Origin of the sequence: Thiocystis minor (assembly GCF_016653465.1) — a bacterium.
Lineage (GTDB): Bacteria > Pseudomonadota > Gammaproteobacteria > Chromatiales > Chromatiaceae > Chromatium > Chromatium minus.
Window position 1 is genome coordinate 1 of sequence record NZ_NHSQ01000035.1, and the last position, 41597, is coordinate 41597.

35 protein-coding genes, 1 tRNA gene and 1 pseudogene are annotated in these 41597 nt (G+C 63.0%); 23 read left to right on the plus strand and 14 right to left on the minus strand.

Going from position 1 to position 41597, the window contains the following annotated elements; genetic code table 11:
• Window positions 1-200: 200 nt before the first annotated feature.
• From CCR95_RS02830 to greA, 4 genes and pseudogenes are all read left to right on the plus strand, one after another.
• Window positions 201-2238, plus strand: a pseudogene (locus tag CCR95_RS02830) (Tn3 family transposase); the annotation flags it as partial.
• Window positions 2239-2562: 324 nt separating this feature from the next.
• Window positions 2563-3708 carry a glutamine-hydrolyzing carbamoyl-phosphate synthase small subunit gene (gene carA / locus CCR95_RS02835; protein ID WP_201091660.1) on the plus strand — a complete coding sequence of 382 codons (1146 nt, stop codon included), beginning with the start codon at window positions 2563-2565 and terminating at the stop codon, window positions 3706-3708.
• The gene (gene carB, locus CCR95_RS02840; RefSeq protein WP_201091665.1) at window positions 3708-6917 is read left to right on the plus strand and encodes a carbamoyl-phosphate synthase large subunit; all 3210 of its coding nucleotides are present in this window, start codon (window positions 3708-3710) and stop codon (window positions 6915-6917) included. The genes carA and carB overlap by 1 nt, the downstream gene beginning before the upstream one ends.
• 116 nt (window positions 6918-7033) lie before the next feature.
• Window positions 7034-7510 carry a transcription elongation factor GreA gene (greA, locus tag CCR95_RS02845; RefSeq protein ID WP_201091667.1) on the plus strand — a complete coding sequence of 159 codons (477 nt, stop codon included), beginning with the start codon at window positions 7034-7036 and terminating at the stop codon, window positions 7508-7510.
• Window positions 7511-7582: 72 nt separating this feature from the next.
• Here the strand turns inward: greA and CCR95_RS02850 are convergent, their stop codons facing one another.
• The gene (locus tag CCR95_RS02850) at window positions 7583-8122 is read right to left on the minus strand and encodes a zinc ribbon-containing protein (protein ID WP_201091668.1); all 540 of its coding nucleotides are present in this window, start codon (window positions 8120-8122) and stop codon (window positions 7583-7585) included.
• Between the two features lie 119 nt (window positions 8123-8241).
• On the opposite strand from CCR95_RS02850, the gene leuS reads away from it, so the two are divergent.
• The 3 genes from leuS to holA all read left to right on the plus strand — a co-directional run bounded on the left by leuS (window position 8242) and on the right by holA (window position 12430).
• Complete coding sequence (gene leuS / locus CCR95_RS02855) at window positions 8242-10800, plus strand: leucine--tRNA ligase (protein WP_201091669.1); 2559 nt, start codon at window positions 8242-8244, stop codon at window positions 10798-10800.
• A gap of 127 nt (window positions 10801-10927) precedes the next feature.
• Window positions 10928-11389 carry an LPS-assembly lipoprotein LptE gene (locus tag CCR95_RS02860; protein WP_242523023.1) on the plus strand — a complete coding sequence of 154 codons (462 nt, stop codon included), beginning with the start codon at window positions 10928-10930 and terminating at the stop codon, window positions 11387-11389.
• A gap of 9 nt (window positions 11390-11398) precedes the next feature.
• Window positions 11399-12430, plus strand: a complete 1032-nt coding sequence (gene holA / locus CCR95_RS02865) for a DNA polymerase III subunit delta (protein ID WP_201091673.1) — start codon at window positions 11399-11401, stop codon at window positions 12428-12430.
• Window positions 12431-12650: 220 nt separating this feature from the next.
• On the opposite strand, the gene CCR95_RS02870 is transcribed toward holA, so the two are convergent.
• From CCR95_RS02870 to CCR95_RS02880, 3 genes are read right to left on the minus strand one after another with little or no spacing between them, the layout of a single operon-like run.
• Entirely contained in the window at window positions 12651-13550 is a 900-nt protein-coding gene (locus CCR95_RS02870) for a glycosyltransferase (protein WP_201091675.1), read from the minus strand.
• Between the two features lie 53 nt (window positions 13551-13603).
• A complete protein-coding gene (locus CCR95_RS02875; protein ID WP_201091677.1) occupies window positions 13604-15004 on the minus strand; it encodes a GH1 family beta-glucosidase in 1401 nt (466 codons plus the stop codon).
• 29 nt (window positions 15005-15033) lie between these two features.
• Window positions 15034-15354: a hypothetical protein gene (locus CCR95_RS02880; RefSeq protein WP_242523024.1), complete on the minus strand. Its 321-nt coding sequence runs from the start codon at window positions 15352-15354 to the stop codon at window positions 15034-15036.
• 23 nt (window positions 15355-15377) lie between these two features.
• Between CCR95_RS02880 and CCR95_RS02885 the strand changes: the two genes are divergently transcribed.
• Window positions 15378-15929, plus strand: a complete 552-nt coding sequence (locus tag CCR95_RS02885) for a YaeQ family protein (protein ID WP_201091679.1) — start codon at window positions 15378-15380, stop codon at window positions 15927-15929.
• 5 nt (window positions 15930-15934) lie between these two features.
• Here the strand turns inward: CCR95_RS02885 and CCR95_RS02890 are convergent, their stop codons facing one another.
• The 5 genes from CCR95_RS02890 to CCR95_RS02910 form a co-directional block, all read right to left on the minus strand.
• Window positions 15935-16528, minus strand: a complete 594-nt coding sequence (locus CCR95_RS02890) for a L,D-transpeptidase family protein (RefSeq protein WP_201091687.1) — start codon at window positions 16526-16528, stop codon at window positions 15935-15937.
• A 95-nt stretch (window positions 16529-16623) separates the two neighbouring features.
• A complete protein-coding gene (locus CCR95_RS02895; RefSeq protein WP_201091689.1) occupies window positions 16624-17820 on the minus strand; it encodes a class I SAM-dependent rRNA methyltransferase in 1197 nt (398 codons plus the stop codon).
• 127 nt (window positions 17821-17947) lie between these two features.
• A complete protein-coding gene (locus tag CCR95_RS02900; protein ID WP_201091691.1) occupies window positions 17948-18676 on the minus strand; it encodes a hypothetical protein in 729 nt (242 codons plus the stop codon).
• 599 nt (window positions 18677-19275) lie between these two features.
• Window positions 19276-20271, minus strand: coding sequence for a ribosome small subunit-dependent GTPase A (gene rsgA, locus CCR95_RS02905; protein ID WP_201091695.1), 996 nt, complete (start codon window positions 20269-20271; stop codon window positions 19276-19278).
• Between the two features lie 4 nt (window positions 20272-20275).
• Window positions 20276-20569 carry a cytochrome c gene (locus tag CCR95_RS02910; protein WP_201091696.1) on the minus strand — a complete coding sequence of 98 codons (294 nt, stop codon included), beginning with the start codon at window positions 20567-20569 and terminating at the stop codon, window positions 20276-20278.
• Between the two features lie 116 nt (window positions 20570-20685).
• Between CCR95_RS02910 and orn the strand changes: the two genes are divergently transcribed.
• Window positions 20686-21234, plus strand: coding sequence for an oligoribonuclease (orn, locus tag CCR95_RS02915; RefSeq protein WP_201091699.1), 549 nt, complete (start codon window positions 20686-20688; stop codon window positions 21232-21234).
• A gap of 7 nt (window positions 21235-21241) precedes the next feature.
• Here the strand turns inward: orn and CCR95_RS02920 are convergent, their stop codons facing one another.
• Both CCR95_RS02920 and CCR95_RS02925 read right to left on the minus strand, forming a co-directional pair.
• Window positions 21242-21655 carry an SseB family protein gene (locus CCR95_RS02920; RefSeq protein ID WP_201091701.1) on the minus strand — a complete coding sequence of 138 codons (414 nt, stop codon included), beginning with the start codon at window positions 21653-21655 and terminating at the stop codon, window positions 21242-21244.
• Window positions 21656-21744: 89 nt separating this feature from the next.
• Window positions 21745-22920 carry a class I SAM-dependent methyltransferase gene (locus tag CCR95_RS02925; protein WP_201091706.1) on the minus strand — a complete coding sequence of 392 codons (1176 nt, stop codon included), beginning with the start codon at window positions 22918-22920 and terminating at the stop codon, window positions 21745-21747.
• Between the two features lie 240 nt (window positions 22921-23160).
• Here CCR95_RS02925 and CCR95_RS02930 point away from each other — a divergent pair, with 240 nt between their 5' ends.
• Window positions 23161-23673 (plus strand): DUF2452 domain-containing protein, encoded by a 513-nt coding sequence (locus tag CCR95_RS02930; protein ID WP_201091707.1) that lies wholly within the window; start codon window positions 23161-23163, stop codon window positions 23671-23673.
• Between the two features lie 121 nt (window positions 23674-23794).
• On the opposite strand, the gene CCR95_RS02935 is transcribed toward CCR95_RS02930, so the two are convergent.
• The gene (locus CCR95_RS02935) at window positions 23795-24121 is read right to left on the minus strand and encodes a hypothetical protein (protein WP_201091708.1); all 327 of its coding nucleotides are present in this window, start codon (window positions 24119-24121) and stop codon (window positions 23795-23797) included.
• A 39-nt stretch (window positions 24122-24160) separates the two neighbouring features.
• Between CCR95_RS02935 and CCR95_RS02940 the strand changes: the two genes are divergently transcribed.
• Together CCR95_RS02940 and CCR95_RS02945 are read left to right on the plus strand one after the other, a co-directional pair.
• Complete coding sequence (locus CCR95_RS02940) at window positions 24161-24814, plus strand: SOUL family heme-binding protein (protein ID WP_201091710.1); 654 nt, start codon at window positions 24161-24163, stop codon at window positions 24812-24814.
• Complete coding sequence (locus CCR95_RS02945; protein WP_201091712.1) at window positions 24814-25440, plus strand: DUF938 domain-containing protein; 627 nt, start codon at window positions 24814-24816, stop codon at window positions 25438-25440. The genes CCR95_RS02940 and CCR95_RS02945 overlap by 1 nt, the downstream gene beginning before the upstream one ends.
• On the opposite strand, the gene CCR95_RS02950 is transcribed toward CCR95_RS02945, so the two are convergent.
• Window positions 25423-25821, minus strand: a complete 399-nt coding sequence (locus CCR95_RS02950; RefSeq protein WP_201091713.1) for a dihydroneopterin aldolase — start codon at window positions 25819-25821, stop codon at window positions 25423-25425. The two genes, CCR95_RS02945 and CCR95_RS02950, sit on opposite strands and share 18 nt — an antisense overlap.
• 85 nt (window positions 25822-25906) lie before the next feature.
• Here CCR95_RS02950 and plsY point away from each other — a divergent pair, with 85 nt between their 5' ends.
• Together plsY and CCR95_RS02960 are read left to right on the plus strand one after the other, a co-directional pair.
• Entirely contained in the window at window positions 25907-26503 is a 597-nt protein-coding gene (plsY, locus tag CCR95_RS02955) for a glycerol-3-phosphate 1-O-acyltransferase PlsY (RefSeq protein ID WP_201091717.1), read from the plus strand.
• A 220-nt stretch (window positions 26504-26723) separates the two neighbouring features.
• Window positions 26724-28511, plus strand: a complete 1788-nt coding sequence (locus tag CCR95_RS02960) for a PAS domain-containing sensor histidine kinase (protein WP_242523025.1) — start codon at window positions 26724-26726, stop codon at window positions 28509-28511.
• 64 nt (window positions 28512-28575) lie between these two features.
• Here the strand turns inward: CCR95_RS02960 and tsaD are convergent, their stop codons facing one another.
• Window positions 28576-29601, minus strand: coding sequence for a tRNA (adenosine(37)-N6)-threonylcarbamoyltransferase complex transferase subunit TsaD (gene tsaD / locus CCR95_RS02965; protein ID WP_201091719.1), 1026 nt, complete (start codon window positions 29599-29601; stop codon window positions 28576-28578).
• Window positions 29602-29806: 205 nt separating this feature from the next.
• Between tsaD and rpsU the strand changes: the two genes are divergently transcribed.
• The 9 genes from rpsU (at window position 29807) to CCR95_RS03010 (ending at window position 41486) form a co-directional block, all read left to right on the plus strand.
• A complete protein-coding gene (gene rpsU / locus CCR95_RS02970) occupies window positions 29807-30022 on the plus strand; it encodes a 30S ribosomal protein S21 (protein WP_007041206.1) in 216 nt (71 codons plus the stop codon).
• 151 nt (window positions 30023-30173) lie between these two features.
• The gene (locus CCR95_RS02975; RefSeq protein ID WP_201091721.1) at window positions 30174-30617 is read left to right on the plus strand and encodes a GatB/YqeY domain-containing protein; all 444 of its coding nucleotides are present in this window, start codon (window positions 30174-30176) and stop codon (window positions 30615-30617) included.
• Between the two features lie 36 nt (window positions 30618-30653).
• The gene (gene dnaG, locus CCR95_RS02980; RefSeq protein WP_201091723.1) at window positions 30654-32402 is read left to right on the plus strand and encodes a DNA primase; all 1749 of its coding nucleotides are present in this window, start codon (window positions 30654-30656) and stop codon (window positions 32400-32402) included.
• A 167-nt stretch (window positions 32403-32569) separates the two neighbouring features.
• A complete protein-coding gene (rpoD, locus tag CCR95_RS02985; protein WP_201091724.1) occupies window positions 32570-34420 on the plus strand; it encodes an RNA polymerase sigma factor RpoD in 1851 nt (616 codons plus the stop codon).
• A gap of 43 nt (window positions 34421-34463) precedes the next feature.
• A tRNA-Ile gene (locus CCR95_RS02990) sits at window positions 34464-34539 on the plus strand.
• Window positions 34540-34547: 8 nt separating this feature from the next.
• Window positions 34548-35336 carry an IS110 family RNA-guided transposase gene (locus CCR95_RS02995; RefSeq protein WP_201091725.1) on the plus strand — a complete coding sequence of 263 codons (789 nt, stop codon included), beginning with the start codon at window positions 34548-34550 and terminating at the stop codon, window positions 35334-35336.
• A gap of 122 nt (window positions 35337-35458) precedes the next feature.
• The gene (locus CCR95_RS03000; protein WP_201091726.1) at window positions 35459-36496 is read left to right on the plus strand and encodes a reverse transcriptase domain-containing protein; all 1038 of its coding nucleotides are present in this window, start codon (window positions 35459-35461) and stop codon (window positions 36494-36496) included.
• 389 nt (window positions 36497-36885) lie between these two features.
• The gene (locus CCR95_RS26050) at window positions 36886-40503 is read left to right on the plus strand and encodes an IPTL-CTERM sorting domain-containing protein (protein ID WP_201091727.1); all 3618 of its coding nucleotides are present in this window, start codon (window positions 36886-36888) and stop codon (window positions 40501-40503) included.
• Window positions 40504-40904: 401 nt separating this feature from the next.
• Window positions 40905-41486, plus strand: a complete 582-nt coding sequence (locus tag CCR95_RS03010) for a transposase (RefSeq protein WP_201091728.1) — start codon at window positions 40905-40907, stop codon at window positions 41484-41486.
• The last annotated feature ends 111 nt before the right edge of the window (window positions 41487-41597 follow it).

A 41597-nucleotide genomic window follows, 5' to 3' on the forward strand; every position in this document is an offset into this window, starting at 1 on the left:
AAGGCGACCCGCGCCGAGCCGGCGCAGCTGGCGATCATCCAGGCGCTGGGCAGCGATCCCAGCCCGGGAGGGATACAGAAAATGATTGTCTGAATCGTCCGGTTTCACAAAATTTCACGAATGTAGTGCCACTGAGCGATTTTTTCCGCTGTAAGCGGATGATCTTAAAAGAGAAATAATCTGAGGCGTTAAACTTGGGCTGGCTGGCCTGGCTGCGCCAGTCACCCGCCAAGCCGAACTCGCGGCACATGCTGGAACATATCGAACGCCTCAAGGCTTGGCAGGCACTTGATTTGCCCGTCGGCATCGAACGGCTGATTCACCAGAACCGCCTGCTCAAGATCGCCCGTGAGGGTGGCCAGATGACGCCTGCCGACTTGGCCAAGTTCGAGCCGCAACGCCGCAACGCGACCCTGGTCGCGCTCGCCATCGAGGGCATGGCCACCGTCACCGACGAAATCATCGATTTACATGACCGCATTCTGGGCAAGCTGTTCAACGTGGCCAAAAACAAACATCAGCAGCAATTCCAAGCATCCGGCAAGGCGATCAACGCAAAAGTGCGGCTGTTCAGCTGCATCGGCCAGGCGCTGATTGACGCCAAGGAAAACGGCAGCGACCCATTCGCCGCCATTGAGGCCGTCATGTCCTGGGACGCCTTCGCCGAGAGCGTCACCGAAGCGCAAAAGCTCGCGCAGCCCGAGGACTTCGATTTCCTGCACCGCATCGGCGAGCGCTACGCCACGCTGCGCCGCTACGCGCCGGAATTCCTCGACGTGCTCAAGCTGCGGGCCGCGCCCGCCGCCAAGGACGTGCTTGATGCCATCAATGTGCTGCGTGGCATGAACCGCGACCACGCCCGCAAGGTGCCCGCCGGTGCGCCGACCGCTTTCATTAAGCCGCGCTGGCAGAAGCTGGTGATGACCGACGCCGGCATCGACCGGCGCTACTACGAACTGTGCGCGCTGTCGGAGCTGAAGAACGCGCTGCGCTCCGGCGACATCTGGGTGCAGGGATCACGCTAGTTCAAGGATTTCGAGGACTACCTGGTGCCGACTGCGAAATTCGCCAGCCTCAAGCAGGCCAGCGAATTGCCGCTGGCCGTGGCCACCGACTGCGACCAGTACCTGCATGACCGGCTGACGCGACTGGAAACGCAGCTCGCCACCACCAACCGCCTGGCGCTGGCCAACGAGTTGCCGGACGCCATCATCACGGAGTCGGGCTTGAAGATCACGCCGCTCGATGCAGCGGTGCCCGATACCGCGCAGGCGTTGATCGACCAGACGGCGATGATCCTGCCGCACGTCAAGATCACCGAACTGCTGCTGGAGGTGGAGGAATGGACAGGTTTCACCCGGCATTTCACACACCTGAAATCGGGCGATTTAGCCAAAGACAAGAACCGGCTGCTGACCACGATCCTGGCCGACGCGATCAACCTGGGCCTGACCAAGATGGCAGAATCGTGCCCCGGCACCACCGACGCCAAGCTGTCCTGGCTGCAAGCCTGGCACATCCGCGACGAAACCTATTCGACGGCGCTAGCGGAGCTGGTCAATGCGCAGCTCCGGCATCCTTTCGCCGAGCATTGGGGCGACGGCACCACGTCATCCTCGGACGGCCAAAACTTCCGCACCGGCAGCAAAGCCGAGAGCACCGGGCACATCAACCCGAAATACGGCAGCAGTCCAGGACGGACGTTCTACACCCACATTTCCGACCAGTACGCGCCGTTTCACGCCAAGGTGGTCAATGTCGGTGTGCGCGACTCGACCTATGTGCTCGACGGCTTGCTGTACCACGAATCTGACCTGCGCATTGAGGAACACTACACCGACACGGCAGGCTTCACCGATCACGTCTTCGGCCTGATGCATCTGCTGGGCTTCCGTTTTGCGCCGCGCATCCGCGACCTGGGCGACACCAAATTGTTCATCCCCAAAGGTGAAGCCAGTTACGACGCACTCAAGCCGATGATGAGCAGCGACCGGTTGAACATCAAGGCCATCCGCGCTCACTGGGATGACATCCTGCGGCTGGCCACCTCGATCAAACAAGGCACGGTCACGGCCTCCCTGATGCTGAGAAAGCTCGGCAGTTACCCGCGCCAGAACGGTCTGGCTGTGGCACTGCGCGAGCTGGGTCGCATTGAGCGCACGCTGTTCATCCTGGACTGGCTGCAAAGCGTCGAGCTGCGCCGCCGCGTCCAGGCCGGGCTGAACAAGGGCGAGGCCCNGGTCGATGACACACTGTTGCAGTATCTGTCGCCGCTCGGCTGGGAGCACATCAACCTGACCGGCGATTATGTGTGGCGCAGCAGCGCCAAGATCGGTGCGGGCAAGTTCAGGCCGCTACGCCCGCTGTAACCAGCTTAGCGTGCTTTATTTTCCGTTTTCTGAGACGACCCCTACTGCGCGCGTGGACAGTTCGGCGGCGGTTCTTTAGAATCCTCCGGGATAAGCGCCCTGCCTGCGGCGCTAAATACGATACGTGCTGATGCCGTCCTCTACACTTCCCGTCGCGGTCGTCGCACGTCCTCGCCCGGATTCGGAGATACCCTTGAGAAAACCCGCGGTTCTGGTTCTGGAAGACGGCTCGGTCTTCCGCGGAACGTCAATTGGTGCCGATGGCACGAGCGTCGGCGAGGTGGTCTTCAATACCGCCATGTCCGGCTACCAGGAGATTCTGACCGATCCCTCGTATCTCCGGCAACTCGTCACCCTGACTTATCCGCATATCGGCAATGTCGGCGCCAACCCCGAGGATGAAGAGTCCGGCGCCATTCAGGCGGCGGGGCTCATCGTCCGCGATCTGCCGATGCTGCCGAGTAATTATCGGCTGCGCGAGCGGCTCGACGACTATCTGATCCGTCAGGGCGTCGTCGGGATTGCGGACATCGACACCCGACGCCTGACGCGCATTCTGCGCGAGAAGGGCGCCCAAAACGGCTGTCTTCAGGCCGGCGACGCGCTCGACGAAGCGGCGGCGCTGGCCGATGCGCGCGCCTTTCCGGGTCTCAAGGGCATGGATCTGGCCCAGCATGCATCGACCAAGGAAGCCTATCCCTGGGCGCAGGGCGTCTGGACGCTGGACGGCGGTTTGCCGGAACCCTTGATGCCGGTGGGCGAGCGCCTTCCCTATCATGTCGTCGCCTACGATTACGGCATCAAGCGCAACATTCTGCGGATGTTGGTCGCGCGCGGCTGCCATGTCACCGTGGTGCCGGCGCACATGCCGGCGGCGACCGTGCTGGCGCTGCAACCCGACGGCGTCTTTCTTTCCAATGGTCCGGGCGACCCCGAGCCCTGCGACTATGCGATCGCGGCGATTCGTGAGTTGCTGGAGACGGACATGCCGCTATTCGGGATCTGTCTCGGCCATCAACTGCTGGGTCTGGCGTGTGGAGCGCGCACGCTGAAGATGAAGTTTGGTCATCATGGCGCGAACCATCCGGTGCAGGATCTCAAGACTGGCGCAGTCATGATCAGCAGCCAGAATCATGGCTTCGCGGTGGACGAGGCCAGTCTGCCCGACACCCTGGAGGCCACTCATCGCTCGCTGTTCGACGGTTCGCTACAAGGCATTCATCACCGCCAGCGTCCCGCCTTCAGTTTTCAGGGGCATCCCGAGGCCAGTCCCGGACCCCATGATGTCGCGCCGGTGTTCGACCACTTTATCGATCTGATTCGCGAGCGGAAGAACTGATGCCCAAGCGTACCGACATCCACAGCATCCTGATTATCGGCTCCGGCCCTATCGTCATCGGTCAGGCGTGCGAGTTCGACTACTCCGGGGCACAGGCGTGCAAGGCGCTGCGCGAGGAGGGCTACCGGGTGGTGCTGGTGAACTCCAATCCGGCCACCATCATGACCGACCCGGAAATGGCGGACGCCACCTACATCGAGCCGGTCACCTGGCGCGCGGTCGCCGCCATTATCGAGAAGGAACGCCCGGAGGCGCTGCTGCCGACCATGGGCGGACAGACCGCGCTCAACTGCGCGCTCGATCTGGTGCGCGAGGGCGTGCTCGAACGCTTCGGCGTCGAGCTGATCGGCGCCTCGCGCGAAGCTATCGACAAGGCCGAGGACCGCGATCTCTTCCGTCAGGCCATGCGCCGCATCGGGCTCGACATGCCGCGTTCAGCGATCGCCCACAGCCTGGAGGAGGCGATCCAGGTTCAGGCATCGATCGGCTTTCCGACCATCATTCGGCCCTCTTTCACCATGGGCGGGAGCGGCGGCGGCATCGCCTACAATCAGGAAGAGTTCGAGGAAATCTGCCGGCGCGGACTCGATCTGTCGCCGACCCGCGAGCTGCTGATCGAGGAATCGGCGCTCGGCTGGAAAGAATACGAGATGGAAGTGGTCCGCGACCGCGCGGATAACTGCATCATCATCTGCTCGATCGAGAATTTCGATCCCATGGGCGTGCACACCGGCGACTCCATCACGGTCGCGCCGGCCCAGACCCTGACTGACCGCGAATATCAGATCATGCGCAACGCCGCCATCGCGGTGCTGCGCGAGATCGGCGTCGACACCGGCGGATCGAACGTTCAGTTCGCGATCAACCCGGCCGACGGGCGCATGATCATCATCGAGATGAACCCGCGGGTGTCGCGTTCCTCCGCGCTGGCCTCCAAAGCGACCGGTTTCCCGATCGCCAAGGTCGCCGCCAAGCTGGCCGTGGGCTACACGCTCGACGAGCTGCGCAACGAGATCACCGGTGGCGCCACTCCGGCCTCGTTCGAGCCGAGCATCGACTATGTCGTCACCAAGATCCCGCGTTTCGCCTTCGAGAAATTTCCCCTGGCCGATGCCCGTCTGACCACTCAGATGAAATCGGTCGGCGAGGTCATGGCCATCGGGCGGACCTTCCAGGAGTCCCTGCAGAAGGCGATCCGGGGCCTGGAAATCGATCGGTACGGACTCGATGAAATCGTCGATCTCGCCGACCCAGACGCCATTGACAAGATCCGGCTGGAGGTGCGCCAGACCGGCGCCGAGCGCATCTTCTATGTGGCCGATGCCTTCCGCGTGGGCATCAGCCTGGAGGAAATCCACGAGCTAAGCTGGATCGACCCCTGGTTTCTGGCCCAGATCGAGGATCTGGTCCGCGCCGAGGGCGAGCTGCGCATCGCGGGCCGCGCCGGTCTCACGCTGGAGCGTCTGCGCGCGCTCAAGCGGCAGGGCTTCTCGGACCGCCGCATCGCCCATCTGGTGGGCGGCAAGGAAGGCGAGATCCGTGCGCTCCGGCATGCACAGGGCCTGCGCCCGGTTTTCAAACGGGTCGACACCTGCGCCGCCGAATTCGCCTCCAGCACCGCCTATCTCTACTCCACCTACGAGGAAGAATGCGAGGCCGACCCGACCGATCGCAAGAAGATCATGGTGCTCGGCGGCGGGCCGAATCGCATCGGTCAGGGCATCGAGTTCGATTACTGCTGCGTTCATGCCGCCTTCGCCATGCGCGAGGACGGCTATGAAACCATTATGGTCAACTGCAACCCGGAGACCGTTTCCACCGATTACGACACCTCCGACCGGCTCTATTTCGAGCCGCTGACCCTGGAAGACGTGCTGGAGATCGTCGACAGGGAACGCCCACTCGGCGTCATCGTCCAGTACGGTGGTCAGACCCCGTTGAAACTCGCCCGTGACCTGGAAGCGGCCGGCGTTCCCATCATCGGCACCAGTCCGGACTGTATCGACCTGGCCGAGGATCGAGAGCGTTTCCAGCAATTGATCCAGCAACTGGGTCTGCGCCAGCCGCCGAATGCGACCGCCCGCAGCGAATCCGAGGCGGTCGCGAAGGCCGCCGACATTGGCTATCCACTGGTGGTACGTCCCTCCTATGTGCTGGGCGGGCGGGCGATGGAGATCGTCTTCGACGAGTCGGAACTCAACCGCTACATGCGCGAGGCGGTGCGGGTCTCCAACGAATCGCCCGTCCTGCTCGACCGCTTTCTCGACGACGCCATCGAGGTCGACGTGGACGCCATCTGCGACGGCACCGACGTGCTGATCGGCGGCATCATGGAACACATCGAACAGGCCGGCGTGCATTCGGGCGATTCGGCCTGTTCGCTGCCGCCCTATACCCTCTCGGCCTCGATCCAGGACCACATGCGCGAGCAGATGGCCCGCATGGCTCGGGCGCTGAACGTGGTCGGACTGATGAACGCGCAATTCGCCATCAAGGGCGATGACATCTACATTCTGGAGGTCAATCCCCGTGCCTCGCGCACGGTGCCCTTCGTCTCCAAGGCCATCGGCCTGGCGCTCGCCAAGGTCGCGGCCCGCTGCATGGTCGGCAAGACGCTGGCCGAACAGGGGCTGCGGCGCGAGCTGAAACCCAAGCATTATTTCGTCAAGGAAGCGGTGTTCCCCTTCGTGAAGTTCCCCGGTGTGGATACCCTGCTCGGACCCGAAATGAAGTCCACCGGCGAGGTCATGGGGGTTGGCGAATCCTTCGGCGAGGCCTATGCCAAGGCGCAGGAAGGGGCCGGAAGTCTCCTGCCGCGACGCGGCGGCAAGGCCCTGCTGAGCGTGCGCGAGGCGGACAAGACACGCCTGATCCGGGTTGCGCGCGATCTTCTGGACTTCGGATTCACGCTCTACGGCACCCATGGAACGGCCGCAGCGATCCGCGAGGCCGGTCTGGACTGTGTCGGCGTCAACAAGGTCGCCGAAGGGCGTCCGCACATCGTCGACATGATCAAGAACAACGAGATCGGCTTCATCGTCAACACGACCGAAGGGGCCAAGGCAATCGCCGATTCGGCCGCGATCCGGCGTGCCGCGCTTCAGCACAAGGTTGCCTATACCACGACCATCGCGGGCGCCGAGGCGACCTGTCTGGCGTTGAAACAACTGGACATCGTCAGCGTCAATCGGTTACAAGATCTTTATTGATTCGTGATTGGCGGGCGTTTTTTGGGCGCCCGCCATTTTTTATCGAGAGCCCGCAAGGGGTTCGAATCGCCGCCGATATGGCTTCGTTGCGGCGTCTCCAGACGAGGAAATCACCCATGAACAAGGTCCCTCTGACCGCCAGGGGCGCTGAAAAATTGCGCGAGGAACTGGATCGGCTCAAACGCATCGAGCGCCCACGCATCATCGAGGCGATCGCCGAGGCCCGCGCGCACGGCGATCTCAAGGAAAACGCCGAGTACCACGCGGCGCGCGAGCAACAGAGTTTCGTCGAGGGCCGCATCAAGGACATCGACGGCAAGCTCTCGAATGCGCAGATCATCGACGTCACCCAGCTTCCGGCCACTGGACGAGTGGTTTTTGGCGCGACGGTTCGCGTGCTTGAACTCGATAAGGAGGAAGAACTCAGCTATCAGATCGTCGGCGAGGACGAGGCCGATCTCAAGTTGGGCATGATCTCCATCGGCTCGCCCATCGCCCGTTGTCTGATCGGCAAGAGCGAGGGCGATGTGACGTCGCTTGCCGCGCCCGGCGGGATTCGGGAGTTCGAGATTCTGGAAGTTCGCTACATTTGAATCGATTCGGACGATGATTGCCCGCCACTGACACCCCGCAGTACACCCCGCAGGGCATCTTCGGCGGTGGGACTACGCCGTTTTATCCGTCTCCTCGCCGCGCCGACGGAAACTGGTTCCGCCGCATTCGGCGCAGATCGGAATCCGCCCGGCCTTGACGAAATGGGTCTCGGCACCGCAGCGGTCGCAGATGAGCGTCCCCGGTCCCGTGACCTCGCCGGCCTGATACAAACTCATCCGGCGCGCGTTCTCGGCCCATTGGGCAAGTTGCAGACTGGTCTGGTCGGCGACCTGGGTGAACATATCCATCATCCGCCGCTCGATCAGTTCCAGATCGAAGCGCCACCAGTCGCGCATTTCCTGGCCGGTCTCGGCGATGTAGTTGGCGGCGTCCTCGATATCGCGCTTGATGTAGTCGGAGACTTTTTCCGCCTCCTCGCGGGTCAACTCACCGAGTTCGACCATGTTGTCGCGCGCCTTGTCGAGGATCTCGCGGAATTTGGGCACGGACTCCTTCTGCGCCTTTTCGATCGTCTCGTGCGTTTGCTTGAGCATCTGCTCGTAGGCATGCACCAGTTTGTCGGTGGTGTCGTGTTTGTGTTCTTCGGTCATGGACGAATTCCCGCGTGAGTGGACGTTCACCGTTCAGGGATTAGGATAGCAAAAGCCTCTGCGGTATCCTTGCGAAAGATCGAATTCCCTTCCAACCGCCGATAGCAAGACACCATTCCATGCAGACCGACTACGATCCGCGCGCCGTCGAGACGGCAGCCCAGCACTATTGGGAAGAGCACCAGTCCTTCAAGGCCGTCGAGGATCCGTCCCGCGAGAAATTCTACTGCCTGTCCATGTTCCCCTACCCATCGGGGCGGCTGCACATGGGGCATGTGCGTAACTACACCATCGGCGACGTGATCGCGCGCTATCAGCGGATGCAGGGCAAGAACGTGCTGCAACCTATGGGCTGGGACGCCTTCGGTCTGCCGGCCGAAAACGCCGCCATCCAGCACGGCATTCCGCCGTCGCAATGGACCCGCGCGAACATCGCCTACATGAAGGACCAGCTCAAATCCCTGGGCTTCGGGTACGACTGGAAACGCGAGCTGGCGACCTGCGACCCGGACTATTATCGCTGGGAGCAGTGGCTTTTCACCCGGCTGATGGAGAAAGGACTGGCTTATCGCGCCAAGACCACGGTCAACTGGGATCCCATCGATCAGACCGTGCTGGCCAACGAGCAGGTGATCGACGGTCGCGGCTGGCGCTCGGGCGCGCCGGTCGAGAAGCGCGAAATCGAACAGTGGCTGGTGCGCATCACCGATTACGCGCAGGAGCTGCTGGACGCGCTCGACGGGCTGGACGGCTGGCCAGAGCGCGTGCGGATCATGCAGCGCAATTGGATCGGGCGCTCCGAGGGCGTCCACATGGATTTTGGCATCGCGGGCAGCGACGAGACGCTCGGGATCTACACCACCCGTCCCGATACGGTCATGGGCGTCACCTATGTCGCCGTCGCCGCCGAACACCCTCTGGCGCATCGCGCCGCCGTTGACAACCCCGAGATCGCCGCCTTCATCGAGGACTGCCGTCAGGGCGGCACCTCCGAGGCCGAGATTGAGACCATGGAGAAGAAGGGCCAGCGGCTGGGCATCGACGCCCTTCATCCGATCACCGGCGAGCCGGTGCCGATCTTCGCCGCCAACTTCGTGCTGATGGGCTATGGCACCGGCGCGGTGATGGCAGTGCCGGCGCACGATCAGCGCGATTGGGAGTTTGCCGATCGCTATGGTATCCCGAAAAAGGCGGTCATTCGTTCCGCTGACGACAGCCCGTGTAGCATCGAACAGGCCGCCTATACCGAAAAGGGCGTGCTCTTCGATTCCGGCCCCTTCGATGATCTGACCTCCGCGCAAGCCTTCGATGCCATCGCCGACTGGCTGGCGGAGCGGGGCAGAGGACAGAAAACGGTCAACTTCCGCCTGCGCGACTGGGGCGTCTCGCGCCAGCGGTACTGGGGCTGCCCGATTCCGGTGGTTCGGACCGCCGATGGCGGAACCCGTCCCGAAACTGATCTTCCGGTGCGTCTGCCCGAAGACGTGATCGTCGACGGCTCCGGCTCGCCCCTGAAAAAGATGCCGGCATTCTCCGATCTCCCGAGCGGGGAGACCAGGGAAACCGACACCTTCGATACCTTCTTCGAGTCGAGCTGGTACTACGCCCGCTACTGTTCGGCGGGTTGCGACACCGCCATGCTCGACGCGCGTGCCAACTACTGGCTGCCGGTCGATCAATATGTCGGCGGGATCGAGCATGCCGTGCTGCATCTGCTCTATGCGCGCTTCTTCCATAAACTGATGCGCGACGAGGGGCTGGTCGACTGCGACGAGCCATTCAAAAACCTGCTAACCCAGGGCATGGTGGTCGCCGAGACCTGGTTTCGCGAGGATGCAGACGGACGCAAGCAGTGGTTCAATCCGACAGACATCGTGATCGAGCGCGACGAGAAAGGCAAACTGGTGGGCGCCGTTCTCAAGTCCGATGGCCAGCCGGTGAGTTTCGGCGGCATCGAAAAGATGTCCAAGTCCAAGAACAATGGCGTCGATCCGCAATCGCTGACCGAACGCTATGGCGCCGACACGGTGCGGCTCTACACCATGTTCACCTCGCCGCCGGATCAGTCGCTGGAATGGAACGATGAGGGGGTCGAGGGCGCGTTCCGCTTCATCAAGCGGCTGTGGGCGCTGGCCGTGGGCGAGTCGGAGTCGATCCAGTCCGCCGCCGCGCTCGCGGGCGAGCTGGATGACGCCGACCGCGACGCGCGTCGCGAGCTTCACGCGACCCTGAACAAGGCGCTGTTCGACTATGAGCGACAGCAGTTCAACACCGTGGTCTCGGCCTGCATGACCATGGTCAATACGCTCTATCGACTGGAGCCTTCCGCCGCGCGCGCGGCCATCGTGCGCGAAGGCGTGGGCATCGTGCTGCGGTTGCTGGCGCCGATCTCACCGCATGTCACGCACCATCTGTGGCGCGAACTCGGCTTTGGCGAGGATATTCTTTCCGCCCCCTGGCCGACGGTGGATGACGATGCGCTCCGGCAGGACAGCATCGAGTATGTGGTGCAGGTCAACGGTAAGGTGCGCGCCAGCGTCAAGGTGCCCGCCGACGCGGACCGGGAGACGATCCAGGCGGCGGCCCTGACTAACGGGCAGGTGCTCAAATTTATTGGCGACAAGGCCGTGCGCAAGGTCATTCTGGTGCCGAACAAGCTCGTCAATATCGTGGCCTGATGTTTTTACTTCGTAAAAATAGGATGATTTTTGAAGAGGCGATTTGAAGATGCTTGAGCGTCCCGCGGGTGACTTTTGCGTTCGCGTTTTAGCGGAGTCACGGAACGTCGGGTTCCTGGTGCTGTTGATGACACTGTCAATCCTAACCGGTTGCGGTTTTCATCTGCGCGGCAGCATCGAGATTCCGCCGGCGCTGAATCCGCTCTATCTCCAGTCCGCGCCCGGCTCGCCGGTGCGCCGGGCGATCGAGGATTTGTTGTCGGGCAGCGACGTGCGCCTGACCGAGAATCCCGCCGAGGCCAAGCTGATTCTGCGCATCCTGTCCGAGAATCGTTCCTCGCGGGTCGCGGCGGTGGACGCGAACGGCAAGACGCTCGCCTTCGAGCTGCATTATTTGGTGCGCTTCGATGCGGTCGCGCCCGATGGTGCGCAAAAAGTCCCGCCCCAGACGCTGGATCTGGTCCGAAACTTCGATAATCCGGATGTCGAGGTGCTCGGGAAGCAACTCGAAGAAGAACTCATCTATCAGGATTTCGCCACCGACGCTGCGGACCGTATTCTGATGCGTCTGCGGGCCGTGTTGATTTAGCCGCCAGTTATGCAACTCCGTTTCAACCAACTACCGGGCCAACTCAAGCATGGACTGGCGCCCGTGTATCTACTCTGCGGCGACGAGCCGTATCAGCTCGGCGAGGCCGCGCGACTGATTCGCGAGCAGGCGCGGCGCAAGGGATTCGACGAGCGCGAAATCCTGGACGCGGACGCCAACTTCGACTGGAATCTCCTGGCGGCGTCGGCCGATGCCATGTCGCTGTTCTCGGCCCGCAAACTGATCGAACTGCGCGTCGGCAGCGGCAAGCTGGGCAAGGACGGCGGTGCGGCGGTTCGCGCCTATTGCGCGCGCCCCTGTCCCGATAACCTGCTACTGATCCTCGCGCCCGGCCTGGAGCGTAAGGATCTTCAGACCCAGTGGGCAAAAACGGTCGAGTCCATTGGCGTTCTGGTGCAGGTCTGGCCGATGAAGGAAAAGGAGTTGGAACCCTGGCTCGGGCAGCGCCTGCAGGCCGCGGGATTCCAGGCCGGACCGGGCGTCGCCGCGCTGCTGACCGAACGGGCCGAAGGCAATTTGCTGGCGGCGGTGCAGGAGATCGAAAAGCTGCGTCTGCTGCACGAGCCCGGCCCGCTCATCCTGGATGATCTGCTCGGCAATCTGGCCGACAGCGCCCGTTTCGATCTCTTTGCCCTGACCGACGCGGCGCTGGCCGGCGACCGGGCACGAGTGCAGCGCGTCCTGTCGGTGCTGCGCGGCGAGGGAACCGCCGACGCGCTGGTACTCTGGGTGCTCGCCCGCGAACTGCGGATGCTGGCGGAGATCGCCGGTGCCATCTCGCGGCGGACTTCGCCCGAACCTGTGTTGACCGCGCATCGCGTGCCCCGTCCGCGTCAGGAGGTCATCGCACGCGCGTTGCGACGGCTCTCGCCGGCGCTGCTGCGCCGGTTGCTGCGGGAATGTCTCAAGGCCGATCTGATCATCAAGGGTTTGGCGCCTGGCGATGCCTGGCAGCGTCTGGCCGTCATCGCGGATGCACTGAGCGCGGGAGGCGTTCAGGCGCCTGTCAGCATCGCATGACAGAATCCGCCGGATTCGCCGCGCTTGACGGATGGCAAGCTGGCAATCTCTGCCGTCAGGTGATCGGTATGGGAACTTCGCTCTGTGATGCAGGTCTCATTTGGTGAGCGAAACGGGGCTGTTCATCCCCCTGGCAGCCCCAAGTACCGGCACCCTGCCGGGAAAGCGTTCCCCCGAAGTCTTTACCCCAAGGCTTCGGGGGTTCTTTATGCGACTCGCGTCAGCGCGACAGATAAGCCCGCACGGCCTCCTTCAAGGTATCGAAACTGCGCCGGAGTTCGGTCATGGCGTCCTGAACTTCCGGTGCCTGCTTCACGTCCCGAGCGACCCGCTTGAGCGTTGCGGCATGCTCTCGTCTCCAGACCGCCATCCGCTCGATCAAACGTTTCAACCCCTCGTCCGCTCCGTTATTTTTGCCCGAGGGCGCGTAGCCAAATTGGTAGTCGACGATGTCTTCGGTCACCTCGCCCTTGAAAAGTCGGTGCAGTTCGACCTGGAGACACTTGGCGCTGTAGCTGAAGCGTCCGTCCTTTTCCAGACGCCGCACGCTCATGCGGATCTGGGTGGATTCGAGCAGGTGCAGCGGGGCATGGCGGGCGGTGCGCTTGACGAAATCATGATCCTCGGCCAGCCGGAGCGTTTCGTCGAAGCCGCCGACAAGGTCAAAGAGGTCGTGATCGACGAAAATGGCGAAACCGCCGGCATGTGGCGCGGTCTTGAGACTGAGCCTGACGAATTGGTTGGCGAGTTCGAAGAGGAGCGCATCGAGCGGATGGTCGGAATCCGGCTCAAACCCACAGGTCGCGAGTCGCATCCCCTCCGTCTCCATCTCTCCGAGCGCCTTTTCCAGAAAGTCCGCTGGCGGCAGGACATCGGCATCGAGGAAAAACAGCCACGCGCCGCGCGCCACCCCGGCGCCGCGGTTGCGGCCCACCGCCGGCATCCCGCCCTCGGTCAGGATCACGCCTCGCGCGCGGCAGATTGCGCGCGTCTCGTCGGTCGAGCCGGCATCGGCCACGATGGTCTCAAAGTCGCGAAAGGTCTGACGGTCGAGCCGATCCAGCAATCCGGGGAGGAGTTCGGATTCGTTCAGGGTTGGGATGATGACACTGACCTTCATGTTGTCCCCCGATAAAATGGAATCGCGTCCCGCATGACAGGGGTTGGCGCCGGTTAGACCAATTCCAGCGAATCATCGAGCGCCGTGGCAAGCAGCGACCGATACAGAGATTCGTCGAGATCGAAACCGCCAGTACGGCAAACCCCCGCATACCAGCGCGCACTGAGTTTGGGTGTCCGCCGTAGGTTTCGATAGTCGACATGGATCAATCCAAAGCGCTTCGACAGGCCCAGGGACCATTCGAAATTGTCCAGCAGGCTCCAGACGAAATACCCGCGTACATCGCTGCCCGCGTCCATGGCGCGGTGCAGCATGAACAGATAGCCCTCCAGATAGTCGCGCCGCTGCGGGTCGCGAACGCTTCCGTCCAACTCGATCCGATCGACGAAGGCCGCACCGTTCTCAGTAATAAAGACCGGCGGATTGCCGTAACGCGTGCGTAGCCAGGTCAGGGTATCGAGAAAGCTGCGCGGCTCGATCTGCCAGTCCATGTCGGTGTGCCGAGCGTCCGGATCAAGGCTGCGCGCCAGCCGAAAACCCAGCCAGGGTAGCCAGTTGCGTTCCACGATGAGGTGCGAATAGTGGTTGACGCCGACGAAATCGACCGGCTGACCGATGAGCGCCAGATCGCCCGGACGCAAGGTCCGTCGATAGACCGACAGCAGACGCCGGACCGGCGCCGGATAGCGTCCGGCCAGGATCGGATCGGCGAAGAGTCGATTCGCCAGGGCGTCGATTCGCTCAGCCAGGCGGACATCTGAGCGCCGACGCGGGAGCACCGGGAAGAGGTTGAGCGCGGGTCCGACACCGGCATCGGGGACGTGCGCGCGCAGGCGCTGAAGGCCGGCGCCATGGGCCAGCAAGAGATGGTGGGCGACGCGAAAGGCGCGCAGTGGATTGCGTCGACCAGGCGCATGGTCGCCGGAGACATAGCCCGCGGTAGCGATCGTGAGCGGCTCGTTGATGGTGACCCAGTGCTTGACCCGATCGCCCAGGGCGCGCGCGACTGCTTCGGCATAGTCGGCAAAGCGCCAGACCGTGTCGCGCGACTCCCAGCCGCCGCGCTGCTGCTCGAACCAGGGCAGATCCCAGTGGTAGAGGGTCGCGAACGGACGAATCCCGCGTGCGAGCAGTCCATCCGCCAGCCGTTCGTAGAAATCGAGACCCAACCGATTCACCCGCCGCGCGGGGCTGGAGATCACCCGAGGCCAGGAGATGGAGAAGCGATAGGCACCCAGTCCAAGCTCCGCCATGAGATCCAGATCCTCGCGATAGCGCTGATAATGATCGCAGGCAACGCTGGCGTTCGTGCCGTCCAGAATTCGACCACGCCGCGCTGTGAAGCGATCCCAGATCGACGGCGCCTTGCCATCCAGATTGGCGGCCCCCTCGATCTGAAAGGCCGCCGTCGCCGCGCCCCAGATCAGATGGTCGGGAAACTGAATGCGTTGCATGCGAGCGGCGGCCAGGACTGAATGCTGCGTCAGCCGACCGACGTTTCGCAATCCGCGATCAAGGCATCGAGCAACTGCACCGACGATGTCGCTTCCTTCTTGATTTCTCTTAGAAAATCCAGTTCGCTCTTGGAAATCCGGCCGTCCGCGAACAACGCCTTACGCAAGACGTCGACTTCTTTCTGACTGATATGGCCATCGGCAAGAGCAAACGCCTTCGCAACGTCACGCCATTGAGCCATGGAAACACCTCCTCTCCGTTGAATGAATGATCGGCATGACAAAGGATCATGCCGATCTTGCCGCGCTTTCGCGGTTACCATGAGCGTCTGCCCCGCTTGGGGCATCACTCACTCATTCCAGGATAGACCCCATGGCCCTTAAGGCAACTGTGTTCAAGGCGCAGGTTCAGATCAGCGACATGGACCGTCATTATTACGCCAGCCATGCGCTCACCCTGGCCCGTCATCCCTCCGAAACCGACACCCGGATGATGGTCCGGCTATTCGCTTTCTGTCTCTTCGCGGACCCGCTGTTGAGCTTCACCAAGGGACTGTCCACCGACGACGAGCCAGATCTCTGGCAGCGCAGTCTGAGCGGCGAAATCGAACGCTGGATCGAGCTGGGTCAACCGGACGAGCGGCGGCTCCGACAAGCCAGCGGACGCGCCCAGGAAGTGGTGACGATCAATTTCGCGGGCCGGGCGGGCGACCTCTGGTGGCAGCAGAACGGCGCGGGCCTACAACGCCTGCGCAATCTCCGGGTGCTCGACCTGAACAGCGCCGAGGTGCAGGCACTGACCGGACTGGTGGCGCGCTCCATGGATCTCCAGTGCACCATCGATGGCGGTCAGGTCTGGATCGGCAACGGCCAGACGACGGTGGAGTTGACGCCGACCGTGCGGCAGGACAGGGGCGACCGATGAACCGATCAGGGCAGAATCCGAATCGGCGTTCCGTCCGGAACCAGGTTCCAGATCTCGTCGATTTCATGATTCTGGACGGCAATGCAACCGTGGGTCCAATCGCGGTTAATGTACAGACGTCGCATGCTTTCCGACTGGATATAGTTGGGAAGCCCGTGGAGCATGATCATGCCGCCGGGGTTGAACCCAAGCTGGCGGCTGGCGAGTTTATCCTGCTCGTTGGGATAGGAAATATGGATGGCCTTGTAAAAATTGCTCCGGGGATTACGCCAGTTCAACACGTAATCGCCGACTGGCGTGCGCTGATCGCCCTCGCGGTATTTATGGCCGTTGGGCGAGCCGCCAAGGGCGACACGGTATTTCCGCACCACCTGACCTCGGCTGTGCAGTTCGATTTGCCGTTCGGATTTTTTGACCACGACCTGATCGACCGGGCCGTTAGCCTGTTGCGTGACTGGCGGCGTGCTGCCGCAGCCCGTCAGCCCGAGCAGTCCGGTGAGCGCGAGCGCGACGAGTGCGCGCATCCCGAGCGAGCGGGTTTGCCGGTGCCGTGGTTGGGCGCGGTCGACGACGTGGGAATAGTTGGCGTTGAAATGCATGGGGTGAGTCCTGAATCGACGGTGCCGGCTGACCGCCGGCAAAGTTCACAATCAACGCCAGAAAGTTTATGTAAGCCGATGACTAAAATCCAGCTTCAGAATTCCGGCAGCACGCGGAGGAAGCAGGTTTTCAGATAAGCGGTCTCGGAAATGGCCGGGTGCACCGGATGGTCCGGCCCCTGCTGGCCGACTTCCAGCAACTGAAGATTGCGTCCCGCCCGACGCGCCGCGAGTTGTACCGAGCGCAAAAAAGTGTCGCGGTCCATGTGAAAGGAGCAGGAAGACGTGACCAAGAGCCCGCCGGGTTCCAGAACCTCGATTCCGAGCCGGTTGAGCCGCTGATAGGCCTGGGTGCCTTCCTTCTCGTCCTTGCGGCGTTTGATGAAAGCGGGCGGATCGAGAATGACGGTATCGAATCGCTTCCCCTTGTCGCGCAGATCGCGCAAGACCTCGAAGGCGTCGCCATGCAGATGGTTGACGCGATTGTCGAGGTGGTTGCGGGCGGCGTTATCGGCGACCCGTTCCAGCGCGGTGTGCGAGCTGTCCACGCAGGTCACTTCCTCGGCGCCCAGTGCAGCGGCGCGCAGTCCCCAAGCGCCGATATAACTGCACACGTCCAGCACCCGCCTGCCAACCCCATAGCGAGCGAGCCGGGTACGGTTCTCGGCCTGATCGAAGAACCAGCCGGTCTTTTGTCCGCTCAGGGGCGAGACCTCGAACGCTAGTTCGTGCTCGATCAGCGTCAGACGGTCCTCGGGCGTTCCGAGCACCGTTTCCACGCCACGCGGCAGCCCCTCTAGTTCGCGCACGGCGGTGTCGTTGCGCAGCACGATCGCCCTGGGCCGCAGCACCTGTTCCAGCGCGGCCAGGATTTCCCCGCGCACCCGCTCCATCCCGGCGGTCGTGATCTGTACCGCGAGCAAGTCGTCGTAGCGATCCACAATCAGACCCGGCAGACCATCGCTCTCTCCGAACACCAGCCGATAGAAGGGGCGTTTGTAGAGCCGTTCGCGCAGCGCCAGCGCATCATGGATACGTTTGAGCCAGAGGGCCGGACTCAGCGGGTGATTGCGGTCGCGCGTCACGATCCGGGCGCAGATCAGCGAATGCGGATTGACATAGCCATGCCCGATCCAGCGCTCGTGGTCGCTCAGAATCTCGACCGGCTGGCCCGGCTCCAGGTTTTTCAAGGGCGTCGCCTGGGTGTCGACCTCGTTGCTGTAGATCCAGCAATGACCGGCGAGCAGGCGGCGTTCCTGATCTTTGCGCAGGAGGAGTGGCTGAGTCTTCATGATGGGTCTTCCGATCAGGATGAATACGGTTTTCGTTCGTCTGATGCGAAAGACTATCAGAAATTCAGGAAGGTGGACGTTTAGACGCTTACCCACAAAAGGGCTGCAAGATCATTTTGTTGCAAGGTCACTTCAAGCCTTGTGCTTTATCCGGATACCAAGAACCGTCCGAACCATTCCTCAGCTTCTGCGCGTCGATCCGTCGGATCCCTCTTCTTTTTAATTCCGCGCTGGCGAATATCCAATATTTGTTCTTGGCGCCCAAGAGCCATAGCGAGCCTATCCTCCGATAACCACTCTTATCCTGCCCACGCTGCGAGGAGAAATTGGTGGATCTCACAAAGGCGAGAAGACCCTGCTTGCCCCGCCATTGATCGTCCGCTATCAACACCCGATGGCGATAAGATTGTAATCCTTGCCCCCGAAACTTGGGTAGCGTGAACGCGGCAAAGTTATAAAGATATTGATCGGGCACGGAAATGACGAGCCCCGGCATGATTTCAGGATTCCCCAAGGAATGAATCCAGGTGTATCCGGCCAGTTGGCCGTCCACAAAACTCAGAAGACAGGCATCGCCCTGCTCGAAGTTGCCGAGAAGCGTCGCGTCGATCTGCCACGTACCAGCTTGCTGCATCCTTTCGAGATCCGAGCGGTCGGCCCACCGGGTCGACAGTACGGCCTTGGGCGCTCGTGAGAGAGGTTTGAGTTCATCGCGCGGCAACACAATGATGTCGAGCCGCTCGAAATAGAACAGCGTATTGAGTAACCGGTGCGACAGATGATAAAACCACTTGGCGAATCCGAACTGATTGAGAACACTGCGGCTGTGTCGCAGCCGATCAAATATTGGCTTCATGAGGCAACTCTGCCGGTTGGCATCGTCAAAAAATCAGAGCCGAGCTTCGCCGGAGGCAACGCTGGAGCCCTCGGAAGTGCGTATTTCAAGCCGTACAATGAACAAGGCGACGATCGCCGTCGGACGATTTCGTCATGACTTTGCCGTAATGGACGTGATGGCGATTCCACGTCATGGCGCTAAGGCTGCGTTTTGCCTGTTTACTGCTGAGATCTGAACTTCAAGGCGGAGTCCGTGCGGACCCGCGCCGGTATTCCTAATGCAGCTGCTCAGACCACGTTCGACATGAGGGGGTAAGCCCAAAACGTGGATTGGGATGGCTAACGTGTACCGCGTGTGAGCACATCGCTGCACATGGACTCAAGGACGTCGATGGCCGACAGGATGCGATCCGCTGTTGCCGCAACAGTTCGACCAGCGCTTCGGCCGGTACAGGCCCCGCTCGATTCGGGGGCCGACGATGCGTGGAACGGTTATGGTGTCAAGTTCTTGGAGAGTATAGACACGTTTTTTGAAAATTCTGGACGGTCGGATTCACCGAATCGGCATGGCCTTTGACCGGGTCTGCCTGCTCGCCTTCGAGACCGCCTGATCCGGTTTCAGGCCCCGAGCAGATGCTGAAAATTCGCCAGACGCTCGGGGGCGATCAGACCCTCGGCCACGGCTTGGCGGATGGCGCAGTCCGGCTCCTGATCGTGGTGACAGTCGGCGAAGCGGCATTGGTTCTGATAGGGCCTGAATTCGCGAAACCCTTGCTGGAGTCCCGCGCGATCGATGGCGCCGAGCCGGAAACTGCGCACGCCCGGCGAGTCGATCAGCAAACCCTCGCCGGGCAGCCGATAGCAGGTCGCCGCCGAGGTGGTGTGGCGTCCCAGCCCCGTGGCCTTGGACAGCAGCCCGATCTGGATGTCCCGATCGGGGAGCAGCGCCTTGACCAGCGAGGACTTGCCGACGCCCGACTGCCCGACCAGCACGCTGACCTCGCCGGCCAATCCCGCGATCAGGGTGGCAAGCGTGTCGGGTTCGCGCAGACTGATCCACAGGGTGCGGTAGCCGATGGTGTGGTAGTGCGCGAACCGGTTTTGGAAGGCAGTCCGCGCCTCGCCGTCGAGCAGATCCATCTTGTTGCCGACGAGCACGGCTTCGACCCCGATGGTCTCGGCGGCCACCAGATACTGATCGACCAGATAACCGCTGGGTTCGGGCTCGGGCGCGATGAGGACGACTAACCGGGTCAGATTGGCGGCGAGCGGTTTGGCGTACCCATTGAAATCGGGCCGGCTCAGGACGGTGGTGCGCGGCAGGATGGCCGTGACGACGCCCTGTTCGTCGGCGATCCGCTGCCACACCACCCGATCACCGCACACCGGATGGCCGATATTCTGGCGCGACAGACAGTGGAAGAGCTGCCCGCCGCTGTCCTCGACGGCCAGATTGGCCCCATGGCGGACCACCACGCGACCCTCTTCCGGTTCGGTCTCCGCGTCGAGTTCAGTTAGCACAATGTCCGGGCGGGACTCAAGCCGCTGGCGGCGACGTTCCTGGATGGTGCGGATGCGTTCGATCTGACGTTCGGACAGCCGGCGTTTGGTCATCGGCTCAGCGCGGGAATTGATAGTAATGACGGTTTAGATAGGCGGCGACGTCGCTGATGTTCTCGTCGAACCACTGGAGCCCCAGCGACAGCTCGCAGCGCTGGACCTGACGTTCCAGCCCCTCGAAGGAACTGATTTTGCGATCTTCCCGGGTATAGATCTCGCTGCCATGACAGCGGATGCAGTGGGTTTGATAGAGCGACTCGGCGTCGTCGGTCGCGACCGCGGGGGCAGGGGTTCCAGCGATCAGGACGAGACCCGCGAGGGTGGAAGCAAGAACAGATAAACGGTTAATCATGGGATGGCTCCGTGGCGATTTGACAAACCATAGTAGACCAACCATCGTTGTTCCGCACGATTCCGCCTGACCGATCATTTGGCCTCCCTAGCGAGGCGTTGCATGGACATGACTGCATGAACAAGAGCGAAAATAACCTGATCTGGCTCGATCTGGAGATGACCGGGCTGGATCCTTTCCAGGACCGCATCCTGGAGATCGCCACCATCGTCACCGATACTCAGCTACGGATTCTGGCCGAGGGTCCGGTCATGGCGATCCATCAGACGGACGACATTCTGGGCGGGATGGACGACTGGAACCGGGAGCATCACGGCGCGTCCGGTTTGCTGGAGCGGGTGCGCGCGAGCCGCGTCTCGGAGACCGAGGCGGAGTCCGCTACCCTGGATTTTCTGGCGGACTTCGTGCCCGCCGGCGCGTCGCCGCTGTGCGGCAATAGCATCTGTCAGGACCGCCGCTTCCTCGCCCGCTGGATGTCCAGGCTGGATGCCTATTGTCACTACCGCAACCTGGATGTCAGCACGCTGAAGATTCTGGCCCTGCGCTGGGCGCCCGAGGTTGCGAGCAGTTTCAAGAAGGAATCCAAGCATCTGGCATTGGACGACATTCGCGAATCCATCGCCGAACTGCGCCACTATCGCGAGCGGTTGCTGCGGCCATTTTAAGTCGTCCTCAATGCGCTCTCGGCATGGCGGCGATTTGGGCGACATCCTGGGCCTCGAAGTCCATGCCGAACGGCAGTCCCGGATTGAGCGTGATGGCGAAGCCGACGCCGAGTTTCTCCAGAATCCAGGTGAAGTCGGCCACGAGTCCCCCGCCATAGCCGGGAAAGTCCTTCACGAACGTCTTGGCCCGCTCGGGGTTGGTGAACAGAACCAGGACTTCGTCGCCTTCGTCGGTCGTGAGTTTTAACGGCTGGGCGATCTGCTGGGTTTGCAGTCCGCCGATCTGGTGCTTTTCGTAGACCGGCATGAAAACTTCGGAGCCGAGCAGTGTCGCAATGAAGGATTCGGGCGGAATCTGCCCTTCCTGCGCCTCGATCAGTTGGCGTTCCAGGTCGTTTTGAGCGGTGAAGGTGTCGGGCATGGCGGGTTCCGGAGGGATTCGATGAACCCGAAAAGCTGGGGGTTGGTCCGCGCGATCTCAATTGTCCGCCCTGGAAATTGGCGGCTGGCTTATAGGCGCTCGCGCAAATCCCGCACTGAAAACCCGCGCCACGGGTCGCTTATTCCCTTGTTCAGGCCGAGTACCTTGAAGCGCTCGCCCATGGCGGTGGGCAAGAGCAACTGTTTCGCGCCCAATGCCTGATCGAGCGCGTCGGATGCGTCAGCCATCAGACTGTCGATCCCGCAGCCGAGCAGAAAATGCGCCTGGGTGGTGAAACCGGCCAGCTCGAAACCGGCGGCGAGCCCGGCCTCGGCCACGGTGGTGAAGTCGACATGGGCGGTCATGTCCTGCAATCCAGGGTCGCGATAGAGATCGTCGTGCGCCTGATGGCGATGATGGCATAGCAGCGTACCCATGGTTCGGTCCGCCTGATAATAGCCCGACCGGGGATAGCCATAGTCGATCAATAAGACCAGACCCGATTGCACCGCATCCGACAATGCCGACAGCCAGGGGGCCAGATGCGGATTGATCTCGGAGGTATAGCCGGCGGTTTGAGCGAAGCCCTCGGATTGGATGACGGCGACGGCCTCGGCAAGTCCGGACGAGCGGATGGGCGCGGTCGTCTCGACGAGTTGGCCCGCGCGATCGGTGACGAAGACCTCGTCGACACCGCCATCCTCGCGCACCCGAAAGCGCTGGACCGGCATCGCGTCCAGAACCTCATTGGCCAACACCACGCCGCGCAGGCCGCGGGGCCATTCAGTCAGCCAGACGCAGCGGTTAGTCAGAGAGGGTACTTCGGCTTGAATGCGTTCGCGCTGGCGGGCCTGTAGGTCCGGGCTGAGTTCCAGAATCCAATACTGGTGGGGCAGGGCGCCGAGCCGGTCGAGTTCCCGGAGCACCTGGACCGCGAGCGCGCCGCTGCCGGCACCGAACTCGAACAGATCGCCGCCGCCTAAACGCTCCAGAACCTCGGCGCACTGTGCCGCGATGCATTGGCCGAACAGTGGGGACAGCTCCGGGGCCGTGACGAAATCGCCGCCCGGCCCGAATTTGGGCGCGTCGGCGACATAATAGCCAAGCCCTGGAGCGTAGAGCGCCAGATCCATGTAGCGGTCGAAGGGCAGCAGTCCGTCGGCGTCGGCGATGGCCGCGCGGATCCGGGCGAGGAGTCGGGCGCCGAGGTCGGCGCGATCCGCCGCGTCGGGCTCAGGCGGGGGTGGGTTGTCGCGATGATTCATTCGGGCTTTCCGCGGCGGTCGGTTAGGTGATTTCCTGAAAAGCATCTTCCCACGGAGAGGCTATTCATGGACAGGATTGCGCAGGATCTACAGGATTTCGTCAATCACTTGAGCAGGATGCAGGGCTATCGGGGCGAATTCATGCGCCGCGTTGGGTGCGCGGATGCCGGAGATGTAGGGGCGAATAAATTCGCCCCTTGGCGATGCCGCGCAACAGATGTTTCCACCAGAGGATTTTCGATGAACGACAACCACAAGGCGATTCTCCATCGCGGTGCCGAGCACAGTTCGCCGTATCCGGTCAGCCGGCTGGCGCCGGCCTTCGATACCGGCGATTTGGCCGCCGAGGTCGCCAAGGCCGAATCCATGTTGAGCGCACGCACGGGCGCCAAGCTGCGGGTGATCGCCGATCAGATCCGGTTGCTCCAGCAAGAGGCCCGCAAGGTGCTCGACGACGCGCGGGAGGATCAGACGTTGAATCAGGCGCAATGCGCCTTCCAGCGCATCCCCGGCAAGACCTATCACCTTTATCGCCGCACGGATGGCCGCACCTTCTTCTCCATGCTGTCGCCGGCGGAGTGGGGCGGCTCCACGCCACACCGGTTTGTCGGCTCCTACCGGTTGGAGACCGACTATTCCTGGATCCCGGCCGAGCAGGCCGACCGGACCGACGAGACGGGCGAACTGGTCGCCCAGTTGCTGCGGATCGGCGGGATCGGTCACGCGGACGATGGTCCGCGAAGCCTGCCCTGATCGGCCATAACGAATACAATCGTTGTCGTTGTCGTTGTCGTTGTCGTTGTCGAGGAATCCACGCAATTTGACCATAAGCAACGCGATGTTGACCGGGTTTCGATCCGGTCCATAGCTTGGGCTAGAAACCCACAAGCGTGTGAAAGGCATCGATCGCCACGCGTGGAACCAACGGCTTCGGGCCTCGCCGTCGACCTTTGAACCTCGCCGAAGGCAACGGCCAGGGAGCCGACACCGATCGGCGCCGCTTGTTCGAAATCGCTCGCGGGTCGGCCTTGGAATGCGGGCAACGCTCGGATACCAAAACCATGAGGTGCGGGAAAATGCTGACCGCGTTGATCACATTGGTGACGACAATGACTAACGACAACGACAACGACAACGACAACGATAGCCAACGACAACGATTCCACAGGTATTCGCTAATGGATTTGTGTAATTTACTCATGAACCGTTCCTTGGCTCCCCACGCGAGGTCCGCTCGCCCATGAAAATTCTGCTGATCGATGTTGCCGCACTGTTCCTCCTGGCCGTCACTGCGATGGCGGTGTTCGTCTTCGTCGTGCAGAACGTCGAGACGCCCGAGTATCGGGTGGTGGAACAGGAAGGCCCCTTTGAAATCCGGGACTACCCGCCACTCGTGGTCGCCGAGGTCACCGTCAGGGGCGAACGTCGGAAGGCGCTGAGCGCCGGTTTCTCTCCGCTGGCGAATTACATCTTCGCCAAGGAGCGGGCGGGCGACAGGGTTTCGATGACGGCCCCGGTGATCCAGCAGCGCGCCGAGCCCATCGCCATGACCGTGCCAGTCACCCAATCCCAGGACGCGGAGGGCGTTTGGACCGTGCGTTTCATCATGCCCGCCAGTTACGGTCTGAAAGATCTTCCGACGCCGGCTGGCGCCGAGGTGCGGCTGCGCGAGCTGCCGGCGCGCCGCATCGCGGTGGTGCGGTTCAACGGCAGAACCACGGATGAGTCGATCGCGGTCCAGGAAGATGCCTTGCGCGAATGGATCGACGCGCGCGGTCTGTGCCCGGCCGCCCAGCCGGTTTATGCCTATTACAACGACCCCTTCACCCCCGGCTTTCTGCGCCGCAACGAGGTGATGATCGAGGTGACCGACCTCGTCCGGGAGGCCAGCTGATGTCCACGCACGGGAAACCCTATGCCTCCTCCTGCGACGAAAACCGGGAGCCGATCCTGGCTGTGATCCGTCCGCTGTTCGCGTCGGCGCGTCATCTGCTCGAAATCGGCAGCGGCACCGGCCAGCACGCGGTCTTTTTCGCGGCGGCCATGCCGCATCTGACCTGGCAGACCAGCGATGTCGCGGAGCATCTGCCGGGCATTCGCGCCTGGCTGGAGGAGGCCGCGCTGCCCAACCTTCCGCTGCCGTTGACCCTCGATGTCAACGACGACTGGCCGGTCGGACCTTTCGATGCGGTTTTCAGCGCCAATACCGCGCACATCATGTCGGCGGCGGATGTCGCGGTCCTGTTTCGCGGCGTCGGCGAGGTGCTCGCGCCCGGCGGCCATTTCGCACAGTACGGCCCTTTCAACGAAGGCGGACGTTATACCAGCGACAGTAACCGGCGTTTCGATGCCGCGCTCAAGTCGCGCGATCCCAGAATGGGTCTGCGCGATCTGGACGATCTCCGCACGCTTGCCGCCCGGCATAATCTGACGCTCACCGACAATCACGCCATGCCGGTCAACAATCGCACGCTGGTGTGGCAGCGCGGCGGCGCTGGCGCTTCACTGGCTGGCGGTTGAAGACTGGATACCGACGGTGTTGTTCGCCGAGCGCTCGCCGCGCTCGATGACAACCCCGACATCGACGCCTTCACCCACCGCGCTGGGCTTGTTCAGCGTCAGGCGCAGCCAGGGGATGCCGAACTCCTCGCGCAGGATCGCGGCGCAGTGCTCGGCAAGCGTCTCCACCAGCTCGAAGCGGTTCTCCGAGACTGCCTGGACAAGGCGTTGGGATACGGTGTCATAGTCCAGCGCGTCCGCAATCCGGTCGGTCGCGGCGGCGCGGGCGATGTCGCTGGCCATTTCCAGATCCAGGATCAGGGGACGGCGCGCACGCTTCTCCCAATCGTGAATACCGATGATGGTCTCGACCCGCAGACCGCGGATGAAAACGATGTCCATGGGGGGAACCTCCGGATACGACGCCAGCGACTTGAGTAGTTATCCTATCTTGACCTCAACCCTTATCACAGGTCCAATTCCGACTATGACTATCAGCCTACTGCTTATCGCCGCCGCCTATCTGTTGGGCTCCGTCTCCAGTGCCATCATCGTTTGCCGGCTGATGGGCTTGCCCGACCCGCGCACCCAGGGCTCCAACAACCCCGGCGCGACTAATGTGCTGCGCATCGGGGGCAAGAAACCGGCCGCCATCACTCTGCTCGGCGATAGCCTCAAGGGGCTGATTCCGATGCTCGTCGGACATGCGGTCGGTGCAAGCCCGGCGGTGTTGGCGGGGATCGGTCTGGCGGCCTTCATCGGCCACCTCTATCCGGTCTTTTTCGGATTCCGTGGCGGTAAGGGCGTGGCGACCGCCCTGGGCGTGCAGTTCGGGCTCTACTGGCCGATCGGTCTCTGTGTCGCGGCCATCTGGCTCTTCGTCGCCAAGGTGCTCAAGATCTCCTCGCTGTCGGGACTGATTTCCATGGCGCTCGCGCCAGCGATTGTCTGGGCGTTCTGGCCCGATCGCGTGCTGATCGGCATGCAGTTGATCATCACCGGTCTGCTGATCTGGCGTCATCGCAGCAACATCCGGAATCTGCTCACGGGCAAGGAAGATCGGTTGGTGTCGACGCCGGAGTAAACCGTGTCCCGAGCGAGCGATGCAGGTTCGGGTTTGCTTCATCCTGATAAAGAGCTTTCAGCTTATGGCTTCCAGCGGCCAGCTTTTTGAATCAGACGCTTAGCCATTGCGCCTCGCTTGCCGCAGTTCACTCATCGGGGGACGGCGTCGGCCAGCGAAAACCTCGATAAAACAACGGCGGGAGGCTGGTCGCTGGCGGCTGGATCAACAGATCGATGTCATGGTCATCCCTGATCGGGAGGCGGCGATGCGCAACAAGATGCGGGAGATCCCCGCAGTATCCCTGGCCGCGAGCGATGGCAGGGAGGGCGAGCATCCGGCAGAGACCGGTTTGCTGGATAAAGGGCTTCTGCGGGCGCAGTTTCAGAATCTGGTCTCAGCGCTCAATTCGGCGCGCCGAGCCAATGACGCGACCCAGTTGCTCATGCTCGATCTGCGAAGCCACCAGATCGAACTGGAGATGCAGGGACGCGAGCTGTGCAAGAGCCAGGATGCCTTGGAAACGTCTCGCGATCACTACGCCAGCCTCTTCCAGGACGCGCCAGTAGGGTATGTGGTGTTCGATGAGGCTGGCAGGATCCGGGCGATCAACCGCGCGGCGGCGGCCCTGTTTGGCCAACCGGCCGATCGGCTTGCGGGTTGCCCATTCCAGCGCTTCCTGGTTGGTCGGCGCAACAGTGCCTTTCTTGCGCACCTTCAGGCGGTCTTCGCGGACGCGGGGGCGCCGCCAGCGGCTTTCGATCTCGTGGAGCGTCTGCATGCCGCTTCACAGGCGCGGGTGGTGCGGCTGCGCTCGATCCGTCGCGAGACCGCCGTCGGTAGCGAGTGCTTCACGGTTCTGCTCGATATCACCGCCGAGCACGAGGCCGAGGAACGCCGATTGGCGAGCGAGCAACTGCGTCAGTCGGTCCTCGACGCGCTGCCGGCGCAGATCGTCGTCTTGGATCCCGCTGGACACATCCTGGCCGTCAATCGTGCGTGGCGCGAATTCGCCGAGGAAAACGGCGGGACTGACGCACTGCGCGATGCCGCCAATTTGAATTATCTGGAAATCTGCGAGCAGGCAGAGCAGGCAGAGCAGGGCGCAGGCACGGATATTCCGCCTGCCACCGCCGGCATCCGGGAGGTGATCCAGCATCGTCGCTCAGGTTTCAGCATCGAGTATTCCTGTCACTCGCCACAACAACAGCGCTGGTTCCTGATGAACGTGGCTCCGCTTGGCGGCGAACTGGACGGTGCCGTGGTGGTGCACATGGACATCACCGAGCGCCGCCAGGCGGAGGAAGCCGCGCGACGCGCGCGCGACGCCATCGCCCAGGTCGACCGGCTCAATGCGGTTGGTATCCTGGCGTCCTCGCTGATCCATGAAATGCTCCAGCCCCTGAGTGCCGCCGGGTTTTTCTGTAGTGCGGCGCAACAACTGGCGGAAGGTCCGAATGCCGACCCGCAGCGTCTGGTCGAGGTGATCGCGCGGATTGACGACCAGGTCCGGCGGGCGGGCGATATCATGGAGCGCTTGCGCTCCTTTCTGCGCGGGCGCCAGATGAAAAAGGTCTTGGTGCCGGTGGAGCAGGTTTTCAGGCACGCTCTCGATCTGGTGCAGTGGTTCGCCTCGGACCATGAGGTTCAGCTGAGACTTGTGGCGCCGGCTCAACTGCCGGAGATTCTGACCGACCCGGTGCAGGTGGAACAGGTGTTGGTCAATCTTATCTGTAACGCCGTGCAGGCCATCGATGGGGCAGGACCGCCGTGCCGCGAGATCGTTGTCGAGGTTGTGCTGGGGTCGAACGAGATCGAGTTGATCGTGACGGATACGGGGCCTGGTTTGCCAGCGGACCGGCGCGAGATGTTGTTTAATATCTTCGAGTCGACGCGCGATTCCAGCCTGGGGCTGGGGCTCGCCATCAGTCGGGCGATTGCCGAGGCGCTCGGCGGACGCCTGTGGGCCGAACCGCATCCGGTCGAAGGCGCCGAGTTTCATTTCACGCTGCCGCTGGCTCGTGTTTAGTGCGACGAGCGAATGGTGCGTGACCCGCGTCTTGGGGTTGCCAGGCGGGCGGTTAGACGCTGTTTCAAACTGGCGGCAATTCTTCCAGCGGCCAGCGTGCCCTTGGCCTGAAAACAAGCGGCTCGGACTGACTGGCGCGCAGCCGCTGCCAGCCGGCGAAGGCAATCATGGCGCCATTGTCGGTGCAGAAGGTGGGGCGGGGATAAAAGGTCTCGCCGCCTTCGGCCGCGATGGCGGTGTCCATGCGCTCGCGCAGGCGCCGGTTGGCGCTCACGCCGCCAGCCAGAATCAGCCGGCGATGGCCGGTTTCGCGCAGGGCGCGCCGACATTTGATGACCATCGTGTCCACCACAGCCTCCTCGAAAGCGCGCGCGATGTCGGCGCGGATTTGCATTGGATCCATGGCGATCGGCAGCTCGCGATGGAGCGTATTGAGGGCGAAGGTCTTGAGTCCGCTGAAGCTGAATTCCAGTCCTGGCCGATCAGTCATGGGGCGCGGAAAGCGAAAACGCAGCGGATCGCCTCGTTCGGCGAGCCGGGCCAGCTCCGGTCCGCCGGGGTAGGGCAGGCCGAGGATCTTGGCCGTTTTATCGAACGCCTCGCCAGCGGCGTCATCGAGCGATTCGCCGAGGATCCGGTAGCGTCCGATGCCCGCGACATCCACCAATTGAGTATGACCGCCGGAGACCAGCAGCGCGACGAAGGGGAAGTCCGGCGCCGGATTCTCGATCAGCGGCGCCAGCAGATGTCCCTCCATGTGATGCACGCCGACGGCCGGTACTCCCCAGGCCCAGGCCAGACTTCGCCCCAGCGCCGACCCGACCAGGAGCGCGCCGATCAAGCCGGGTCCGGCGGTGAAGGCCACGCCGTCGATCCGGTTCGGCGGCAGCCTAGCCTCGTCGAGCACCTGGCGGATCAGCGGCAGGGTCTTGCGGACATGATCGCGCGAGGCCAGCTCGGGCACTACGCCGCCGTATTCCGCGTGAATCTCCACCTGACTGTAAACGGCGTGAGCGAGCAGCCCGAGATCGCCGTCATAGACCGCGACCCCGGTTTCGTCGCAGGATGTCTCGATACCTAATACACGCATTTTTCAGATCCAGATTTAAACCGCGCCAGTTCGGCAATTCAGGCCCCCTATACTACTCCGGACGAATGCTCGAATGTCTCGATCGGGGCGTCCTGAGAATTGCTGGGCGGTTTCATTTTAGCTTTGCAATCAAGGTGGGTATTCCGGTAAAATTGGCGATCTTTTTCACCGGCCCCTCCCATCTGGAGACACCCAAGGACACTCTATGCCCAGCGTTCGCGTCAAAGAAAACGAGCCATTCGAAGTCGCTATGCGGCGATTCAAGCGTTCCTGCGAAAAGGCAGGGGTGCTCGCCGAAGTCCGCCGTCGTGAGTTTTACGAAAAGCCCACCTCCGAGCGGAAACGCAAAAAAGCGGCGGCCGTCAAGCGTCATCAGAAAAAATTGCAACGCGAATCCCGTCGCTGGGAACGCCCATACTGATCGGGCGAAGGCTGGCATCCAGGCTTGCGCTGGATGCGGCCAGAGTAGATCGGTCTCCTGCTTTCGGATTCAATCGCCGTTCCGCGCGATTGGGTTCATGACTTGATATTTTGCCCCGTCACACATCAGCTTTCAGAGAGCGTCGTTAGCCATGCTCAAGCAGCAAATCCAGGATGATATGAAAACCGCCATGAAGGCGGGCGACAAGGTCAGGCTCGGTGTCATCCGTCTGATGCTGGTCGCCATCAAGCAGCGCGAAATCGATGAACGCATCGAGCTTGACGATCCGCAGGTTCTGGTGGTGCTCGACAAGATGCTGAAGCAGCGCCGCGATTCCATCACCCAGTACAGTGCTGCCGGGCGCGAGGATCTGGCGGATGTCGAGCGCTTCGAGGTCGAGGTGATCCAGGGCTATCTGCCGACCGCCCTGACCGACGAAGAGCTGAACACGCTGCTCGACGCGGCCATCGCCAGCTCTGGCGCCGCCGCCATGAGCGACATGGGCAAGGTCATGGCCATCGTCCGCCCGCAGGTTCAGGGCCGCGCCGACATGGGCGCCGTCAGCGCCATGGTCAAGCAACGACTCGCGGGCTGATCCGCGCCGTTCCATCCCATCGCTTGCGACTCCGGCATGGCTGGCAGAATTCCCCCCGAATTCATTGATGACCTGCTAGCGCGGACTGACATCGTCGATCTGATCGGTTCCCGCATCCAGCTCCGCAAGGCCGGCAAGGACTATCAGTCCCGCTGCCCCTTCCACGACGAAAAAACCCCGTCTTTCACCGTCAGCGCGGATAAGCAGTTCTATCATTGCTTCGGCTGCGGTGCCCACGGTTCCGCGATCGGCTTTCTCATGGAATACGATCACCTGCCATTCCGGGAGGCGATCGAGGAACTGGCCCAGCGGGCCGGGCTTGAGGTTCCGTCGAGCGGCGAAGCCGTGCCGGCCGCGCCCGATCAAACGCCACTGTTCAATCTGCTCGAACAGGCCGCCATCCTCTATCGCCAGCAACTGCGAGAGCATGCGGAGGCGTCCAGGGCGGTGGACTATCTGAAAGGCCGCGGACTGACTGGTGAGATCGCCGCCCGCTACGACCTCGGTTTCGCCCCGCCCGGCTACGACTTCATCCTGTCCCGGCTGGGCGCGGGCGCCGTCGAGCGCGAGCGTCTCATGACCTGCGGTCTGATCGCCGAACAGGACGGACGCCGCTACGACCGCTTTCGCGACCGCATCATGTTCCCGATCCGCGACCGCCGCGGGCGGGTCATTGGCTTCGGGGGACGGCTCCTCGGCGAGGGCAAGCCGAAATATCTGAACTCGCCGGAAACGCCGATCTTTCACAAAGGCCGCGAGCTTTATGGTCTGTTCGAGGCCCAGCAGGCGAATCGCAAGCTGACCTCGCTGCTGGTGGTCGAGGGCTATCTGGACGTGATCGCACTCGCCCAGTTCGGCATCGGCAACGCGGTCGCCACGCTTGGTACCGCCACCACGCCCGAACACCTGCAACTGCTTCTGCGCACGGTCCCGGAGCTGATCTTCTGTTTCGACGGTGACCGCGCCGGGCGCGCGGCGGCCTGGAAAGCCCTGGAAACCGCGCTGCCACTGGTCACTGGCCATCAGTCGATCCGTTTTCTCTTTCTGCCCGAGGGCGATGATCCGGACACGCTGGTTCGTCGCGAGGGCGCGGACGGCTTCGCGGCACACCTCAAAAAGGCATCCCCGCTGTCGGAGTTTCTCATTGATCATCTGTCCGAGCAGGCCGAGATGACCAGCCTCGACGGTCGCGCCCAGCTTGTCCAGCTGGCCCGGCCATTGGTCGAGCGGCTGCCGACGGGCATCTACCGTGACCTGCTGAACAAACGACTGGCCGAACTCGCGGGGTTGGCCGATCCATCGGCCGCGCGCCCGACGCGCGCCCGCCGCCGGAGCCACCAGCCGGGCCAGCCCGGGCGTCTCAGTCTCGTCGCCCAGGCCATCGCGTTGCTGCTCGATCACCCAGAACTGGCTGCCGAAGCCGCACCACTGGACGGCGCCTGGCGCCGCACCCAGTCCCCCGGCACCGACATCCTGGTGCAACTGCTTGAGGCGCTTGCGGTCTACCCAGGTATGAATAAGGCAACCCTGCTTGAGCGTTGGCGTGAGCATCCGCATTTCGCGTATTTACAACGACTCAGCGTCGATCCTTTTCTACAGGATGTTGCCCAGGGGGACGTCGCCGCTGAGTTCGTCGGGGCCTTGAACCGACTGACCGAGGAAGTCCGCAAGGTGGAGCGGCATCGCCCGTTCAACCAGCGCAGCACCGCCGACTGGTCCGACGAGGTGCGCGCGCGCGCGGAGCACGACGCTAAATCGGCTCGTGTGCGCCGCGACGAAACCTGATCGATCGTATTGATCTATGCTTACTCGTATAAAGATCGAAGCATTCCAGATGTTCGCTGACCGGGAGGACTCAAAATCGCATTTCCGCATGCAAGATCGGAATTCCATGCTATGCTTGCAAGTTCGCTTTTAATCCGCCTTCCGTTGCACCCCAGTCAAGGTATCCCATGGATCAAGAACAGCAACAGTCTCAACTGAAGCAACTGATCGCCAAGGGCAAGGAACAAGGTTATCTGACCTATTCAGAGGTCAACGATCATCTGCCTCCCGGCATCGTCGAGACTGATCAGATCGAAGACATCGTGCGCATGATCAACGACATGGGGATCATGGTCCAAGAGGTCGCCCCCGATGTCGTCGATCACACCCTGAGCGATTCCGCCGTCTCCGATGACGAGGCCGCCGAGGCCGCCGCCGCCGCGCTCGCGACGGTCGACAGCGAATTCGGCCGCACCACCGATCCGGTGCGCATGTACATGCGCGAGATGGGAACGGTCGAACTGCTGACGCGCGAAGGCGAGCTGATCATCGCCAAACGCATCGAGGACGGCCTCAATCAAGTCCTGGCCGCGCTGTCCGTCTACCCGCGTACCGTCGAAAAGCTCATCGAGATTTTCGGGCGCGTCGAACGCGAGGAGACCCGCCTGACCGACGTCATTTCCGGTTTCAACGACGGTGACGATGAGGTGGCCTTGCCCGTCGCCCACGTCCCCACGGAGCCGGACATTCAGGCCGACAAGGCCGACACCGACCTCGAAGCCGATGCCGACGACGACGATGCCTCCACGGCGGTCGTGTATACCGGTCCGGATCCGGAAGACGCGGCCCAGCGCGCGGCGCTCCTGAGCGAGCGCTTCGACGTGCTCCGTGGCGCGCTGGAGGAATACGGTCGCGACGACGAGCGTTCCCGCGCCGCCATGGCCGAAGTCTCCGAGGTTTTTCTGCAATTCAAGCTGGTCGCGCCGGTCTTTCAGGAACTCACCGAGATCCTGCGGACCACCATCGCGCGGATTCGCGCGCAGGAACGTCTCCTCATGGCGCTCTGCATCGAACAGGCCGGCATGCCGCGCAAACTGTTCATCGACAGCTTCCCGAAAAACGAGGCCAATCCGGACTGGCTCGAACAGCAACTCGCGAGCGGCCAACCCTATGCCCCGCGTCTGGCCGAGCTTGCCCAGGATATCCGTCGTGCCCAGCGCAAGCTGCAGGAACTCGAACGCGAAAATATCCTGACCATCGGCGAGATCAAGGAAGTCAACCGCAAAATGTCCATCGGCGAGGCCAAGGCCCGCCGCGCCAAGAAGGAAATGGTCGAGGCCAACCTGCGCCTCGTGATCTCGATCGCCAAGAAATACACGAATCGCGGGCTTCAATTTCTGGACCTCATCCAGGAGGGCAACATCGGTCTAATGAAGGCGGTCGATAAATTCGAGTATCGCCGTGGCTACAAATTTTCCACCTATGCCACCTGGTGGATTCGTCAGGCCATCACCCGCTCGATCGCCGACCAGGCGCGCACCATCCGCATTCCGGTGCATATGATCGAAACGATCAACAAGCTCAACCGCATCTCCCGTCAGATGATCCAGGAGATGGGCCGCGAGGCCACCCCGGAAGAGTTAGCCATCCGCATGGAAATGCCCGAGGACAAGGTTCGCAAGGTGCTCAAGATCGCCAAGGAACCCATCTCGATGGAGACCCCGATCGGCGACGACGAAGACTCGCATCTGGGCGATTTCATCGAGGACTCCGGCGTCATCTCCCCGGTCGACTCGGCCACGGCGGAGGGTTTGCGCGAAGCCACGCAAAACATGCTTGCCAGCCTGACCTCCCGCGAGGCCAAGGTGTTGCGCATGCGTTTCGGCATCGACATGAACACCGACCACACACTTGAAGAAGTTGGCAAGCAGTTCGATGTCACCCGCGAACGCATCCGCCAGATCGAAGCCAAGGCACTGCGCAAGCTGCGTCATCCGACGCGATCGGATAAACTGCGCAGTTTCCTCGACAACGAGTGATCCACAGGCGGCCAGGAACGGCATGCTAAGCCCCACCGTATTCGGGCCGTTAGCTCAGCGGTTAGAGCAGGGGACTCATAATCCCTTGGTCGTAGGTTCAAATCCTACACGGCCCACCAATAAGACCTTGAAAACCCTTGTGTTCATGCCGGACGCAGGGGTTTTTTATGCCAGTCTAGCGGGGGTCTGGTCCATTTCTGGTCCCCGGAAAGCGGTGCGCGTGGAGGCGTGCGGGAGCGCGCACCACTGGGCGCGGGTGTTTCGCGAGTTCGGTCACGAGGTGCGTTTGATCGCCCCGCCGTTCGTCAAACCGTTCGTGAAGTCCAACAAGAACGATGCGGTGGACGCGGAGGCGATTGGCGAGGCGGTACAGCGGCCGAACAGGCGCTTCGTGGCCGTCAAGACCGTCGAGCCGCAGGACATCCAGGCGATCCATCGGATGCGCAGCCTCACGGTCGAGCGGCGCACCGCTCAGGTCAACCTGGGGCGCGGTCTGCTGCTGGAGGATGGGATCGAGATCCCCCAGGGGCGCGCGGCGCTGATGCGGCGCCTGCCCGAGATCCTCGAAGCGGCCGAGAACGGCTTGAGCGAACGCTTTCGCGCCGAACTGAATCGCCTGCTTGAGGAGTTGCGCCACCTCGATGCGCAAGTCGCCCATGATGACACCCAGCTTCAGGTCATCGCCCAGCGCGACGAGACCGCCCAACGGCTGATGACGATCCCCGGCATCGGCGCCCTGATCGCGACGGCGTTGCTGGCCGCCATCGGCAACGATCCATCAAGACGATGCCGGATAGATGGCTGCAACGGCGCTTTCTGCCCAACAACGATTTTCCTCTTGCATCGCGGGGCGGGCCATAGATGGGAGCCAGCCGAGCGTCATGGGAGCCAGCCGAAAAGATCGGGCATGCCCTAAAGGGCAATTGTGCGCACGAATAAAAAGGTTATGCTCTCGCCCCATTGCCCGTGGCCGACGCCGACCCGCGCCGGTCACCCCCGCTCAGCCCGATGGAAGTTTGCTTGAAGGAGTCGCCCAACATGTCGATATCGTCCTGGATCACCCGCCCGTTCCGCCGTCAGCCGACCCTGGCTGGACTCACCCCGCAACGCCTGCCGCTGCATCTGCTCTGGCGTCAGGTCTGGAGCATGGCCAATCTCGACGCGGCCTTTGACTGGCTGGGGGCGCAGACCGACGACGCCGGGGCGAACAGCGATGTCTGGGACTATCGCCGACACTGGGAGGCGCGGCGGGCGGCCTTGTCGGGCGAGCTGCAACGCGAGACCTTCCGCTTCCAGCCGGCGCGGATCGTCACCATCCGCACCGAGGCGGGCGACTGGGAACGGCGCGAGGTGCGCGCCGCCGAGGACCGCCTCGTCATCCGCGCCCTGGCGCAGGTGCTGCAACCGACCCTGGGCGCGGTGCTCTCGCCCCGCTGTACTCACCTCAAGGGCCACGGCGGGCTGCCTGGCGCGGTGCGCGAGACGCAGGACTGGCTCGCCGCCCATCCCGGGCAGCACGTCATCAAGTCCGATGTCCAGGGCTTTTACGCCCACATCGACCCTGTGATCCTGGCCGAACAACTGCGCTACCTGCTGCCGCATGAGCCGGCCCTGCACCGACTGCTGTGGGCCTTTCTGCGGCGCACGGTGGAGGACGGCGGGCGCTACAGCGACTGCGAGCGGGGCCTGCCGCTGGGGGCCGCGCTCTCGCCGCTGCTGGGGGCGGTTTACCTCAGTCCGCTCGATGCGCTGGGCGCGCGCGAGGGTTTCTATCGGCGCTACATGGACGACTGGGTCTGGGTGCTGCCCAAGCGTCAGGGCTTGCGTCGGGCGCTGAAGGACCAGTCCGCTGTGTTGCAGGCGTTGCGCGTCACGATGCACCCCGACAAGACCTTCATCGGCCCGGTGGCTAGGGGGTCGACTTTCTCGGGTTCCACTGCCGGCCCACCGGCGTGCGGGTGTCGGACGCCAGCCGGTCACGGCGGGATGAGAAGCTCGCGCGGCTTTATGAGCAGGGTGCGTCGCAGGAACGCATTGCGCGGTATCTGGCCAGGTGGCTCGGGTGGGCGGGGATAGGGGTAGTGGGTGCGGTCATCACTGCCCGCGCGTGGGCCGACGGGGGGTTAGTGATTAGCGTCACAGCTCTGGCGGGGCAGCCATCTATGCCAACGTGGGTTGTGTACCACCCCGCTGGCTTCTTTTGCGGTGATGGGTTACTTCATGAAGCCTCCGTACATATCCCTAGCGCGGGTGCGACGGGGCCCACAGCATCGGGAGCACCTTCGCTGACCACTGAGTATCAAGGGCACTTTCTTGATTATCTAGCGATAAGGTTAACCTTCGACGGTACCGCGAACTTCGGCTATGTGGGAACGGCGACCTATGCAGTGCCGGCTCCGATCATACCGGAGTGTACAGGGTGGCCCAGCGTAGTCGTAACTCTCACCGTCAATCCAGTGACTGCGGTGTATATTGACGATAACTGGGGGGGCTCCGCGAACGGGGCGACGCCGGCGCCCTCGTCCCTCACGGGCTTGATCTTCGGCAGCAACGCCTTCGCAACCATCGCGGACGGCCTGAACCAGGTGGCGCCGAACGGCAGCGTGACCGTCTATGGGGGAGAATACACAGCGGATTTCGCGATCGACAAGGCCCTCTCATCGTTCGAGATGGCTGTGAATCCGAGTGTTCCAGGCGAGACAAGCGTGAACATAACCGGGGATGTGACGCTGAACGCCGTCACGACCCTGGCGGCCGGGACGGTTAACGTCGTCTTTGCAGGGGAAATTCAAGGCCCTGACTCCTTATCGGTCAATAGCAGCGGCGTCACGCGGTTTCAGGCGGCGGTGGGTGGCACCGCGTCCCTGGCCAGTCTAACCACCGACGCCGCCGGGTCGACGCAGATCGGCGCGAACGTGACGACTGCCGGGGCTCAGACGTACAACGATGCGGTGACCCTCACTGCCGACTCGGTCCTGACGTCCCCGTCTGGCGGGAACGTCACCTTTATGGGTCAAATTAACGGCTCGACCTCAGGAGCCCAGGCGTTGACGGTCACTACAAACGGCACCACGGCGTATTACGGGGCGGTGGGTGCAAACACGAGCCTGAAAAATTTGACCACCGACGGCGGTGGGACGATAGTGCTCGGCGGGAACGTGACGACCTCCTATGATCAAAGCTACGACGATTTGGTGTTCGTCCACGGCATCCGGACCCTGACGACCACGTTGGGTGGCACCGTCTCCTTTGAGGGGACAATCCACGGGAACTCTGGCGGTCCAGATGCGTTAAGGGTCAACAGCGTCGGCACTACGGCGTTTCAGGGTGCGGTGGATCGCCTGACCAGTCTGACCACCGACGCGGACGGGACGACGCGGATCGGCGCGAACGTGACGACAACCGGGGATCAGACGTACAACGATGCGGTGACCTTCACTGGCAACTCGGTCCTGTTGTCCACGTCGAACGGGAACGTCTCCTTTAGGGAAATTGATGGCGCGACTGCCGGAGCCCAGGATTTGCAGGTCACGAGCAGCGGCACCACGGCGTTTATGGGGGCGGTGGGCGGCACCACGTCACTGGCCAGTCTAACCACCGACGCCGCCGGGTCGACGCGGATCGGCGCGAACGTGACGACTGACGGGGCTCAGACGTACAACGATGCGGTGACCATCACCGCCGACACGATCCTGACGGCTCCTTCTGTCGCCTTTGCCCAGAGCCTCTCCCTGGGGACCGGCGATCAGATTGTGACGCTGCAAGTGCCCTCAGCACCCCCTGCGCTGAACGGTGTGGTGATGAACCTGCACAAAAGTGGTTCAACCCTGACCAGCGACCAACTGAACACCAACACCACCACCACCTTGACCTATGGCGGTCCGCTCACCGTAACCGCCAGTGGTGATCCGCTGGCGCAGGGCGACCTGTTCGACCTGTTCGACGCCGCCAGCTTCAGTGGCGCCTTCTCGTCACTGACCCTACCGCCGCTGCTCACACCCGGATTGCGGTGGCGTGCGGGCACACTGGACAACACGGGCGCGATCGAGGTCTCCTCCGCCATCGTTACGAATAGCAACGACAGCGGCCCGGGCAGTTTGCGCGCGGCCATCGCGACCGCCGAGGCGGGCGACAGGATGACGTTCAGCAACGATGTGTCGATCAACCTCGCCACGCCGCTGACGCTGACCCAGAACCTGACGCTCGATGGGACCGGGCATCGGGTGACACTCGACGGCCAGAACACGACGCCGATCTTCGTCGTCGACACTGGCGCCACCGTGACCCTGGACCGACTGACCCTGACCCAGGGCCGCGCGACCACCGGCGGGGCGCTCCAGAACAACGGCGGCACGGTCACGATCCGTCACAGCACGTTCACGGGCAACACCGCGACCAATACGGGCGGCGCGCTCTACAACGAGACCGGGACCCTGAACGTCATCAATAGCACCTTCGCTGGCAACAACGCCCCCAGCGGCGCGAGCCTGGCCAGCGCTGGCGGCGCCGTGACGCTGCTCAATAGCAGCCTTGCCGGCACGGCGCCCGGCGGTGAACTCGCCGTCATGGGCGGGACGGTCAGCCTCACCAACAGCCTGATCGACAACGATAACGCCACCTGCGCCGGCCCCGTCACCGTCACCAATGGCGGGCACAATCTCGATCGCCGCGCCGACTGTGGGTTTGCCGCTAGTCACGGCTCGCTGAGCGACACCGACCCCCGGCTCGGCACCCTGGGCGATTACGGCGGCGTCACCCAGACCCTGCCGCTGCTGCCCGGCAGTCCGGCCATCGGCGCCGGCGATCCCGATGCTTGCGCGGAGGTCACCACCGTCAACGGCCTCGACCAGCGCGGCATCGCCCGCCCGCCAGGCGCGGTCTGCGATATCGGCGCCTTCGAGTCCCAGGGTTTCACCCTGGCCGCGAGCGGCGGCAGTGGTCAGAGCACCCCCGTCAGCACCGCCTTTACACAGCCGCTGGCGGTGACGGTGAGCGCGAAACCCGGCAGTCAGGAGCCGGTGAATGGCGGGCAAGTCACCTTCACGGCACCCGGCAGCGGCGCCAGTGCCACGTTCGCCACCAGTCCCGCGACCATCGCCGCCGGCGCGGCCAGCGTCACTGCCAGCGCCAATGACACGGCGGGCGGTCCCTATTCGGTCAGCGCCAGTGCGGTGGGCGCGGCCACCCCGGTCAGCTTCAGCCTAACCAACACCCCGCTCCATGGCGCCTGCGGCAGCGCCAGCGGCACCACTGTCGACAACGCCCCCAGCGGCGCCGCCCTGTGCAGTCGCGGCGATCCCACTCCCGCCAGCCTCAGCGGCGCCGGCCCCTGGACCTGGCAATGCCAAGGCCGCGCCGGTGGCACTACCGCCACCTGTAGCGCCAAGCCCACGACCCTGCCGCCCGTGGTGACACCCCCGGCCCTGCCGCCGGTCAGCGACTGGCCCAACCTCCCCGCGAGCGACGCCGACACCGTCCCCGACTATGTCGAGGGCTTCGTCCCCAGCCCCAATGGCACCACCATGGGCGACGGCAACGGCGACGGGACGGCGGATGCCGACCAGTCCTACGTCACCTCCATCCCCGCCGCCACCACGCCCGGCGGTGCGCCTCAGTTCCTCACCCTCGCCAACAAAAGCCACTTGACCCAGATCCACGTCACCGCCAGCCCCGCCCCGGCGGATCTCCCCGCCGGCGTCAGCCTGCCGTTCGGGCAACTGAGCTTTGAGGTCAACGGCGTCACCCCCCACGGCGGCAGCGTCGACTTCTTGGTTTATGTCGACGCTAGTATCCCGGTCAACGCCTATTACAAGCGAGACGCCGATGGCGTCTGGCGGGACATTGCCACCGACATCCGCCCCGAGGGTACCAAGACCCGGATCGAATTCACGCTCACCGACGGCGACGCCTTCGACGCGGATGGCGCGGAGAATGGCACCATCGTCGATCCGGGCGGTCCCGCCTGGATGACCCGGCTGACGCCGACCGGCATCCCCACCCTGTCGGCGTGGGCGCTGCTCCTGCTCGCGAGCTTGTTGGGGCTCCTCGCCTGGCGGAGGCCGGACGGGTTGCGCGCTGAGTGACACCGCGCGCCCCGGTCAGTCCGGCAGAGGGGCGCCGTGGTTTCGCGACGCGACCGATCGCGCCAGCGAACGCCGCGACGACCGTGATCGCGGTCCAGCCTGGGCTGGCGATCGGGATCGGGCCTTGGCGGCCCCCACGCCAGTCGCGCGCGTGATCGCCGCTTGGTGCGTGGCGAAACGGCGGGATGATTCAAGAACGGGCACTTTTCCGACAGTTTCGCCGCGTGTCCGAGACGGTGATCGGCACCTGGCGCTCATCGGTTCGGTGGCGGGCCTGAAGTCAGTGAGGCATCCGACCCGCGAGTGTGCGGGCGAGGGGGGCTTCCTAGGAGTCTGTCCGGCTTACAACCGGCATCTCGGGTAACATCGTGACCATCACCCCGAAGCCCAGCGGAGCCTCCATGGCTGTCGAGTTCATCCCCATCGACCGAGACGCCCCCCTGCTGTTGCCGCCGTGTATCCAAGATTATCTCCCGGAGCGGCACTTGGCGCGGTTCGTGGTGGAGATCGTCGACCAGTTGGACTTGCGTGCGCTGGTCGAGGCGTATCGGGGCACCGGTTCCCAGTTCTACCCGCCGGCGATGCTGGTAGCGTTGTTGTTTGACGGGGGTGCTACGGGGCTGTCTCGCCGTCGCAAACTGGCGCAAGCGACGGATGACTCGATTGCGTGTCGGTTCATCTGCGCCAATCCCCATCCCGACCACCGCACCATCGCGGATTTCCGCCAACGGTTTCTGACGGAACTGGCGGAGTTGTTCGTGGCGATCCTGCGCTGGGCGCAAGCGATGGGGTTGCTCAAGCTCGGGACGGTCAGCCTGGACGGCACCAAGATCAAAGCCAACGCCAGCCAGCACAAGGCCCTGAGTTGGGCCTACGCCAACCGGCTTGAGGAACCACTCCAAGGCGAAGTGGCGGCGTTGCTGCAACGTGCCGAGGCGGGCTTCACCTGCACGGTTGACCGACCTAACCCGAATTATTCATAAAAATGGGCGACACTCGTTTAACCAATTGATAAAATTGGTGTTCTGCAAAGAACGCTTCGGAGAAGCCAAACGAGGTCGCCCATGTCCCAGTTTACCCAAGAGCCGCTGCGC

Coding starts and splice junctions, on each gene's coding strand:
- CCR95_RS02920 (WP_201091701.1), bottom strand. CDS start 21,655: ATGCCCGACACCTTCACCGCTCAAAACGACCTGGAACGCCAACTGATC.
- CCR95_RS03010 (WP_201091728.1), top strand. CDS start 40,905: ATGGCTGTCGAGTTCATCCCCATCGACCGAGACGCCCCCCTGCTGTTG.
- CCR95_RS02875 (WP_201091677.1), bottom strand. CDS start 15,004: ATGCAACGCATTCAGTTTCCCGACCATCTGATCTGGGGCGCGGCGACG.
- CCR95_RS02930 (WP_201091707.1), top strand. CDS start 23,161: ATGAACGACAACCACAAGGCGATTCTCCATCGCGGTGCCGAGCACAGT.
- CCR95_RS02860 (WP_242523023.1), top strand. CDS start 10,928: ATGACACTGTCAATCCTAACCGGTTGCGGTTTTCATCTGCGCGGCAGC.
- CCR95_RS02945 (WP_201091712.1), top strand. CDS start 24,814: ATGTCCACGCACGGGAAACCCTATGCCTCCTCCTGCGACGAAAACCGG.
- CCR95_RS02850 (WP_201091668.1), bottom strand. CDS start 8,122: ATGACCGAAGAACACAAACACGACACCACCGACAAACTGGTGCATGCC.
- CCR95_RS02950 (WP_201091713.1), bottom strand. CDS start 25,821: ATGGACATCGTTTTCATCCGCGGTCTGCGGGTCGAGACCATCATCGGT.
- CCR95_RS02870 (WP_201091675.1), bottom strand. CDS start 13,550: ATGAAGGTCAGTGTCATCATCCCAACCCTGAACGAATCCGAACTCCTC.
- holA (WP_201091673.1), top strand. CDS start 11,399: ATGCAACTCCGTTTCAACCAACTACCGGGCCAACTCAAGCATGGACTG.
- greA (WP_201091667.1), top strand. CDS start 7,034: ATGAACAAGGTCCCTCTGACCGCCAGGGGCGCTGAAAAATTGCGCGAG.
- carB (WP_201091665.1), top strand. CDS start 3,708: ATGCCCAAGCGTACCGACATCCACAGCATCCTGATTATCGGCTCCGGC.
- CCR95_RS02885 (WP_201091679.1), top strand. CDS start 15,378: ATGGCCCTTAAGGCAACTGTGTTCAAGGCGCAGGTTCAGATCAGCGAC.
- CCR95_RS02975 (WP_201091721.1), top strand. CDS start 30,174: ATGCTCAAGCAGCAAATCCAGGATGATATGAAAACCGCCATGAAGGCG.
- rpoD (WP_201091724.1), top strand. CDS start 32,570: ATGGATCAAGAACAGCAACAGTCTCAACTGAAGCAACTGATCGCCAAG.
- CCR95_RS02960 (WP_242523025.1), top strand. CDS start 26,724: ATGGTCATCCCTGATCGGGAGGCGGCGATGCGCAACAAGATGCGGGAG.
- rpsU (WP_007041206.1), top strand. CDS start 29,807: ATGCCCAGCGTTCGCGTCAAAGAAAACGAGCCATTCGAAGTCGCTATG.
- CCR95_RS02935 (WP_201091708.1), bottom strand. CDS start 24,121: ATGAGTAAATTACACAAATCCATTAGCGAATACCTGTGGAATCGTTGT.
- tsaD (WP_201091719.1), bottom strand. CDS start 29,601: ATGCGTGTATTAGGTATCGAGACATCCTGCGACGAAACCGGGGTCGCG.
- orn (WP_201091699.1), top strand. CDS start 20,686: ATGAACAAGAGCGAAAATAACCTGATCTGGCTCGATCTGGAGATGACC.
- CCR95_RS02890 (WP_201091687.1), bottom strand. CDS start 16,528: ATGCATTTCAACGCCAACTATTCCCACGTCGTCGACCGCGCCCAACCA.
- plsY (WP_201091717.1), top strand. CDS start 25,907: ATGACTATCAGCCTACTGCTTATCGCCGCCGCCTATCTGTTGGGCTCC.
- dnaG (WP_201091723.1), top strand. CDS start 30,654: ATGGCTGGCAGAATTCCCCCCGAATTCATTGATGACCTGCTAGCGCGG.
- CCR95_RS02940 (WP_201091710.1), top strand. CDS start 24,161: ATGAAAATTCTGCTGATCGATGTTGCCGCACTGTTCCTCCTGGCCGTC.
- CCR95_RS02900 (WP_201091691.1), bottom strand. CDS start 18,676: ATGAAGCCAATATTTGATCGGCTGCGACACAGCCGCAGTGTTCTCAAT.
- CCR95_RS02910 (WP_201091696.1), bottom strand. CDS start 20,569: ATGATTAACCGTTTATCTGTTCTTGCTTCCACCCTCGCGGGTCTCGTC.
- leuS (WP_201091669.1), top strand. CDS start 8,242: ATGCAGACCGACTACGATCCGCGCGCCGTCGAGACGGCAGCCCAGCAC.
- rsgA (WP_201091695.1), bottom strand. CDS start 20,271: ATGACCAAACGCCGGCTGTCCGAACGTCAGATCGAACGCATCCGCACC.
- CCR95_RS03000 (WP_201091726.1), top strand. CDS start 35,459: ATGTCGATATCGTCCTGGATCACCCGCCCGTTCCGCCGTCAGCCGACC.
- CCR95_RS02895 (WP_201091689.1), bottom strand. CDS start 17,820: ATGAAGACTCAGCCACTCCTCCTGCGCAAAGATCAGGAACGCCGCCTG.
- CCR95_RS02925 (WP_201091706.1), bottom strand. CDS start 22,920: ATGAATCATCGCGACAACCCACCCCCGCCTGAGCCCGACGCGGCGGAT.